This window comes from Pseudoalteromonas phenolica, assembly GCF_005876835.1.
Taxonomy (GTDB): Bacteria; Pseudomonadota; Gammaproteobacteria; order Enterobacterales; family Alteromonadaceae; genus Pseudoalteromonas; species Pseudoalteromonas phenolica_B.
This window is the reverse complement of the sequence record NZ_PPSW01000005.1, coordinates 57672-115342: the sequence shown is the minus strand read 5'-3', so window position 1 is coordinate 115342 and position 57671 is coordinate 57672. Positions and strand designations below refer to the sequence as shown.

Below are 57671 nucleotides of genomic sequence, written 5' to 3'. Positions count from 1 at the left end.
TCACAGTGTCAGTATTGTTCACACCTAGCTGGCGCATTTCAGCCTGAAACTGCTGAGCGCTACACATAGTACTTGAAAGCGCTGCATCTGGTGCACAAAGTGCCCCTTTGATATCAAATCGTTTAGCGCCAAAGATAATTGCTTGAGGGCAATACTCGCCCTTTTCACCGGCATTCACTATACCCGCATCAAAAACATGAACGTGTTCAATGTTTTCTTGTAACCATTCGCAGGACTTGATGTTTTTCACCCTTACACTCCCAAAGCACCTATCAATCAGGCTATACTAGACGGCAATTTTCACAAGTACAATAAAATCGCCATGGTTAACGCTATTAAAAAAGAAGCTATTTCAGGCCCTATTTTAGCCGTACTACCAAAATTTATTGGCGATGCAATAAATACCCTATCTGCTATCGAGCTACTCAGAAAACTCTACCCTGATAATGAAATTTACCTGCTAGCTAGGCCCTATATGGTTGAGTTGTTCGATCGCGATGAGTATTACAATATCAAAGTGATTGCCGATGAACGTTATGGTGAAGCCAAACTTTCGGTGTTTTCCCTAGCCAAACAGTTAAAACAACATCAGTTTTCAATGGCGGTGCTATTTAGGGGCTCTTTCTCTGAAGCGCTACTGGCTAGACTTGCAGGTATCAAAACCATCATTGGTTATGCACAAAATGGACGAAAACCACTTCTCAGCCATCCATTAAATTTGAATGTAAACCATCATTACTTACTCAGATATTGCCGTTTAATTAACGAAACACATGGTGACTGTTTTGAGCAGTTTAATATTCCCAAATTAACTTATCGAGAGATTGAAAGCACCACCGTTAATAACGACAAGCCAATTATTGGTTTGTATTTTGGTGGAAAAAACAAAGGTGCGCGCCACTACCCAGTAGAACAAGCAAAACAGGTAATTGCTTTACTTAATGAACAGTACTTATCTAACTTAATTCTAATTGGTGATAAATCAGAACAAATAGACAACCAAAAATTGTTTGACTACGCAAATAGTTTAAATATGACCTGCACAGATTTAACGGGGAAAACATCGTTGACGGAATTAGTCGATCATATTGCTTCGTTCGATCTCCTGATAAGCATCGATTCTGGCCCTATGCATATGGCAGCAGCAGTGCAAACGCCATGCGTTGCCATTGTGGGGCAAGGCACTAGCCCCTGGTCTTTAGTAGTACCTAAAACGCCTAATGTTATCGCGGCAACGGCTGAGCTCAGCCTAAAACTTAACGAAAACCTGCTCGTAACAGATATTTCAGCACAGCAAATTGTTGAAATTAGCTTGCCTTTAATTCAATCTAAAACACCTTACATAGATGAAGCCACATTGCTATTATCTAAACACAATAATAACTAAGAAAGTCAATTATGCAGCCTCCTATTTTTATCATCAACATGGCCAGTAGCATCGAAAGATGGCACACCACATCAACTCGATTGCAAGCTATCGGTCTTGAAGGCACACGTTTCGAAGCCACTGTTGGGAAAGCACTCTCAGAGCAAGAAGTCGCTTCTTGGTACAGCTCAGAGCTAAACTTAAAACGCCATCATCGCAATATGACACCGGGTGAAATTGGCTGCTACATTAGTCATATGCGTATTTGGGAAAAAATGCGTGATGAAAACATCCCTTTTTGCATCGTGCTAGAAGATGATATTAAAATTGAACCACACTTGGTTGAGGTCATGCAACAAATCGGTAAATTAATAGGATGGGATCTAGTTAAGTTGTCAGATAACTGCGAAAATTCATTTATTGATGAAGTAAAACTTAGCGATAAATATATCTTAGGTAACTACTTAAAAGTTCCGAACTGTTGTAATGGATATGCTCTTAGTCTAGATGGGGCCAAAAAGCTATTAAATAGAAAACCCTTCTTTAGGCCTGTCGATGTTGATATACAATTTCATAGTGAAGTTTCATTAAATATTACTGGGATTAAGCCCTACCCTATTGATGAAGATCTGTCTTTTATTAGTGACATTGCTAGTGTTAATAATGGTCGACATTCAAATAAAAGTACTTTTTGGCGAAACTTCCGCCATCGTAAAGACATGTATTTTCAGCGCAAGAAAATTTCAGCCGACCTGTCTAAAATCACCCAAAAATAAAAAACGAGCCCTCGGCTCGTTTTTTATTTTAATCATCACTCAACAAATTTAACCTGCCTGATGATAATCCCCAAGCCAGTTTAAAAACTCAGTAGAAGGAAGCGGCTTACTTAAATAATATCCTTGCGCATAATCACACTGCATTTGATCGAGTAGGTTTAGAGACGCTAAGTTTTCAACCCCCTCTGCAACCACAGAAAAGCCTAACTGATGACCAAGCGTGATTGTTGACTGTACGATGTGTTGATCTTGCTGTGACTCATCAAGTTTTAAAATAAATACTTTATCTAATTTTAACTCATCAATAGGTAGCATTTTAAGACGTCCGAGAGACGTTTGGCCAACCCCATAGTCGTCTAGAGAAATCATCACCCCGAGTGCTTTTAGGGCTTTAAGTGCAGCGATACCTTTCTCTTCATTTTCTATCATGTCACGCTCTGTGAGCTCAATCGTAATGAGTGCGGGAGGTACTTTAAATAACGCTAATTGAGACTCTAAATGTGGGAAAAAGTCATCATGGGCAATATCCTGTGCTGACACATTAATCGCCGCTTTCATGGTAATGCCTTGTTGCTGCCACTCAGCGACTTGTTTAACAACAGTAGACACAACCCATTGGGTTAATTCTACAATCAGACCAGATTGCTCAGCTAGGTCGATGAATAGTTCAGGAGAGACCCATTGCCCATCTGGTTTATGCCAACGGATCAGCGCTTCAACTTTATCAATTTGTTGTGTTTTTAAGTTTAACTTAGGTTGATAGGCCATAAACAATTGCCCATCATCATTCGTAAGTGCCTGCTTTAATTCATCAATCAATTTGAGTCGGGCCAGATGTTCTTCGTCTTCACCATCTTGATAATAATAAATCTCATGACCATCTTGCGCGGCAGTATCGACCGCAATCAAGGTTCTACGCACCAAGTCTTCTGGGTTATCAGCCTGCTCCGGATATATCACTACCCCCATGCTAAAACGCAATGAAATATCTAAATTGCGGATCATATAGCTTTTAACAAGTGCTTTATTGAGTTTAGCGACACAGGCTTCAACTGTACTACCTACTGTTGGCTCCATAACCACTAAAAACTCATCGCCACCAATCCGTGCATGTAAACCATTAGAATCTTTGGTGACTTCTTCAATACGCTTGGCAACTGCGCGAATACAATCATCACCGACTCGTGGACCAAGTTTGTCATTGATGTGACGTAGGCCTCGTATATCAATCGCAATCAAATACAAGGTAGGATCGCTTTTTAACTTTTTCGAAAGGCGCTCTAGGGCCGCAGAGCGATTATAAAAGCCCGTTAAATGGTCGTGCTGAGCTTGAAAGCGAATTTGCTTCTCACGAGCTTGAATGTCTTCACCCATTTCTTGAAAAGCATCTACTAGCTCACAGATCTCCTTACTTGGGCTGTGATCCGTTAAACCTGCACTGTAGTCTCCTTTAGAAAAACGCTTTGCCATTTCTGTCAAATGCTGAAGTGGGGTCGTCAAATTATTTGCTAAGAAGCCACTGGTTAAAAAACCAAGCACTATAGTACCGCACGACAATAAAATGATGCTTAATACTAACTGATCAAATTCATCATATTGCTCTGTTAGGTTTGCACTGAGAATAACGCTAATGGGATTGCTCGATAAAGCAGGCAAAGGCACTTCGGCACTTATAAAAACAGGGTAATCAGAAAGCCAGCGTGTTGTTGTCTGACCATGAATGAAGGCTAGAAGATCGCTTTGTTCATTTGGTAGCTCAATTGAACTGGCTTTTAGACCCGTAGCGTGAGAAATGAAGCTCATCTCAACACCCGTTAATTCTTTAAGCTCTGTTGCTATCTTCTCATCGACAGCAAAACCAACCACACTCAATGCAATGGTGCGTGGTGCTTTTACTGGCAAGATGATTGCTTGGTAAAGTTGATTATCAATCACTATAAAAGTCGACTCTTTACCATTACCTAGTAATTGTTTCATGAGTTGTTGGCTGTTTTTAGGTAATACCAAGCCCTCTTTGTTAGACGCAATGACATTGCCTTTTAGATCCATCAACAGCATGATATCGGCGTCTATTCGGTTACTATGATTAAACAACGCGCTTTGAATGGTTTCTTGATCTCGACTCGCCACAGCTTGCTTGAAGCCGAAGTCTGCAGTCAGTACCGTAGATGCGGTTACTAATAAGCGCTCTTTGGCTTTCAGGTATTGTTGATAAACATTTTGCGCAACTTTAATACCCTGTTGTACTTGTTTGTCATTATATTGATTGGTCGACCACCAAAAGCTCGCTAAGCTTGTGATTGCCGTAAGCAATACAAGCCCGACACACAGTAAAATAATACGTTGTTTTAAAGTGGTGCTCATGATGTTCCTTTTGCACGGTGCTTACTAAACATTAGCCACAACAATTTGCGCAGTGAAAATTAGAATTCAGAGTTGGTTATGAATATAGACCAATATTGCCTTAAATTCATTGACCGAGATCTTAGTAAAGATAAAGGGATAACCTTGTTAATTGCAAGGATTTTGAGAATAAAGCCTGATAATACAAGTTTTTAGTATTATCAGACTGAGGATTTTATAGCTTTAGGTCTTAGCCCCTGGGGGGCTTCAACTCACTTTTTAATCGATTAGGCCATATTCACTATCAAGGATAGCAATCACTTCTGCACGTGGATCAGCAGGAATTGTTAACTCTTTGCCCACAATCTTGCTCGCGATGCCTACATAAGTGTCTGATACTGACATCATCACATCGACTGGTAGCTTGTAATCTTGTGCCAACTGCTCACGTTCAGGCATTCTGTCTTTATTAAGCAATACATCGCTGTCTGGCACATTGTTGATCAGTAATTGGCGAAAACCTTCTTTCGAGTTTTCAATTACTTTGCCATCGCGGAATGCTGGGCCATCCCAAATACGAGATGAATCAGGCGTACCAACTTCATCAATGTAGATAAGCTGCTCAGTGCCATCAGTTTGCTCTACGTAACCAAACTCAAATTTGGTATCAACAAAGATCTGATCAAGCTCAGCAAGTTCTTTGCTGATCAATGCAAAACCTTCAGTTAAAAGCTTTTCGTACTGAGCCACATCAGCTTCTGATTTGAAGTTAAATGCCGCTAGGTTATCTGTGATGTTTTTACGCGTGATGTTTACATCATCCACTGGTGGTACTTCTGGTACATCAGTGATAATGCCTTTAGTAGACGGTGTAATAAGTACTTCGTCTAACTTCTGATTCGCTTCAAGCCCTTCTGGTAACTCAATACCACAGAAGTTGCGAACGCCTTTGCTGTAATCACGCCACATGCTGCCTGTAATGTACTGACGCGCAATCGCTTCAACACGTACCGTGCTTGCTTTACGTACAATCCACACATAAGGGTGTGGAATGTCTACAATGTGGTTGCCCGCAAGACCTGCTTGATCGAATAACTTAAACCAGTGTGATGCCACGCTGTTTAGTGCAATACCCTTACCTGGTACACCATTTAAGCCATTTTCGCCCTGCCAAATGCAGTCAAACGCAGAAATACGATCAGAAATTACCATGATCGCCAGCTCCGTACCTTTAGGTACATCGTAACCTTTTTCTTCGATTAAACGCGCACTGTCTTCGTCGGTTAACCAATAAACTGAACGAACTTTACCACTGTGAACGGCACCTTTTGTGCGGATCGGTAGATCATCATTCACTTCTAAAACTTTGTAGCTACTCATTATTACTCCAAGGCCGGATGCACCTTGCTAAGGGGTGCAAAAAATATGAGGGGGTTAGAAGTGCATATAATAATCGCAAGACCCTTAAATCACAAACTAAACCCGAACTCTTATGTTGCTAAATGTGGGGTTTATCGTTGAATTTTGGTAATTAAACCGAGCAGAGTTTAGCCGATGAGAAAACTGTTATACCATCACAGTGTTTTTAGTTTATTGAGCCCATTATGATTGAGATAAACAACCTCGTATTTAGCTGGCCTAAACACCCCGCCCCTACGCTAGATATTGCTGAGTTAACAGTTAGCCAAGGCGAACGAATATTTTTACACGGCCCAAGTGGTAGTGGTAAATCAACTCTGCTCGGGTTATTAGCGGGGATTAATGCCATTCAAGCGGGTGATATTAAAATTTTAGATACGCAGATGCGTCAACTTTCAGCCGCAAAACGAGATCAATTTAGAGCCGATCATATTGGGACTATTTTTCAAAATTTTAATTTGCTGCCATTTTTAGACCCCATTGAAAACGTCATGCTTGGCTGCCAATACTCTAAAATGCGAAAAAACAAACTCACCCAATCTTTACAGAAAAGCGCCATTGATTTGCTAGAAAATTTAGGGATAGACCACACTCTACAAGCTAAATCGGTCAGTGAATTAAGTATCGGTCAGCAACAGCGAGTAGCTGCCGCACGGGCATTCATTGGTCAGCCAGAGCTTATCATTGCCGATGAACCCACTTCAGCGCTTGATGCCGACAGCCGAGAAGCCTTTATTGAAACCTTGTTTAACCAAGCAGAAAAATACCAAGCCACCATTCTATTCGTCAGTCATGATCATAGCTTGGCGCAGCTATTCGATAGAAAAGTGAGTTTGAATGAGATTAACGGAGCGGCACAATGAATTTAGCATCTCTGGCTTTCAAAAGTAGTTGGAATCGTAAATCGAGCGTACTACTCACTCTATTCACCATCGCCATCAGTGTGATGCTGCTACTCTCGATTGAGCGAGTAAGACAAGAAGCAAAAAGCAGCTTCGCCAATACCATTTCTGGTACAGATTTAATTGTCGGAGCACGCACGGGCGACATACAGCTGTTGCTCTCAAGTGTATTTCGTATAGGTCATGCCAACAATGCTGTGAAGTGGCAAAGCTATGAATACATTAAACAGCAACGTGGTGTGGCATGGACTATTCCGTTAAGCCTTGGTGATAGCCACAAGGGACATGCGGTATTAGGCACAGATAGCAGCTACTTCACCCATTTCCGTTACGGGAAAAAGCAAATGCTGGCATTTGAACATGGTCGCGCATTTCATAATGGTCGCGAAGTGGTGCTCGGCAGCGATGTAGCGAAAAAGCTCAACTACCACCTCGGAGAACAAATCGTGATCTCCCATGGTATGGGTAACACCAGTTTTCACCATCATGATGATAATCCAATGACCATAGTCGGTATTTTAAAGCCGACCGGCACGCCCGTTGACCGAACTGTACATGTGCCACTTATCGCCATTGATGAAATGCATGGTTCAGCTCATAACGCTTCGCCACGCATGATTGGAAAGGCTATTAATAAACCATCAAACGAAGCAGTTCATTCTCATGATGAGCATAAACATCATGATCATGATCATCACTCACATGACGACCATAATCATGGCGAGCATAGTCATGGGGAACATCAGCATAAAACCCACCAGCCTGTTGAGAGTGAACCGGGCGATTTAATTGGTAAACCTAAACAGATCACTGCGTTTCTAATGGGTTTTGATTCACCTCTTTATACTTTACAAGTTCGTCGTAATATCAATCAATACCAAGGTGAGCCACTGCTAGCCATTATGCCCGGCGTCACCTTGCGTGAACTGTGGGGCATGTTAGATATTGTCGAAAAGATCTTACTGCTATTTTCAGTCGTGGTGGTGATCATCAGCTTGCTCGGCATGCTGACAACCTTACTCGCAACGCTCAATCAAAGACGTCGCGAGCTGGCCATTCTGCGCTCAGTTGGCGCTCGACCTTGGCATATTTTCAGTTTGCTAACCAGTGAAGCTGTGATCATCACACTACTCGGTTGCTTGCTCGGAACGGCATTATTCTTTGTGGCAATCTTGCTAGCGCAACCTGTGTTACAGGCACAGTTTGGTATTAGCTTGTCGCTTTCTATGCTCAGCAGCTATGAAGTTACGCTATTGGGCGGTATTATGCTGGCTGGCACTGTGATGGGGATCTTCCCTGCACTGCGCGCCTATTATTATTCACTCAGCGACGGCATGAGTATTAAAGTTTAAAAGGTTATCTTAAGTATGAAATTATTTTCACTCTGCTTTGCTTTGTGCTTTAGCGCACTGAGTTTTGCCCAAGCACCGAAAGAAATTTTTTGGGAAGACTTAATCCCACAAGGTCATGTGCAAATTAGCAATCAAGACGCAGCCAGTCACGATGGCGCAGACCAAAATTGGGTGCAACCAGATTTAGGCGCCCCGGTGGTAACAGCATTAGATGGTCAGTCAGTGAGTTTGCCGGGTTTTGTTGTGCCCCTTGAAGGTGACAGCGAAGTGATCACTGAGTTTCTATTAGTGCCATATTTTGGCGCGTGTATTCACGTGCCACCACCACCACCAAACCAGATCGTCCATGTAAAAATCAAAAACGGCGTGCCAATCGAAAGTTTATACGATGCAATCACAGTCACTGGGATTATCAAAGTCGAAACTTGGAGTGGCGAATTAGCGCAAACCGGTTACACCATGCAAGCAGTGGGTGTGGCTCCTTTTGAACTTTAATTTAAAACTAAACGAAAGCGCAGCTTTATGCTGCGTATTTTGTGACTCAGTAACCGGCTGCTCTTGTTTTTAAACCCATAAACCTCACTACCCTCTCTGCCTAAATAAAACCTTGATTGCAAATCAAGCCCCGGTTTTCTTCAAACTCATCTCATTTAATAACATTTTTACTCACAAGGTTTGGCCTGCATTCTCAGGTAGAAAAAATAGAGCTATTCGAGACTTCATGCCATTAAAAATGCTCATGCTCAATGTGGCTAGTTCATTGTGAGCACTTGCTAATTGTGCTAGTTTTAGTCAAACAAAGCTGGCTAATTAAGTAGCTTTATCTGAATAATAAAAATAACAACTAAGGTATAGTGATGTCTGCTAAAGGGTTCTCCTCTCAAAAACTCAACCTTACTTTGGCACTTTGTGCCATGTTTATTTCTGCTGCGTCTTTTTATGCAACCTATTTACAAGCCAAGTCTGCCGAGCAACAAGTGAAAGCAATGACTTTACCTTTATTACAATATGGCACTGGCAATTTTGAACTCGGGACTAATAAGCCTGTTATATCATTTAATTTAACGAATGGCGGTGTTGGGCCTGCCATAGTTAAAACTGTTATATATAAGTACAAAGAAAAGTCTACATTAAACTTTTTCGATTATTTAGAAGATTGTTGCTCAAATGAGTTAAAGGAATTTAATAGTAACTCATCTAAAGATTTAAATATTACGAAAGGTGGTTACATCACTTCGCCAACATATAATGTCGTTGTGCCCGCCCAAGAAAAGCTTGAGTTTTACAAACTCTACCGAGGTGAATTGAATGACTCTTTGTGGTCAAAGCTAAATACTGAAAGAAAGTATTTAACTGTACAGGTTTGCTACTGCTCTTTACTAGACGAATGTTATATAACTGAGAGAAAAGGAGTTGTTGAACCTGTGGAAGCATGCCCCGTAGCTGATTAATAGTTCATAACCTTCGCTTGCTGATTAGTGTTTTACGCCATAAATATACTGTAGGTTTAACCCATTAAGCTGTCACTAAACCTTCATTCCTGTCTGCGAAAGGATTTTGGCAATAACAAAGTATCAGCAAGCTGTTAATTTTTAAATCTGAATGATGCACTTATTATCGGAGTTCGAGTCTACTCCCCAATCACATTTTTACCCAAATAATACACTGCCGCTGGCTCTGAATAATTCGGCGCATGGTCGTAACTAAACACTGCGTAATATTTTGCGATATCTGGGTTACCAAAATTATCGAGCGTATATTCATCTGGCCCACCATATAACTTTACGCCATCAAACGGAGAACGCGGTGGGTGGAAGCAATTGCGCACCACAAAACAGCCGACAAAGTCATCGCTTTCTGGGTTTTGCCAAGTCAGTTTCACCACACCATTTTCAACTTGTGCTTGTAACTCAGTCGGCGCGGGTAAAGCTTGATTACGACGGTTTATGTAGCGAATATTTAGCTCTGCATTACTCCACTCAATTAACGCATTTTTAGCTTGTGATTCAGCGGTGGCACGGATCACAAAGTAGTATGGGGTTTGTGTTTGATGTAAACGCGCCAACTCTTTCAAGCTATAACTGTCGAACATAAAGTCATGGGCAGTGCGCTCTTTAAGCTGGGCGTTACTCACTTCATAGCCGATATATTCGATTTTCTGGCGCTGTTTAACGTGTTTAAAGTCAACGTCTTTTAACTCCACCAGCTCCACGGTAAAGCGTACGTCTTTGCTCGATGGCAGTGAGTTTTGGCTGTACAAGGTTAAGCAAGCTTGGGTGAACACGGTTTTTTCTGGCTCTAATTCGTGTTGATGCTCAAATGCCATTTGCCCATAGACGATTTCACCTTGGTCGTCGAAACCTGAGCACAAGCTATCCGCAATCACTTTTTCTTGATAAATAGTATTACAACTGTTTGGCGTCAGTTTTAAGCTTTGCTCAGGTAATTGATAGACCAACTCTAAGTTAGGGCGATAATGTAAGCCACTACCAAATGGTCCATAGCCAATATCGAATTGCATCACTTGCGAGTCATTGCCAAGTGGTAAACTGGTTGGGCCTTGCAAGCGTAAGATCAGTTTTTGATCGTCTAGCAGTTGCGAGATCAAATCTCGCTCAACACCATTAAACGACCACTTATGCCAGATCCCTTGGGTCATCTTGTCTGACTCTATGGTCTCGCCTAAAGTGTGTAATGCAGGCGCCTCGCAAATGGCATTATAGTCATAGATATTATCGATTTGTTTGGGATCGAGCACCGATACTGACCACTCACCGTATTTCTCTATTTTGACGTTCACCCGATTCATCGGATATAAGAAAAACTCCGCCCGATCGATATGCGAGCCTTCTGGAATATTCGCCAAATCAAATACCACGACACCCACGCTCGTACCGCGTTTTTTATCGACACCAATGAACATAGAGTTATAACCAAAACGTTCACGTGCTTTTTGCTGATAGTTAGCACTTAAATACCCAACTTGCTCTTTGGCTGGGAATAGCGTGCGACTGCATTGATGCTCTGCCAATAAAGTTTTTAGACGCAGTTCTGGGCTAAACGGCGATTTAATTTTAGTGACCTTATCGACAGCGCGAATGTTGTAAAAATAAAACTGTCCGCTTTCTAGTTGTGTATCGGTGAACGACAATGATTTGGTGATGGCCACTAGGTTGGCTTCGTTACAGGGGCTTTTATTATGTTCAGCACGGTACAATTCAAAATAAATATCCTCTCGCTGCTCATATTCCCACTCAAGCTCTACGCTATCGTGACCCACCTGTTTAATGGTGAAGTCTGGCACTCTTGCAGGCGCAAGGTTTGAGTAGTTAATGGCTTCACCCAATGCATAGGCAACCGCTGGAATATTCTCGGCCACACTCTGCGCCATATTCTTCATGTAATCAGGAATGTTGCGGGTACCTACCTCGACAACTGTGGCAATAATCCCTTTGCGATAATAATATTCGCGGCCACTGCCCTGGATCAGCTGTGCAGGTGGCTTGCCACGGTGAATACCATACTGGCGACCCGTGACCTTTTTAATCTCGTTATTCATGTTGGCACACAACACATTTAAATCTGTGCCTTCAATTTCAACTTCATGATTAAACTTATGGGCCGGAAAGAACACATTACCTTGAGAGTGATAGTCAAGGGCAATACAAATGTTACTACGCTTTTCCACGAAGTCACGAATAGCACAAGTTTCAGGCTCTGAAAACGCATGCGGACCACCATAAGTGTTCGACTGCGTATTGCTGTTACGCATGAATTTCGCGTCGAAGTTGCGGTTAAGATCCACCCCAAAAGTGCCATCACCATTATTGCGGCGGTTTTTACGCCAAAATGAAAAGTGATTACGCGAGTATTCAAAGCCGTCGGGGTTTAGGCAGGGCACCATGTACAGCGTGTTTCGTGTTAACGCTGTTTGTAACTTAGGGTTAAAGCGATAGTTGTCTATGACATACTGAATAAACTTGATCGCTAACTCGTTCCCTATCCATTCCCGTGCGTGAATGGTGCCCGTATACAATAACGCGGGTTTGTCATCCGCATAGGTGACATCTAATGACAATGTCACCAGCATAATGGGCCTGCCCTCCCAGGTTTCACCGATACTTTGCAGACGAATTAAATGCGGATGTTCACTCATCGCTTTTTGTAAAAAGTCGATGGTGTCTTGATACGACGCGTATTGTATTTTCATGCCTACTTCCCGTTATGCTTTTGTAAAGGCCTGCCAGTGATCGACGATTTTCTCTAGCTTTTTCGCTTTGAGGTTTTTTACAACACACAGCTGTTCAGGCTCAGTATTTAAAGCCTCAACCACGCCAGTTGCGCCAAATGTCTCTAAGATGTCATCAATCATTTTGTCACCCACGCCTTTCACTTCACCCAGCATGGCGCGAATTTGTGACTCATCAAATGCCACATTCGGTAAATCGGTTTCAGACATGACTTCATCACTGCCTGGTATCGGTTGCATGGCTGATGCTGGCAGCACTTTAGCAGGCAGTTTAAAGTTATCTTGTAGATTCCAGATCTCACTCGGCCACTCTTCACCCGCGCGGTAGTGGGTATCAAAGATTGGATATCTTTGCTCTGTCATATCGGTAAATAATTCGCCGCAGTCTTGGCTTGGGGTATATTTAGAGAAACCAATATGGCGCATGGTACGCAGAAAGCGTGCATCAATTTTGCCCAGCTCTTCCCAGTTATAAATAGGAATATTTGGTTTACGAAAACGCCCTTCGCCCAATAGCCACATCAAATACTGGCCAATCCAATCTCGAATATAAGGGAAGGCCGCAAACGCAGTCGCACACTCTAAAATGCGCAGCTTGCCATCTTTGCCTAAGGCGATATCACAAGCCCAATACTCTGCATTTGCCGCTTTTGAAGTCTTAGTCGCAAGATCAAGCACTGACTTTGGAATACCTTGGTAGTCCATGCTGCCGCCCTGGCTGGTGTTAGTCAGCCACTCCCCCTCAGGCGGACGACGCCAGAATGCACAAACTGGTTTGTGACCAACCAGCATAACGCGAATATCGGCTTCCATCGGCACAAAATCTTGTACGTACACTGGGTAATAACGCTTTTCACTCAGCAGGCTCTGCGCTTCTTCGTAGCTATCTACCTTATGGACAAAGTAACCACCATAATTCGATGGGCCGTAAGAGCGTTTAATTATTTTCGGATAAATCGCCGAGGCAAGATAAGACTGCGCTTTTTCTGGAATATAAAAAATTTCGGTATGCGGGATAGGTAAGTCGTATTTACGGCAAAAGTGCGTCACATTTTCTTTTGATTTATTGGAAAACTGACTATCTAGCGACGGTAAAAAACGTACTTCAGGAAGAGCACGGGCAATGTCGCGAAATGTCTCGTACGCTGTCGCTGGAATATTACCAATTAACACATCGATTTTTTTACGCTTCACTTCTGCAATAAAGCGGGCTTTGTCATTGCCCCAATGATAGGTCACTTGCTCAATTTTATCGGGCCAACCTTTAAAATTAGATTTATCAAAAAAGCGCAGAACATAGTCTAAATAAAGCAGACCGATTTTTGGCAGTGAGGTTTTCTTCGTCATGATTTAAGCCACCTTGGCAGATTGCAGTGAAAGTTTGCGTTGTACAGTTTTGTCTATCAGTTCGACCATGGCCGAGATTTTGCTGTGATTAAAATTAATCCCCAGCGCTTCTTGTTCAGGCGTGGCAAAGGCTGGAATGGTATTCACTTCAAGCACCACATATTCTTCTCGTTCACGGTCGTAAATAAGGTCAACTCCAGCTACCTCTAACCCGAGTGTTTTTGTGGCTTTAACTGCAATATCAACCACTTCATCACTTGGCTCGCGAACAAATACAGAGCCACCGCTGGTGATGTTGGTTTTCCAATCATCTTTTGGCGCCTTACGGCCATAACAGCCCACACATTTTCCATCGACAATATCAATGCGATAGTCGGTGTTGTCATAATTGATAAAACGCTCTACGTAGAAGTAACGTAAGTCGGTGCGGCTTAAAAATGGCATTAGCATGTCGAGCGCTTGCTCAGAGTCAATTTTTACTATGCCAACGCCACCCCAACCGTCGGTTGGTTTATAAACCAGCTTGCCGCCGAAGTCGCGGATCGCTGATTTTAAGCCGTCCATGTCGTTCTTGTGACATAAGCGGTAATCTGGTGTCACGATGCCTTGCGAGCTTAGTAAGTGAGAGGTGCGGAATTTGTCTTCAGCAATTGAGAAAGCATTGTAATTATTCAGCGTCGGAATGGTTTCACTCAATGTTTGATACAAATAAAGCTGATACTGGGTTTGCTGTCCGGCGTTGTAGCTTAAAAACGTATCTAACTTCTCCATCGCGATACCATTACACATAATTGAGCCGCCTTGCGCTCTGGCATCTCTTAAATTTAATCCTGTTGAGGTTTGAATGCCTCGCTCAGCCAAAGCGTGAACTAGTTTCTGTTCGATGGCTTTACCGCCACCATTTTCGTACATCCAAATGCCTACATGAGGTGCTGTCACACTATGTTCCTTGTCTTAAAAAACGGGTCTAATACAAACGAATTGTTTGCGCTGTTGGCGGCAATTTAAACGGATCAAGATGACACTTTTTTGACCAATTACAGCGAACAAAATTTGTTCATAAAACATTCACCTCCTTGAAACATAGTGTCGAGAAACTGGCGGCAAATTAATACAGGGAAATACGTGATGACACAGATAGATTTTGCAGAATTAGCAACCCTTATTCGTTGTAATTCTCACAGTAAAAACAAAGTAGGGATTGATGAACACGGCGAGCAAATGATAGTGCTGCTTGCGCCTTTGGGTTTTGCTATGACCCGTTACCAAAGAGACAATATTGGCGACCATTTACTTTTCCATACGCCTAAAAGAGCGGGTAAAAAGGTCTTATTACTCGGCCACCTAGATACCGTTTTTCCGCCCAATACCTTCACCGAGTTTAAGCAAGATGAAGACTGGGTGTATGGCCCTGGTGTGTGCGATATGAAAGGCGGTAACTTTGTTGCCTTAAATGCACTTCGTAATTTAAAAGCGGAATTTGCCCCACTCTACAACATCGATTTTTTATTGGTCAGTGATGAAGAAACTGGCAGCGATGATAGTAAATATTTAACTGCAAAACTCGCCAAAGACTATGACGCGTGTTTGGTATTTGAAGCGGCGGGTAAAGATCACGAAGTCGTCATTGGCAGAAAAGGCATTGCCACGTTCGATATTGAGATCATTGGCAAAGCCGCCCATGCTGGCAATCACTACGCCGACGGCATCGATGCAAACTATGCACTGGCAAATATGCTCACTGAGATGACAGCTCTGACCGATTTAAAAAAAGGCAGTACCGTGAATGTCGGTAAAATCTCAGGCGGTTTAAGCACCAATACCATTTCTCCTAAAGCAAGCATGATGGTCGAAGCCCGCTTTAAAACGCTTAAAGAGCAACAGCGATTACTCAAAGGCATAGAAAATATCTGTTTTGCCATGGAGATCACTGGCGTGCAAATTAACGTTAATGGCGGCTTGCAACGCGGCGTAATGAGCCCTGATGTACTGCAACAACAGCTTCTTGATGAGATTGCTATGATCTTAGATGAGCCGCTAAAAACCGAGCAACGCGGCGGTGTGTCAGATGCGAACGTAGTCAGCGCAGCAGGTGTACCAACGTTAGATGGATTTGGCCCTTATGGTGACGGCGACCACACCATTCATGAGCGCGCATTAAAAAGCAGCTTTGAGTTACGAATAAAACAAGTAACACAGATATTGTCGACGTGGTGTTATCAAGCTGAAACACAAGAATCGAAACAAAGTGCACTCGAAATTTAAAAATATTCATACTTCAGGCTATTCAAACCGCAGAATGGCCTTTAAAAGCCGGAAGTTGAACATTTTTCAAACAAACATCAAATTTAACTTTGTTTTGCAGTGAGTTTAAATTGTTTCATTTTAATTTGACTGTTTTTTATGCAATTTTTATTTTGCTTATTTACCGATAAGTACAACAAATATAAGGATCATAAAAATGAAACTAAATAAAATTAAGAAGCAACAACTTAAAAACTTAAGCCAGAGTAAGATAAATAACGAGCAAACGGCTGCTGTTGCAGGTGGTACTTACACCAACCCAGCACTTAGCTGTATCTCTTGCTTAACTGACTGCCCACTTTATAGATGTTCAGCATTTAGTAAGGCTGTTATGGCCTGCTAAGTTTTACTCAGTGCTTAACTGCCAATAGCTTATTGGCAGTTATTAAATTGTAGCTTTCAACCTCTAGTTCTGGCACTTAGGACAATACACGGTACTTCGCTGCCCCAAGCGAATTTCTTTCAGCACGGTTTTACAGGTCACGCACTCTTCACCTTTGCGTCCATAAACCAGTAATTGCTGGGCAAAATAACCCGGTTTACCGTCAGACTGCGCGAAGTCTTTCAGTGTGGTGCCACCTTGGGTGATTGCCGTAGCTAAAGTGTCTTTGATGATTGGCGTGAGTAATTTATAACGCTTTAACGATACTTTGCCCGCTTCGCGTTTTGGATGAATACCCGCTTTGAACAGTGATTCGTTGGCGTAAATATTACCAACGCCCACAACCACATGGTTATCCATAATAAATTGCTTTATAGGCACCTTCTTGTTACGAGAACAGTCAAACAAATGCTCGGCAGTGAATTCATCGGTGAGAGGCTCAGGTCCAAGCTTTGCGAACAACGCATGAGATTCATTCGGCGCTTGCCATAAACACGCACCAAAACGACGGGCATCGTTTAAGCGGAGCGCTTTGCCATTATCGAAGTGGATCTCAACATGATCGTGCTTTTTGAGCGCTTCACTGATTGGCACAATGCGCAAATGTCCCGACATACCCAAGTGTAAAATCACACTGCCAATATCCGTATCAAGCATTAAATATTTTGCTCGACGGCGCACACCATTAATAATCAACCCTTCGATGTCTTTCACGTCATCTGGCACAGGCCAGCGCAAGCTTGCATTGTGAACCAATACCTTGCTGACTGTTTGTTTTTCAATGTGTGGGCTAATGCCTAAACGGCTGACTTCGACTTCTGGTAATTCAGGCATGGAGTTCTCTAATGTTTATTTCTTTAAATATGTTGAGGTTACTGTACTGTTGCTTGCGCTAAGTTAAGCGGCTCAAACAGTTGATACGCCAACTCTGACTCTAAGATCAACCAAGATTGCTGTTGCTTATCAAAAATATAGTATTGCTCGGCGTCTTGATAGAGTTGAAAGCTCCAAGGTAACTCTTCGCCAGCTAACCAAAACTGCGCAACGCTAATGGCCTTGCTGCTCGGTAAAGAGATATCTGTCGGTTCTAACTCAATCTGTTGCCATGCATCGATCAATAAAGGCAGCTGATTTGGATTTGCTTGCCACGGCCCTTCACTGCGCCAAGCGGTGCCAATGCGCTCAATTTTGTAACCGGGAAAAGCCAATGTCAGTACAAATGTTTGCTCGGGTAAGAGTCGCTGTGGGCCAGACGCTTGATCATTGGGGTTAAGCTTGTGATGCAGGCCATTTAAAAAGAAGATCATGATCAGCATGGCGAATATCACCACGTTATTCCATGCTTTACGACTCAATCCCATGCGCTTGCCTCTGTGCTTTATTGCTTTTATTAAATAGTCGTTTTGCAGTGTATCGAAAAACATCTTCACTGTGGAGCATGCTTTTACTCTGTTTTGCTTCGGTTAGGCTTAGATTTAGGTCTAAAAATGCATCGACTTGCTATTAAACTGTCGTGATTGTTTGCTAGAATATCGCGCAAAATTTAAGGAGTTCCGTCCATGGCAATGTATGTAGTGGGTCATAAGATCCCTGATTCAGATTCTATTTGTGGTGCAATTGCACTTGCATATTTAAAAAATCAAATTGGTGAAGCAGCAATCGCAACACGTTTAGGCGATGTATCACCTGAAACACAGTTCATTCTAGACACGTTTGGTTTCGAAGCGCCTGAGCTTAAAATGAGCTATGCAGGTGAAGAAGTTTACATCGTAGACCACACTGAAAAAACACAAGCACCAGATGACATTGATGAAGCAACGGTTGTGGGTGTTGTTGACCACCACAAACTTGGCGACTTAACGACGTCTACACCGCTTGAGTGTTGGATCCGCCCTGTTGGTTGTTCAAACACCATCATCAAGATGATGTATGACTTCTACGGTGTAGAAATTCCAAAGAACATCGCGGGTCTTATGTTAGGTGCAATCCTATCTGACACTGTAATCTTCAAATCACCAACTTGTACGACTGCTGACATCAAGTGTGTTGAAGTACTGGCTGAAATCGCAGGTATCGAAGACTACAAAGCATTCGGCATGGAAATGTTTAAAGTTAAATCAGCGGTTGAAGGCACACCTGCTCGCGACTTAGTTATGCGTGACTTTAAAGACTTCAACATGAACGGTAACCTAGTAGGCATCGGTCAGTTAGAAGTTATCGACCTAGCTGTATTTGACGACATCAAAGCTGATCTTGAAGCGGATATTGCAAAGCTGAAAGAAGAAGGCGGCCGTCACTCTGTATTCTTACTACTTACAGACATCATGAAAGAAGGTTCACAAATGCTAATCGCGTCTGATGACGAAGGCATTGTTGAGCGTGCTTACGGTGTTGCGCCTGAGCAAAGCCGCGTATGGTTAGATGGTGTACTAAGCCGTAAGAAGCAAGTAGTACCACCACTACAAGACGCGTTTGCATAAGCAAACACTAGCAAGTTATGTAAATAGCTGATAAAACCGAAGCAATGTCTTCGGTTTTTTATTGCCCATAATCTATGACGCAGCACGCACCTAGCCAATTACTCATCGAACCCGGCGTATTAGCCATTTTTGGCGCAGTGCCAAAAACCGCAGCCCATCAGCACACGCTTATTCAGATCACATTACCTATGGATGACGCGGATATGTGCCTTACTCTGCCAAATCACGATGCAATACAGCTCAATGGTGCAAGCATCATTAACCAAGATGTTAGCCATCAGCTCACCATGCAAGCTGGTTGGGTGATCTTAATCGAGCCTAGCTGCAATGTTGGCAAACAGCTCACGGCAAAACTGGCTGATAAAGCCTTTATTGAAATCGAGATAAATAAACCCTTAAACAGTACTCTGACCCTTAGTGAGTTGCTCGGTTTGTGTGGTTTAACCCCAGCACTTCAAACCACGCTACCGCAAACCATACTTGATGCACGTATAGCTCGCTTACTCGATAAACTTAATCGCTGCATTGGTAAGGAGTGTGTAAAACCACAACAGTGGCGCGCAGCAGACATTGCGGTTGAGCTCAACTTATCAGAAAGTCGCTTTTTGCATTTATTTAAAGACACCATGCAGATCCCCTGGCGACCTTATTTATTATGGCGACGTTTGATCTGCGCAGTACAGACATTACAACAAGGAAGAACCGCTACTGAAGCGGCGTATATTGCAGGTTTCTCAGACAGCGCGCATTTGAGTCGCACTTTTAAAAAACAGTTTGGATTGAGCCTGAGGGAATATCAAAAGCGTTAAGAAAAACCCCTATAGAGTTTGCAAATATTGTTACAGACAATCAGCAAAACTACTGAGCCTCAGTCAAGGCCACTTGCTCCATTCGCCCCAGGTAAGCTTCAACGATTTTGGCGTAGCCTTTACCCTGTTTAAACTTCTTTAATTCAAAATTAAACCTATCTCTGAGCATTTTATCTTTAAAAGCGACACTGGCGGTGACAGGTGGGATTAAGTAATGATGCTTAAAGATATCTATGGCTCTTTGTTTGTCGTTCAAACGGTAGAAATAATAGAAAATATATTGGTCTAATACTGCAAAATCGTAACGGGATTTAGCCAGCATCTCGGGGATCACCGACATATCTGCCGACTCTTTATATCGCGCTTGCTTCGACATGGTTTTAAACTCATCGCCAAAATAGCCCGGCGCACCTTGAAAAGTAATCACAGCATACTTTGCAAGATCGCTGATAGAGTCGGGAGATAAATTACGCTCAGATAAAGAAAGCACCATAGGTTTATAGGTAACAATAGGGTCGCTGATATAAAAGTTATCGCTATCTTTTGCAAAGAATATCGGTGCCATTAGATCGTACTGCCCCGAGCGAACTAATTTTTCAGCACGGCCGAGCGCGACAAAATGCAAATTAACAGAATAGCCGAGCTGCCTGAGCACGGCTTTAGTCACATCTAAATCTATGCCGCTGTAGAGTTGATGATTTATGGTATGAGGCGGCCCTTCACTGGTGACTAGGTTTAGGCCATGGGTAATATCAGAAAAGCACAATGAAAATAAAAAAGCACAGTATTTTAGAAACGATCCTTTTGCTCTATTTCGTTTATGAGAATTACTATGCATCTTAATTCCATGCTCTGTAAGCCTGATTTACTCACCTATAAGTTTAGGAGTAATCTCGAGGAGGTAAAGTACTGTACTGACAAAAACGTCAAATTAGCCCACGCAACTCCTAGTAAGCTCGCTGGCCATCACGAATTAGAAAAGTAATTAATCATTACGCTCTAATATCTCTAGTATCGCTTTAACGACAGTATCAGGGTGCTCAAAAAACACTTGATGACTGGCATTTTCAAGTGCGTAGTATTGTCCTTGAGTTTTATTCGCAATATCTTTACTCCATTTCGTGCCCTCTTGTTGCCATTGAATTAAACTCGGTTTTTCTTCCTCGTTAGCTTGAGCAATATCTAAGCGCTCAAAGTCGCTGTCAATTACACTAATAGGCACATTAATATTGTGCTGTAATGGCTCTGCAATATTCAGATCATCATGATAGCTCATCATTTCTTTTATACGTGTTACTTGATTTTCGACTTGCAACCGCAGCTCAGTTACTTGGTCATAGTAGACCCAATCCATTTTCTCTTGATGGTTTGAAGGAATGAGCTTGACGATCTCTTCACGTTCAATGGCAATACGCTCTCGACTCTTTTCTGTCCAATTTCCGCCACGTACATGCTCAACATATTCGCTTTTATATTTTCGCAGGCCCGCAACCGCGCCACTTTGATATTGAGCAATCGAGTGAGGCAGTAAAATATCGGGATCAGCCCACACAATACCATTCACCTGAATTTCAGGGTTGGGATTATGTAAGTACATGAGAGTCGCTAAGTTACTGTTGGCGAAACTCAAGAATGTTACTTCTTTAGTGCCTAATAAACTTAGTAGTTCAGGTAGATCTGCTGCCAGTTGTTTGAATGAAGGTTCTTCTGCATCGGAGCTCCAAGCATTCCCCAGCCTATCTATTACATGCACTCTTGCATGCTCCGCAAGTAATGGTTGTACAAGTGAGGCCCAGGCGGAGTCGCTGTGAAAAAACTTGTTCGCGCCTGAGAGGATCACCACATCTCCCTTTTCAGTTTGTTTACCCATACTTCTAACGTGGTAGTTTTTAGTATTCACCGTATAAAGTGCTGAGTATTCAGGTAAAGCGTACGCGCTGCTTTGATTAAAAAAGTCTAATAGCTGGTTTGAGGTTGAGTAGTTTTCAAAAGACCAAGCATGACCTCCTCCATCAATGCTGACTAATTTGCTTAATAATTTAGTGTCGGTTGAAGAACGATATAATTTCTCAGTAACGCGCTCACTGGGCGCACTTTCAGACACTACGGCATCAGGTATGGTCTGGCTAGTAATCAACTCGACTGCTTTAGGCGCCGAAATAAGCCCAAAGTTATGATGAACCAAACCTTGATAAGGTAAGACTCTATCAGCGGTGCCTTGAACTAACATATAACTTGTTGGATCGGTAATACTGCATATACTCGATAACCTATCTGACATAGGCGATGCCACACTTGCGACAGCTTGAAACTTTTCACTGAACTTACATAGCATATTTTGACTGAACAGCCCTCCTTGAGAAAAGCCCACCGCATAGTTTTCGCCTTCCAACAAATTATATTCAGCATGCATTTTATCAATCAGCTGAACGATAAATTCGACATCTTTAGCGCCTAAACGATGTGCTATGTTGCACTCACACCCTTCATCCCACTCGACCTCCTTAGATTTAGGGTAAATCACAAGGTAATCATCGCTTAATAACTCAAATCTCGTCATGCGTTGCATGCGCTGTTCTGTTCCTCCTGAACCATGAAAAGCAAATAATAACTTGTATGCTTTTCCTTCTTTAAGTCCACCTTCAGGGAAGGCCAAGGTATAAAAATGACCTCCCAAACTTGAGTGTAAATCACTTGAGGTTTCCTCTGGTGTGTCATTCAGTTCAACCTGCTCTGTGGGGTGACTCTGGCTTCCACAAGCTTGTAAGAAACCAGACAATACAAGGGTTAATAATAACTTTTTCATTTGTCTCTCCTGTTTTGCCAAGAGACTAAATTTGCTGCTACATTATTGTCACAACCTTTAATCGAATTTATCGTTACCTTTTGCTTACCTAAAAAATAAGTATAAAAAACATTAGGCTAGGTATGAAATATCAAATCCACGACATTATTTTTGATACTCAAGAAAAAGCGCTTTTTCATAATGAAGGCAGCATTTTATTAGAAGCCAAGTCGTATCACCTATTATTAGCCTTTATTCAAAGTGGCGAACCAGTTCTATCGAGAGATAAATTAATTGAGTTATCATGGCCACAACAAGTCGTCTCTGACGGTGCGGTGAATAAAGCGATTTCTAAACTTAGAAGTCATCTAGAACAGCTATCACCAGATGTTGAATTTATTGTCACCAAGCCAAAGTTTGGGTATCAATTTTGCGCACCTGTAAAAATACTGTCTGGGCCTAATAACACATTGGGCTCAACAAAGATAAAGCCCTCTGTCAAACTTCAAAATAGATGGGTAACCATCGTCATTTGCACTTTTTTGCTTATATCGCTTTTTTTCTTATACATACATAACACTTTGCAGAACACAGAAGAAAAGAGCAAACAAACTGAGTTTAGCCAGTTTAGATTTACCGCGCTCGATGGTGTAGAAACCAAGCTCAGCAGTGCAAAAGACGGGCAAGTGTTATTCATTAATACTGATGTAAATGGTCAAGCATCTCTTTACTTGAAGGTAAATAAAAACATCCCTAAAGTATTGCCCATAAACCTGACTGACGTTCGAGATATTCGACTTGCTCCAAATGGGAAAGTCATCGGACTGGTTTCTCAAAATAGAGAAAGCTGCTTAATAGAACAGGTATCACTCGCTTCTTTTGATAAAAAGACGTTGCTAGATTGTAGTCAGTTTTCAGATGTCAAAATTGCATGGCACTACGATATGAAAAGGCTCTTTATTCAAGCAAGAAAAAGTAACGCTACGCCCTATAAAATATATCAATTTAAGATAGCAACTCAGGTACTAGAGCAAATATCCTTGCCACAAAAACACGCCGCTTTAAATGGCGACTTTCGATTGGCCGCTCACCCTACTCAACCTCGTTTAGCATTTGCTCGATATCTTGAGTCTGATCGCAGTGAAATTCATGTGCTAAATACCCATACATTGGAAAAGCTGGCAACTTATTCTGTACCGTATGTGGTTGGCGCTTTAGCATGGGACGCAGAAAATGATGTGCTGTTTTTTACTGCAGAAAAAACCTTACTACAAGTTGATACTCAAAGCGGTTCTGAACACATCATCAAACAGCTGAGCTATCCGGTTGAGTCAATTACCAGTACCTTCTCTCCTAATGGTAAGGTATTACTCGCGACTCAATATCACCCTAGCAGTAGTATAAAAAGATATGACCTCAACACACAAAAAACTCAAACCATGCTTAACAATGCCGCGCTCAACCGTCTACCAAGGCAAACTGATAATCAGTCACTGTTGTTTCTCTCAGATATGATGGGCACGCATGATTTATGGCAACTTAAAGGCGAAGCATTACACAAAATCTCACTGCCATTTGAGTTTGGCTTTAGACGCTTTCAAGCTGATAACCAAGAAGAGCATGTACTTTTTGAAAAACAGGGCGCTTTATATGAGCTTAAATTACTCACCAATGAAGTGAATAAACTCATAACTGCTGAGCACAAAGCGTATGTTGCAAACTATAGCCAAGACGATAAAAACATCATCTATAGCAGTCAAAAAAGCGGTCAATGGCAATTATGGCTGTTTAACAAAACGACTTTAATACACTCTCAATTAACACAGTATGGTGGCTATAGTGGGTATCAATATCAAGGCGGGCTGATTTACTCAAAAAGGAACCAAGCTGGACTGTGGCGTTTTTTTGAGGGTAAAGAGACTTTACTTATCAAAGATTTTAGCAATATAAACTGGCTCAACTTTCAACTAATAGAAGACAAGGTTTACTTTTATCGAAAGGATTCAGGAATTTGGCGTTATAACTTAACAACCAAAGAAGCTAAAAAAGTCATGGAGAGTAATCAACACTTCATCAACCAGTTCCATGTTAACTCAGCACAAAATGCAATTTTGTTTGCTGAGCTCAAACCTATTCAAGGTGATGTGCAAGGTTTTGTGATCAACTAGTATCTATATGCTCTAGTTGATCACAATGAATTACATTTATAGATCCCAAAGTAACATTAAACCAACGCTGCTATTGGTTGTTTCGCCTTCTGGAAATTCGACAGCAAAAGTAGACTCTCTATCCACTAAAGTCCCCGTCCACTCAACAGGGCCTTCTTGGCCTCTATCTAACATTGAGTAGCGCGCATAAGCACCTAAATGAATACCTTCGGTAACTTTAAAAGAGACATTCGCTTCTAGGTTGTAGCGTAAGGTGTCTGTCGCGAAGTCTAATCCATCAAATTGCGTGTTATAAGTTTCAGACCAAATGGTATGACCTACCGTCGCCTTAAAACCATAACGCATACTTTCTGACAGCTTGCCACTTTCGTAGGCTATACCTGCATCAAGATAAATCTCGTTCGACTTTTCTTCTTGCATGCCGCCTTTGATCACCGAGCCATCTTGTAAATTTAAATTAATGCCTGTTCTTTTATAAGTAATAAGTGACAGCGCTGTACCACCGATAACTCTAAAGTTTTCAGTCAATTTATAGTGCAACGCAAGGTGAGTGCTGGCGTGAATGTATTCAAATTGATTGCGTTGATAAACCCCAAATGTTTCATGGGTCCATTCTTCATTGTCAGAATTCGGTGAGAAAGTCGCGAGCGCATCTACAGAGAATGCAAAGGTTTCATTAATGTCGTACAAACCACCGCTGTTGAGCATCAGGTTGCTCACACTCGCATCAGATTTAACTGGCACAAGTGTGGCCGTTTCTTTATAACTGATAGATTCATTACCCACGGTCAGGTAACTATAAGAAATACCTTCACTTTGGGCATATATATTGAAGGAACTTAATAACGAGAGTGCGGCTAACCCATATCGAAGCTTCATTGTTGCGTCCTTAATTTGCAAACACAAAGAATTGTGAATTCAATCTAAAAGGTTAGCAGTTATTTATATTTCGACGAGAAAATAGCTAAATTTCTTGATTTTAACAACGTGTACACTCTGGATCTTTAAATAGCCCAAATGACTTCTGCTCTAGGGTTAAACCATCCACTTGCTTAAACACACTGCCACTATGATGACCTAAAATCATGTTTACGGTATAAAGCGCCTGCATTGAGCCAATAACGCCGAGCAACGGGCTGATTACTCCAAAGTTATCGCAGTTTTGCGCTACTTGCCCGCCCTCTTCTGGGAATAAGCAGGCATAGCAAGGGCTTTCACTTCTAAAATCAAATACCATCACCTGACCTTGGGTTGCGATGGCTGCACCTGAAATCAGTACTTTTTGCTTCGCAAGGCTGTATTCATTCAGTAGATAACGGGTTTTAAAGTTATCACTACAGTCGAGGATAAAGTCGGCATCAGCCAATAACACATCTAAATTTTCTGCGCTTAAACGTGCGTGCACAGGATACAGTGAAATTTGATTATTTAGACTGGCCAGTACCTTGCCCGCAGCTTTGGTTTTGCTTTGACCAAGGTGATTTACCTTATAGATGATCTGACGTTGAAGGTTAGACAACTCAACTTCGTCATCATCAATGAATGTCAGTTGCCCTATGCCTGAGGCCGCCAAATACAGTAAAGCCGGACTGCCTAAACCACCACAGCCGACCACGGCAACTTTGGCACTTTTCAGCTTATTTTGCCCAGCTTCACCAACTTCTTTGAGTAACAAGTGGCGGCTGTAACGCAGCCGCTCTTTGTCATCCAATGCCATTAAGCTTCACCTCGTCCTTTGCGAATTGCAGCTTTGAGCTCAAGAACCGCATTTTGGTGGTCATCAGCTAAAGTGATAGCACGCACAACCGCGACACTGCCCACACCAGTACTGGCAACCTGCTCAGTACGCGCAATATCAATACCGCCTATGGCCACAGTTGGGTAATGTGCTTTCATTAACGGCACAAAATGCTTGAGCTTTTCAAGGCCCTGAATTTGCCCTGTCATATCTTTGGTTGTGGTTGGGTAAATCGCTCCAAAGGCTAAGTAACTTGGGCGGTAGTTGTGCGCTCGCACCATTTCATAAAAGCCGTGTGTCGATACGCCTAAACGTAAACCTGCATTTTGAATTGCCGATAGGTTTGCCTCACTTAAGTCTTCTTGACCAAGATGCACACCATACGCGCCATGCTCGATGGCTAGCTGCCAGTAATCATTAATAAATACTCGGCCTTGATATTTCTCACCCAGCATGATGGCAGTTTTGATCTCTGCTTCTAGATTCGGATCATTTGGATCTTTAATGCGCAGTTGAACGGTCGGTACGCCTGCGGCTAAACATTTTTCAATCCAATCAGCAGTATCAACAACCGCATAAAGCTCCAGCTCACCGTTAGTGTCGGCAAAACCTGCGGCAAAATTAAAATCATCCGGTGCGGCCAGTTCTAGTTCATCGGCTAACCAACTGCCCGGCTCTATCACTTGCGGGAAATGCGTTAAGTCTTCTGGGAAGCCTGTATGAGCCACAGGACCAATGCCTTCGCCATAACGCTCGGCAGCTGCTAAACCTTGGTTGATATACGCTTTACCTAAAATAAATGCATCTTTTAACGGGTAACCTTTGGCAAGACAAGCCGCGATACATGACGATAAGCTGCAGCCTGTGCCATGGGTATGCGGAGTGACTACCGCTTCGTTTCCTAGCCAGTATTCTTCTTGGCTGTCACTGCGACAATAATCTATACAGTAGCCTTTCGGGTAATCCCAGTGACCGCCTTTGATCACCGCAGAACCAGCACCAAAAGCCTGTAGCTTTTCGGCGGCTTCAATCACTGAGCTTGGGCCAATAAGGTAAATACCAGTGAGTAATTGTGTCTCGTGTGTATTTGGCGTGATCACATCCACCAGCGGGAAGAGGTACTTTTTCAGTGCGTCAACTGTGTCTTCTTCAGTTAAAGTGTCACCACTGGTTGCAATGGCAACTGGGTCATACACGACCACTGGCGGCACCGCCCACGTTTTTTTGTAATGGGCAATGTGCTCGGCGATTAACTCTACTTGCGCGATATTGGCAAGCAAGCCTATCTTAATCACTTTTGCAGGCATATCTTGCGTCAGTGCATTGAGCTGAGACTCAATCACGGCATTACTAACAGGGTTTATGGCGTCAACCCCAAGGCTGTTTTGTGCGGTAAGTGCCGTGATCACCGTACAGCCGTGTACACCAAAACTGTGCATGGCCTTTAGGTCGGCTTGAATACCAGCGCCACCACCACTGTCTGAGCCTGCAATACTCCAAACAACTTCTGACATCTCAGACTCCTAAATTCTTTATCTATTTCTATTTTTTAATCTTGGTGCCAAAACGGCATCCCCATGGTCGGCGTAGAAGGTGCCGCCACCTCTTTTTCAGGCATGGCTTTGGCTTCATAACTAAAACGCCCTGCTTCTACTGCCGATTTAAACGCTTTGGCCATAGTCACCGGACAACCAGCACCAGCAATGGCCGAGTTTAATAGTACCGCATCATAACCTAGCTCAAGCGCTTGGCAAGCATGCGACGGTAAGCCTAAGCCTGCGTCCACAATGAGAGTATGCTCTGGCAGGCGCTCACGAATGGTTTTTAAATTATAAGGATTAATTAACCCTTTGCCTGTGCCAATTGGTGCGCCCCAAGGCATCAATACCTCACACCCCAAATCGGCCAGTCGCTGACAGATCACTAAGTCATCGGTACAATAAGGCAGTACTTTAAAGCCATCTTTAATCAAAATGTCAGTCGCTTCTAGTAAAGCCACGGGATCAGGCTGCAAATTATACTCATCGCCAATCAACTCTAATTTGATCCAATCAGTATCGAAGACTTCACGGCACATTTGCGCCAAGGTCACCACTTCTTTCACACTGTGACACCCAGCTGTGTTAGGCAATACGCGCAGCCCTGTGTCTTTGATTAATTGCCAAAAATCTTGCCCAGCTTCAACTGAATTTTGACGTCGCAACGACACAGTCACAATTTGCGACTGCGATGCCATCAGCGATTGCTGCATAATTTGCGGAGACGGATAAAGCGCTGAGCCTATCAATAAACGGCTATCAAAGGTTTCGCCATAAATGGTAAGTGGTTTATGCATTTTATCCCCCTTGAATAGGCGACAATAACTCGATTTGATCGCCCTCTTTTAATTCAGCCACAGCACATTGGCTGCGCGGCACAAATTGCCCATTCACAGCCACTGCAAATGGTGGTACTGCGCCTTGCGATTCAATAAATGCTTGTAAATTAGTATCGGTTAACGCGACTTGTTGACCATTGAATACTACGTTTAAAGTAACGTTCAAAGTAACCCCTTGCTCAGTGCTTGCTGCACCACAAAAGGTGCAAGTAAATAACCATGGCGATATAAGCCATTAATTTGGATGAGGTTGTCTTTCACCTCAATGTTTGGACGATTATCAACAAATGCAGGTCTTAGCCCAGAGTTAATCGACATTACTCGGCCCTCACTAAAGCCGCTGTGTACCGTGTAGGCAGCTGACAACAACTCAAGAGTAGAGCGCACCGTGATCGGGCCATTATCTTGCGACTCAATTTCAGTCGCACCAATTACAAACTCATGATTTGGTTTCGGCGCGATGTAAATTGGGTAGCGAGGATGCATTAAACGCACAGGACGAGTTAACGTCACTTCTGGGGCATACACGCGCGCTACTTCACCTCGTACACCGCGAAGACCCGACACTTCATCTTTGGCACCTAAGCCGCGACAGTCGATGATCCAATCGAATGCTTCACCATTCACTTGCCCTTGCTCGCAATGCACTGACTGACCGAAATGAAAATCAACATCTTGCTGTTGTAAGGTCTCAAAACTGGCGCGGTAAAAAGCCAAATTGTCGAGCTGACCTTCACAAGGTAAAAACACGCCTTGATGAAAGCGCCCAGCAAGTTCTGGCTCTAACTGAGAAATATCTCGGCTATCGGCTATGTGTGCTTGGTGTCCAGCGAGTGGTTTTAAGCGCTGAGAAAAACTTTGTAAGTCGCCTTTGTCTTGCTGGTGTGCAACAACGAGAGTGCCTGCTTGTTGAAAAAATACTGGGGAAGAAAGTTTTGCCAAAAGCTCGGGCCAAAGCGCCATGGCTTTTAAGCCATCTTCGGCTAAATCTGCTTCACAAATAACCGACTCAGCCAACGGCGCTAACATGGCTGCCGCTAACACACCGGCGCTGTTATTTGCTTGTGCGTCGTCTTTCTCAAAGATACTCAGTTGGTAGCGCTCCATCAGCATCAATGCTGCAACACGCCCCAACAAACCAAACCCTAAAATCGCAACTTTTGGTTTACTCATTTCTGCCCCTAAAAACCCGAAGGTTAAGACCTAAGACGTAAATCATCTCAGGTCTAAAAAACAATGCCATGCACTAAGCATGGCATAATCGTCTAGCGTGACTAGATTGCTTTGTGATATAGCTCAGAGCCTGTTTGTTTAAACTCTTCAGACTTGGCTTTCATTTCAGCTTCAACATCGATCATCTTGATCTTAATTGCGTTGTTATCTGAAATATCAACACCTTGTGCTTCTAGGTCTTTCGCGTAGTCACGTACTTCTTGAGTGATCTTCATTGAGCAGAACTTAGGACCACACATAGAGCAGAAGTGCGCCACTTTACCTGACTCTTGCGGTAGTGTTTCGTCGTGATATTCAAGTGCACGTTGAGGATCTAGACCAAGGTTAAACTGATCGTGCCAACGGAACTCAAAACGCGCTTTCGATAAGGCGTTATCACGAATTTGTGCACCTGGGTGGCCTTTCGCTAAATCTGCCGCGTGTGCCGCAATCTTATATGTGATTAAGCCTTCTTTTACGTCTTCTTTATTTGGTAGACCTAAGTGCTCTTTCGGCGTGACGTAACATAACATTGCACAGCCATACCAACCAATTTGAGCGGCACCGATACCCGATGTAAAGTGGTCATAACCTGGTGCGATGTCGGTTGTTAGTGGACCAAGCGTATAGAATGGCGCTTCATGGCACGCTTCTAACTGCTCTTCCATGTTTTCTTTGATCATGTGCATTGGTACGTGACCTGGGCCTTCGATGAATACCTGAACGTCATGCTTCCAAGCAATCTGTGTTAATTCACCTAGTGTACGTAGCTCTGAAAACTGTGCTTCATCGTTCGCATCTGCAATTGAACCCGGACGTAAACCATCACCTAATGAGAAACACACATCGTATTGTTTTAAAATTTCACAAATTTCTTCGAAGTGCGTATATAAGAAGTTTTCTTTGTGGTGTGCCAAACACCATTTCGCCATGATTGAACCACCACGCGATACAATACCGGTCACGCGTTTTGCCGTCATTGGTACGTAGCGAAGTAATACACCAGCGTGAATAGTAAAGTAATCCACACCCTGCTCTGCTTGTTCAATCAGCGTATCGCGGAAGATTTCCCATGTTAGGTCTTCAGCAACGCCATTTACTTTCTCAAGTGCTTGGTAAATTGGTACGGTACCGATTGGCACTGGTGAGTTACGTACAACCCATTCACGCGTCTCGTGGATATAACGGCCTGTAGACAAGTCCATGACCGTATCTGCACCCCAACGTGTTGACCATACTAGCTTCTCAACTTCTTCTTCGATTGAAGAGGTAACAGATGAGTTACCAATGTTGGCGTTCACTTTTACTAAGAAGTTACGACCCACAATCATTGGCTCTGACTCAGGGTGGTTGATGTTGTTTGGAATGATAGCTCTACCACGTGCCACTTCTGAACGAACAAATTCTGGCGTGATGAAATCAGGAATTTCAGCACCAAACGATTCGCCTTTGTGTTGTTGCGCTAATAATTCTTCACGAATTTTTTCACGACCCATGTTTTCACGAATAGCCACGAACTCCATTTCTGGGGTGATAATGCCCTGACGCGCATAGTGCATTTGCGTCACGTTTTTACCTTTTTTAGCACGGCGGATCTTTGGTAAGTGCTCAAAACGAATGTGGTCAAGACCTTCATCAGCCATGCGCTGTTGAGAGAACTGTGAGGTTACTGACTCAAGCTCTTCTGTGTCGTCACGCTCTAAGATCCACTGCTCACGGTACTTAGGTAAGCCCTTACGTACATTTAGTTCGAAACCAGATTCAGTGTACGGGCCAGACGTATCGTACACACGTACTGGATCATTTTTTTCAAAGATAGGGTTCTCTTCTGTACCACCAATAAAGCTATCGCTTAAAGTGATCTCACGCATACCAACACGTACGCCTGGGTGCTCACCTTCTACATACACTTTTTGTGAGTTCGGAAACGGTTGGCCAGTAAGGTTATAAATATATTCTGATGCCGCGGCACGGGTTTCGCGACGGCTTGGCTTGCTACTATTGTTTGACATGACTTGCCTCATGGTTAGTTAAGGTGTCTTGTCAGATCTCCAGATGGAGAGAGATGGGGATTAGCCCAATTGGTCCGAGCTAAATGCATGCACGACGCATATTAGCTTTTTGCAGCCAGCAAAGATATTTGCTTGCAAGGCAGCTTGTTCCCTACGCAGGTTTTAACCTGATCAGGTTCACGGATCCCGCAAATAATGCGATCTCAGCCCGAAGGCACTCCGACAAGTAACGAATTGAGTGCAGTCTACTTCATAAACAATGGCTTATTCAAGACCATCTAAACGTTTAAAGGTCAGGATTGGCTTACCATTTAGTAATAGGGTCTTATCTGACACCGTAAAAGGCACACCGATTTCTAACATATTCAGTAGCATACGCTCTTGTTTATCGAGCTCATCGGAGCAGAGCATTTTTGTCATGCCGATTTGCTCAACATATAGCTGATTGTCTTCAATACGGGTTTTACCAAAGAAGCGGTTGCATCCTGTGTGGCCCATGATCTGGTTGTCTTCAACGAGCTGTAGGCGCATTTCACTACTGCGCTTCTCAACCTCATCAATCTGACTTAACTGCCAATGTCCTTGCGGTAGCGTCTTTTCTGAGAAAGGGTTTAGACTATTTGGGTCGTCCCACACCATAGTACAACCAGATAAAACAGCAGAGCCTGCTAAGCCCAAAACAATGGCTAAAGTAGATAACTTATTTTTCATATTAGGCTTCCTATATTTAGGGCTATGGTTTTTATGTAAATAACTGCTCAAGTTGCTCAGGCACAAACGGGCGACCTTTTGCATTCACCGATGTACCTGTCACAACAGCATCCAGCATCAATTTATTGTCTGCTGCGCGGATCACCTTTTGATTAAAGGCGAATTTCAAACGGCTTAAACGCTCTACTGCAACTTCTACGTAAAACGCATCGCCCGGCTTTAATGAGTCTTTGTAGTTCATTTCTGAGCGGATCACCACTAAATTGACCTTATCACGTGCAAGTTGCGCAAAATCGATATTTTTAGCAGCCAAAAACTCATGGCGTGCATGCTCTAGATAATTGAAATAAACACTGTTGTTGACGATGCCTTGCAAGTCGCACTCGTAGTCGCGCACTTTAAACTCAACTCTGAAACTCATTTAATCCTCATTAACTCGGTGATGTTGGCCGCAGTTATAACACAATTAAACATAGTTTCACTTCTCTGTATGGTCTGATTTGTTAGAATAGCCAGCGCGTGCCGAACTTAACTACTGATTTTGAATTGAACAAAACTGACATTCATAACGTATGCACGCCTCACTATCAAAACGGAATAGCCTGAAAATGAAAGCAAAAATCTCTCTGTTATGTGCAGCCATGCTGCCTTTATTTGCCACCAATGCGGTTGCTGAGCAAAGCAACCTCGAAGTGATTGAAGTCACGGGTGACTTTAAAAAAGAAAGCATTCAAACCTTAAGCGCCAGCGCCAGTGTGTTAGGTGAACTGGAAATTACACAGCGTGGTGCAAGCTACCTAGATGAGATTTTAAATTCAGCGGCTAACGTCAACTTCACAGCGGGCGCATCGCGCGGCCGTTATGTGCAGATCCGTGGCGTTGGCCTTCGTTCGCAATTCCAAGACCCAATCCAGCCTAGTGTGGGCTTACTCATCGATGATATTAACTACTCAGGCCTGGGTGGCAGTGCCTTGTTATTCGATGTTGAGCAAGTTGCGGTTTATCGCGGCCCGCAAGGTACACGTTATGGTGCTGATGCCATGGCAGGTATGATTGACATGCAAACCACTGCACCTAGCCAAGATAAGGCATTGAAGGTGAAGTTAGGTGTCGGCAACTATAATAGTTATGAAGCAGGTATTGCTGCAGGCACAGGTTTAACCGACAACTCAGCTATCAGAGTGAGCGCGTTCCAACGTAAGTCAGATGGTTATACTGATAACTTATATCTGGACCGCCCAACCCAAGAGCAAGATGAGCAAGCTTTACGATTAAAGCTTAACAATGAGTGGAACAATAACTTTAATACTTCACTTGCTGTACATCACATCAATATCGAAAACGGTTATGACGCATTCACACTTGATAATAGCCGCAACAGTGTTGCTGATGAGCCTGGTCAGGATAACTTAGAAAGCGATGCTTTCTCTTTAACTGCAAATTACACCGGTTTTGAAACGGTCAATATCACAACAACGGTAACTGGACTTCAAGCAGACTCACTGTATAGCTATGATGAAGACTGGGTATGTAAAAATGCCAACCAAGCAAGCTTGTGTGCGGCCGGTCTGCACCCTTGGGGTTACAGTTCTACAGATAGCTATGCACGCGACACTGAAAAAGGTACCTTCGACCTGCAGATTAGTTCTAAACAGGATGACTGGGTTGTTGGTCTTTATTCTGAGCGTCGCGATGTAGACCTTACTCGTGCTTATACTTGGCAATCACAAGATTTTCATTCAAGTTTCGATATTCGTAATACTGCGCTTTATGGTCAAAAAATCACAGCAATCGCAAAAGATGTAGAGCTGATCACTGGACTACGTGCAGAAAACTACGAAGCTGACTACAAAGACAACAATGGCTTTTCTGAAACAACCGATAAAACCATGCTAGGTGGCAAGGTTGCGCTCGAGTATCAAGTGGTGCCCCGCACTATGATTTATACAAGCCTATCTCGTGGCTACAAAATCGGTGGCGTAAATGGCGAAGCGCTTGCAAAGGCAAAAGATGATGGCTTAAACATTCAGCCAGAAAACTATACCTTCGATCCTGAATATTTATGGAATGCCGAATTTGGTGTGAAAGGCCAATCTGAAGATAAGAGCCATACTTTGCGTGTCACTGCTTTCTACATGAAACGTGATGATATGCAATTAAAGCAATGGCAAGTTCAAGATCAACAATTCGCTGGATATTTAGATAATGCTAGCTCAGGCAAGAACTATGGTTTTGAAGTAGAAGGTACAAAACAATATTCAGAACGCCTTGCTCTTAACTATAGCTTTGGCTACTTACGCTCAAAAATTAAAGGCTTCACAACTTCTGATGGCATCAATCAGCACGGCAGAGATCAAGCACAAGCACCTAAATATCAATATGCGTTCAGCTTTAACTATGCGCTAACAGATAACTTTGAGGCGCAACTTGGATTCGAGGGCAAAGATAGTTATTACTTCTCAGACAGCCATAACGACCAAGCACCTAACCAAAATCTAATTAATGCAAGTGTAAGCTACCACAGTGAAAACTGGTCACTGACGGCTTGGGGTAGAAACCTAGCTGATAGAGATGTGCCTGTTCGCGGCTTTGAGTTCGGTAATAACCCACTTAAAGAATATGCCACTGAAAATTACTACCAGTATGGCGAGCCTCGCCTTGTCGGTTTGACGTTTAAATATGAGTTATAAAACTTAGACATAAAAAAGCGCGCATTTAAAAATGCGCGCTTTTCTTTTTCTAATAGGTTAACCTAATTCAGGTAGGTTGCGACCATAGAATACTTCTTGGATCTCACGCTCTACTTTCGCGCGGATTTCTTTTTCTTCTTCTGCACTTAAATCATCGGTACTTAAGCCGAATAGATAAGTATTTAGATCTGTCTCTTTTAACATCATCTTAGTGTGGAATAAGTTTTCTTGGAAAACATTCACATCCACCATGTGATACGCTTCTTTGGTATCTTCTGTCATGTAATTCTGGATTGAGTGAATTGCATGATCAATGTAGTGTTTTACCCCTGTGATATCACGAGTAAAGCCACGTACACGGTAATCGATTGTCACCACATCCGACTCTAAAGAGTGGATTAAGAAGTTCAACGCTTTGAGCGGAGAGATCACACCACAGGTTGATACTTCGATGTCTGCACGGAATGTGCAAATACCATCGTTAGGGTGCGCTTCAGGATAAGTGTGAACACAGATGTGACTCTTATCTAAATGTGCAACCACTGACTCAGGAAGTGGTCCAGGTGTTTCGTTACTATCAAATGTCTGCTGCTCTACAGGCTCTTCAGACACCAAGATAGTTACACTTGCACCTTGCGGATCATAGTCTTGGCGAGCAATGTTCAGCACATTTGCACCAATGATATCTACTACTTCTTTTAGAATATCCGTTAGGCGATCAGCGCTATATTGCTCATCAATGTATTCTAAATATTCTTTACGCTGTTGCTCCGTTTTAGCGTAACAAATGTCATAGATACTAAAGCTTAAACTTTTTGTTAAGTTATTAAAGCCATGGAGCTTAATTTTATCAAAGGGCTTGTTCACTTTACTCAACCTTTAAACACAAAATCTGCACTGCAGAACTCAAAGAGGGCGGATTTTATACGAAAAATCCGCACTGAAAAAGCGTTATTTTGCAACGCTTTCAACAACCTCATGACTGTGAGTAATTTCTACTGTTTTATCAAGCATTAAGGCCACAGAACAGTACTTCTCAGCAGACAGTTGAACGGCGCGTGCAAGGTGCTTTTCAGAGACATCTTTACCAGTAACTACAAAGTGTAGATTCATTTTTGTAAATACTCTAGGCGCACTTTCAGCACGTTCAGCGGTTAGCTTAACTTCAACATTCTCAACCTGTTGTTTTGCTTTTTTTAGAATGCTCACCACATCCACCGATGAACAGCAACCCGTAGACATTAAGACCATTTCCATTGGGCTTGGTGCAGCACCATCAGCACCTGTATCAAATACCACATTATGGCCAGACTGTGAGCGGCCAATAAAAGTATCGCCATCAACCCACTTAATATTCGCTTCCATTTTTTACCTCTATAAATACAAACACCGCCTTAAAACGGCGGTGTTATAAAATGCTATAAACTGTTTAAGACTGCAATTATTTTAGATCGCGGCGTCGAATAGATTTTTAACCAAACCTGCAAACTCTTCAATAAACTCTCGTTGCTCTTTGGTCACTCGTTGCTCTGTCACGCTAGACAGCACTTCTTGCAAGTCATAGACGATACCATCTACCTCACGGACAATTAAGCTGCGTTGCTCAGTTGATAACTCTGTGTTTTGCTCACAGATTTTAATTACATACTCAGCGATGACATCTTCAATTAACTCCATCACCCTTGGTGCACCTGGTTCAATCTCACCAGGCTTTTCAAACAAGGTTAAATTGTGGGTTAAGTACATTACTAACTCATCATAGCCCTGTTTATCTAATACCATAGTTTGTCCACCTGAAACTCTCAAAGCATCTCCTATTGATTTAAGCAGAAACTCACATGCATTGCTACTTTTACAGCTAACGGATGAAAAAAAAGCAGCCTAAGCTGCTTTTTTTAATACTTTTATTCTACCTAAATAGATAGAGACTGTGAATTAGTCGATTGATAAACCTGGGCTTAATGCACCTGGCAATGTCACCTTTTCTAACTCAACAGACGCGACAGGGTAAGCACAGTAATCTGCTGCATAATATGCACTTGCTCTGTGGTTACCTGATGCGCCAATACCACCGAATGGTGCTGCACTTGATGCACCTGTGATAGGACGGTTAAAGTTTACAATACCTGCACGAATACGACGTAAGAAGTGGTCGTAATCTTCAGCATTGTCACTTAATAGACCAGCAGAAAGACCAAAGCTTGTATCGTTTGCTTTTTCGATTGCTGCATCAAAGTCTGTGTAACGGAATACTTTTAATAATGGACCGAAGTGCTCATCATCTGGGAAGTCAGTGACATTTGAACACTCAAGGATACCTGGTGTTACAAAGCCTGTGCCTTCTTTATGTGTCAGTTCGATGATAGCCTCAGCGCCTAAGTCAATCAGTTGCTGCTGTGCTGCAACCATACCTGCCGCCGCTTGATTTGAGATCATAGAACCCATGAATGGCTGTTCTTCATCATCAAAGTTACCCACTTTGATTGCTTTTGTTGCACGTACTAGGTGCTCAAGGATCGCATCACCCTGCTCGCCTGCAGGTAAGAATAACTTACGGGCACACGTACAACGTTGACCGCTTGAGATAAATGCAGATTGAATAATGTCGTGAACAACCGCTTTCGTATCAGACGCATCTTTAACGATTAATGGGTTATTACCACCCATTTCTAGCGCAAGAATTTTACCTGGCTGACCAGCAAACTGCTCATGAAGGATATGACCTGTACGAGAAGAACCTGTGAAGAATAAGCCATCGATACCACGGTGAGAAGCAAGTGCTTTACCTGTTTCTACTTCACCTTGTACTAGGTTGATAACGCCTGCTGGAAGGCCTGCTTTTTCCCAAAGCTTGAGTGTAAGCTCAGCAACATAAGGTGTTAGTTCTGATGGCTTAAAGATAACTGTGTTACCCGCTAAAAGTGCAGGCACAATGTGGCCGTTTGGTAAGTGACCTGGGAAGTTATAAGGGCCAAATACTGCTACAACACCGTGCGCTTTGTGGCGAATAACCGCGCGACCAACTGGCATTGCATTTTCAACCACACCTGTACGCTCATGGTATGCTTTTTCTGAAATGGCAATTTTACCAACCATGGCACCCGCTTCAGTACGCGTTTCCCATAGTGGCTTACCAGTTTCTTTCGCAATCGCAATTGCCAGCTCTTCACTGTTTTCTTTTAACTGCTCAGCAAAACGTTTAACAACCTCTAAACGCGATTCAAATGCCATGTCGCTCCAGCTATAAAAAGCTTCACGTGCTGACTTAACTGCAGTATCAACTTGCTCAGCCGTTGCTGAGTTTGCTTGCCAAATAACTTCGTTGTTTGCTGGGTTCAGTGATGAGAATGCCTCACCTTGACCTGCAAACCATTCACCATTAATAAATTGTGCGGCATGTGTTGTCATAATAAATCTCTATTTTTATATAGTTGCGATGCTGACTTTGTCACCATCCACTAAATTCAATGCGTTTGCCAACTCTGCTGAGATAACGACGGTATCAGTATTGTCATCGATCTGCAGCTCAGCAACGGTGGCTCGATACCCTTGCAGTTTATCATTAGCAATCATCACAGGGGAACCGCCCGGGTTATCACCAACTGACACTGTTCTAAAGCTTGATGAACGTACCGTACGAATGTTATCTACTTTTGCTTCAACCGTCGGGCCTGCGTCGAAAATATCAACATAGCCGTTAAAAGTGAAACCTTCACTCTTAAGTAGCTCAATCGCTGGACGCGTATTATCGTGCACTTTACCAATCACTTCTTGCGCTTCTTCACTCAACAGATTCACATAAATTGGGTATTTTGGCATAAGCTCAGCAATGAACACTTTCTGACCGATACCTGTTAGGTAATCTGCCGTTGGGAAATCCATTGAGAAGAAGTGTTCTTCAAGCCATTGCCAGAATGGGCTTTGACCATTTTCATCTGATACACCACGCATTTCAGCGATAACCGTATCTGCAAAGCGCTGCTGATGTTGTTTAATAAACATAAAACGCGACTTTGATAGCAACTTGCCATTAAAACCTCTGCGATGCCCTTCTTTCAAGAACAAGGTACATAACTCAGTGGCCCCCGTGTAGTCGTTACACAGAGTCAGAATATCAACCGCTTTATAAACATTTAAGGTGCGTGATGAATGGATCACCTTACTAAGGTGGTAATGATAAAACGCATCATCTAAACCAACTGCTGCTTCAATCGCGCTGGTACCCACTACTTCGCCAGTTTCAGTGTCTTCTAAAACGAACAAATAGCCTTCATCAAAAGGGACATCCGTTTCTTTCTTGAAAGACGCTTCAGAGCGTTCGATTTTGCTTTGTAATAGCGCTTCATTATTTGGTAATGAAGTAAAGCCATGACCTGATTCATGGGCAATTTTTAAAAGCGCTGGATAGTCGCTTTGCTGGATTGGGCGAAGGATCATCATGAGTCCGCTTACTCCTAAAAAGTTAACTTGACGGTAGACAAGGCCAAGCAAGCTTGGCCACTCAAGGAATTAAGCGTTTGCAGCTACAACTGCAGCAACTGCTTTTTCGAAACGAGCCATACCTTCACGGATATCCGCTTCAGGAATAACCAGTGAAGGCGTGAAACGAACAACGTCTGCACCAGCTACAAGTGACATCACACCTTCTTTTACGCCTGCTACTAAAAACTCTTTCGCGCGGCCTTTGTATGTTTCGTTTACAACACCACCTAATAATAGACCTTTACCACGAATTTCGCTGAATACGTTGTACTTGTCATTAATCGCAGTAAGCAGTTCACGGAATAGTGCTTCTTTCTCTTTAACACCGTTTAAAACAGCTTCATCATTTACTGTATCGAACGCCGCTTCTGCAACAGCACAAGCTAGCGGGTTACCACCGTAAGTTGAACCGTGTGTACCAATTTTTAAGTGCTTCGCGATTTCAGTCGTTGTGATCATCGCACCAATTGGGAAACCACCGCCTAGCGCTTTCGCAGTTGTTAAAATGTCAGGAATAACATCTAAACCTTGGTAAGCGTATAGATCACCAGTACGACCAACACCTGTTTGTACTTCATCAAAAATAAGCAACGCATTGTGCTTAGTACATAACTCGCGAACACCTTTAACAAAGTCAGCTTCTGGAGATACGATACCGCCTTCACCTTGCAGTGGCTCCATCATCACAGCACATGTGTTGTCAGAGATTAGCGCTTCAAATGCCGCTAGGTCGTTATAGTCACAGTGAACAACATCACCTGGCTTAGGACCGAAACCATCAGAATACGCAGCTTGGCCGCCCACAGTTACAGTGAAGAAAGTACGGCCGTGAAAGCCTTTGTTGAACGAAATGATTTGTGATTTGTCAGCGCCGAACTTATCAAGTGCAAAACGACGTGCCAGTTTAAGTGCTGCTTCGTTCGCTTCTGCACCTGAATTTGCAAAGTAAACTTTTTCTGCAAATGTTGCGTCTGTTAATTTTTTCGCTAAACGCAATGCAGGCTCGTTTGTCATTACATTTGATAGGTGCCAGATTTTTTCACCTTGCTCTTTCAGCGCATTAACTAATGCTGGGTGACAGTGACCTAAACAGTTAACAGCGATACCACCTGCAAAGTCGATAAACTCGCGGCCTTCTTGATCCCAAACGCGAGAACCTTCGCCCCGAACTGGAATAACTGCTGAAGGTGCATAATTAGGTACCATTACCTGATCGAATAATTCACGATTAATAGTCATTTTCTATCCCCATAAAGTTGAGTTAGGTGCGCTAAAACTAGTATTGAGTGTAGCTAGTTCGTGGCTAAAAATAGCCGTATGGCACAAATTTCATTCACCCATTATTTCAGAAAAAAACCTTAAAGTCTCATTTAAAACTTTCATAGAGCCCTTGATATTCAAGGGTTTGGGATAGTTTTTCATAGTGAGTGAATAACTATTTAGGTGCACTCGATAGATTTGACTGTTAAGAAAAGGAAAAGCCACTAATCGAGTTAATTAGTGGCTTGAATGAATAGTCGCAAAAAAAATCTTAAATTTTACAAAATTGTTAGCTGTAAACTATTAAAGTTACATTTTGCTAGCGTAGTGAGTTCCTCTTTTGATAACCCCAGGTGAGCAAACCAATGAGCTGCTTCATCCTTTTCGATAAACTGATTGTCTTTGAGGATCATATACAGACTGTAGCCATGTGCCTTTCGCAGTACCTGACTAAGTGGTAAATAATCGGCTGACTGACTATGCGACTGAGGTAAATAATTAGCAGCGAACTCTTCCATCGGCGCCATAAATGGCAAATATCTAAACGCCATTTTTTCTATCAATTTAGCCGAGAGATTTGCTGAGTGATTGAGCAAAAGCCCCCTTAAAAAGAGTGGGTCCGGTGATAGCTCTAAAAGGGCAGAATGAAGGTCTTTATGGTTTTTATCGCGAGCGATGCGCACCTTTTCCTGCCAGACCTTTTCGAAAGTTCTAAGATACAAGCGCGTTAAAGCGACTTTACCTACATCTAATAACATACCTAGCGTAAAAGCATGTTGCTCTTTGACACCGTTCAATTCAGCTAAATGCTTTGCTGCAATTCCCGTTGTCATACTATGATCACGAAGTTTGCGCTTTAATAAAGGAAATGGCGATGTATCGTGAGGCATCCAGTGACGCATTGCAAAAGTAGGGATGACCATTTGTAGATTTTCAAGCCCAAGATAACGAAGTGCAAGTGCTGGTGTGTCAACTTTGACTGTGACACCTTTTGAGCTTTGCTTACGATATTGCGGTAAATTAACTAAGGAAACCAGGTCTCTGCCTAACCAAGTTAATTCATTAACTAATGGCTCAAGACGCCCAACCGACGCTGACTTAACGCCCAATATATCTAAAATGGTAGGCACCGCATCCTGGATGCCAACAATCTCATGATAAATATTATCGATATCATCTATTTGCTTTTGAATTGATGACTCAATAATTTGGTGCAGATGATTACTGGCTTTCGCAATATACTTATGGTGACTGGTACTGCTCTCTTTACGTTTTGCAGCGGCAGCAATCTCAACCTCAAGCATAGTACGTTGTGGTATTTTCTCACCATAATTTAGATCTAGGGTGTGAATATACCCTAACTGTTGCTGCGCAAAGTTATGACTAATAAACAGATCATGCGCACGTTCATTTAGTGCGATTGAAGTCCTGAGTTGCCGAGATAAGTCAGTCATTGAACGTTCTAATGTTCCTATTTTAGCGTTTCTTTTACTTAGAAAAGCGGCGAATAAAATTATTTAATAAAGCTAACCCTTGTTCTGTGAGTATCGCTTCAGGATGAAATTGCACACCTTCTAAAGCCATTTCAGTATGGCATAAGCCCATAATTTCATCCACTTGTTGCATGCCATTCTCTGTCCATGCTGTAATCTCAAGGTCTTCAGGCAGACGCTCTTTGGCAACAATCAAAGAATGATAGCGACATACGGTGAGTGGATCTGGTAAACCTTGAAACACGCCTTTATTTATATGGCGAATTTGCGACGTTTTCCCATGCATCACTTCTCTGGCTCTTATCACTTGTGCGCCCAGAGCTTGTGCAATCGTCTGGTGACCAAGGCAAATCCCCAGTATTGGAAATTGCCCTTTTAATTGCTCAACAACAGACAAAGAAATGCCCGCCTCATTGGGACTACAAGGTCCAGGAGAGATCACAATATGCTCAGGGTTAAGCGCTCGTATATCAGCAATACTCAACTCATCGTTTCGTTTTACTACAACGTCTTGATCTAAGCGTTGGAAATACTGCACTAGGTTATAGGTAAACGAGTCGTAATTATCGATCATTAATAACATAGAAATTTCCATAAAAAAGCCAGGCGATAAAGCCTGGCCTAAATTATAAAACCAAATTATGGACGAGGTATGAAACCTACCGCATCGTAAACCGCTTTTAGCGTTTTCTCAGCGCGAGCACCTGCTTTTTCAGCACCATTACGCATGATGTTATCTAAAAGCGTTTGATCTTCACGAATTTCTTTGAAACGCGCTTGAATTGGTTCGATCATATTCACCACTGCCTCAGCGGTATCTTTCTTCAAATGACCATACATTTTGTCAGCATATTCTGGTACTAAATCTTCTACTGAGCGTTTAGTCGCCACTGACAATAAAGTAAGAAGGTTTGATACACCCGGCTTTTCATCGCGGTCGAAGTAAATACGTGCTTGCTCATCTGAATCAGTGACGGCTTTTTTCAGCTTTTTCTCGATTTTCTTTGGCTCGTCTAACAGCATGATGTACGCATTTGGGTTTTCATCCGACTTAGACATTTTCTTCAGTGGATCTTGCAAGCTCATCACGCGCGCGCCAAGTTCAGGGATATAAGGTTCTGGTACTTTAAAAACATCGCCATATAAGTTATTAAAGCGTGTTGCGATATCACGAGTTAACTCAAGGTGCTGCTTTTGATCTTCACCGACTGGTACTTGGTCAGCTTGATATAATAAGATATCTGCAGCTTGTAACACTGGGTATGAGAATAGACCTACATTCACATTATTTGAATGCTTTGAAGACTTATCTTTAAACTGCGTCATGCGATTTAGTTCGCCCATTTGCGCGTAACAGTTAAGTACCCATGACAACTGTGCATGTTCAGGCACTTGAGACTGAACAAATAATGCTGATTTCTCAGGGTCAATACCACAAGCAGCGTACAATGCAACGCCATCTAACACGCGCTCGCGTAGCATTTTAGGATCTTGGCGAACTGTGATCGCGTGTAAATCAACTAGCATAAAGAAACAATCATGATCTTGTTGTAACTTAAGCCACTGGTTTATGGCGCCTACATAATTGCCTATCGTCATACCACCGGTTGGCTGAATGCCACTTAACACTACTGGTTTAGTCATGTTGTTCCTTTATTAAATTTACTGATTTATTGCTGATTAATGATTGGGATTATATCTAAGAACCCGTCGCATAGGTACTCAGGTTCAAGCTCTTTTAAGTCGAATCCTTGATTGTAACCATAAGTAAGCGCGAGTACATCAATTTCTGCGCTTTTAGCCGCGATAACATCGCTTTTTGAGTCTCCAATCATGATGGCCTTTTCTGGCGAAATGTTAAGTGCTTCACAGGCTTTCAAAAGTGGCGAAGGTGACGGTTTTTTCTCACCATCATCGCCACATACTAATACTTTAAAATGTGAGGTTAGGTTTAACTTTTCTAAAAGTTGCTCGGTAAAAACACGATCTTTATTAGTCACAATGGCTTTTGGTAAATGCGCTGTTGCCGCTAAGCCTGTTTCAACATGTTGATAAAGCGCAACATAGTCACCCGCAAGTTGCTGGTAATGATTTTTGAATCTCGCGACCGCATCGACGACTAGCTGTGGAGGTAACTCAGGATTGACTGCCATGTCACCACTCAATGCTCGCTTCACGAGCATTTCAATACCATTACCAACCCAAGTCGTTACTTGCGCATAGCTCACTACCGGAAACGCTACTTCTGTCAAAGTCAGATTCAGCGCCATGTACATATCTTGGGCGCTGTCGACTAAGGTGCCGTCTAAATCAAATAGCACACCTTGGTATTTCATCGTGAAACCTTCACTAGTTCTTCACGCATTTGCGTAATCACCTGCGCATAATCAGGTTGATTAAAAATAGCCGAGCCAGCTACGAACATATCTGCACCTGCTTCGGCAATTTCTGCAATGTTCTCGACCTTCACACCGCCGTCGATTTCTAAACGGATATCTCGACCAGATGCATCAATTCGCTCACGGACTTGCTTTAATTTATCTAAGGTTTGAGGAATAAAGCTTTGTCCACCAAAACCTGGGTTAACCGACATCAATAAAATGACATCCAATTTATCCATCACATAATCTAAATAATGTAATGGTGTTGCAGGGTTAAATACTAAACCTGCCTGACAGCCATGCTCTTTGATCAATGAAATGGTTCTATCAATGTGCTCGCTGGCTTCTGGATGAAAAGTGATGATACTCGCGCCCGCTTTTGCAAACTCTGGAATTAGCGTATCAACCGGCTTTACCATTAAGTGCACATCAATTGGCGCCTCAATACCATAATCACGTAATGCCTTACACACCATTGGGCCAAACGTTAGGTTAGGCACATAGTGATTGTCCATAACATCAAAGTGCACGACATCGGCACCTGATTGAATAACACGCTCTACATCTTCACCAAGCCTTGCGAAGTCTGCAGATAAAATTGAAGGGGCAATAAGATATTGAGGTTGTTTTTGCACGGTAAACTCTCTTTAAATGATACAACGGTTGTCCGGGCTACTTTACCGCATTTCATGCTCTGTACCCAAGTTTTATTCTCCTTGTTTCTGCATCGAAAATAGACTAAAAACTCCAATCACATTACTTCCCTTTATGGCGATTAACGCACAAATTTTTACGTTATCTATGTTTGTTTTCTGAACAGTAGCGGTGTATTATATTCAGATAACTGTTGGGTGGAGTTACACATGTTTAGTCGGCTTAAAACACGGATGCTTGCGGTGACAGCTGTTGTTACATTATCAGCAGGAGTTTACTCTGTTGATTACAGCGAAGAAGTTGTCAGTAGCACATGTTCATGCAGTACAAATACAGTTCAAGTTAATAGCAAATTGCTTGAACAATGCAAACTTGAAGCACATACAAGCTGGTACGCTTGGTTAACAGGCGAGAGTAGCAGTGCGCAGTTTCATTATTTAGATTTACTTGAGTTACTTTTAGGGTCTGATGAAACAGAAAGTAACACTGAAAGTTTCACTTCACATTTTTAATTAATATGCAGCTGCTGAACATAATCCAAAGTGTTTTAGCAGCTATGTTTGGTGTGCAAAGCCAAAACAAGCGTCATCAAGACTTTTCAAACAAGCATCTCTTTATCTCATTCACACTGATTTCTATTGTATTTGTATTTCTTTTGGTGCTTTTACTTGTTTGGCTGGTAGGTATTATCACCAACTAAATATTTAATATTTTTTTTATAGATGAGCGGAGGTGATTTTCTCAGAGTGGGAATTTCAATTCAGCCGATAGCCCGAGTCCTTGAAAGTAATTTCGCATGGTTGAACGTTGTTCTAAGTTTTACGCTTTATATAACGCCATGACTTCTTCTATCTTGCTGCGCACACTACCTTTACAGCTTATATTGCGTTGAACTTGTAAGGTACTTATTTTATCAGCACTTCGGTAAAGCTGTTTTGTAAAATCAACATAATGGTTTGAAATAAGTGTAGATACCCCTCGCTGTTTAGCTGCAATGGCACAGTCAACTAAACGAGTTTGATCTTCATCCGTAAATTTATTGCCCGCATAAGCCGTAAAGCTTGAAGTACGATTTATCGGAGAATATGGCGGATCACAATAGACAACGTCATGTTGACCTGCTTTGCTAAAGGCATGTTCAAAATCATTACAGACAAATGTCGCGCGCTTGGCCACATTGGCAAATTGCAGCAGCTCTTCTCGCGGGTAATATGGGTGTTTGTAACGACCAAATGGTACATTAAAGCCACCTTTTTGATTGTAGCGGCATAAGCCGTTGTAACCATGGCGATTAAGATAAATGAACAATAATGAACGCTTGTATGGATCTAAGGTATCGTTAAACTCTTCTCGCAGCTGATAATAACGGGCTTCTTCGTTATGATCACCAATGAACAAATACTCTGCTTCACGAATAAATTCTTTTGGTGAGTCTTTAAGAATATTAAATAGGTTAATTAGATCTTTATTTACATCAAGTAAATAATATTCTTCAAAATCAATATTTAAAAATACAGAGCCACCACCGACAAAAGGTTCAATTAAACGCTGTTTACCCTTTAAAGGTAAATTCGCTTTAATTTCTTCTATTATCCGCTTTTTTCCGCCCGCCCACTTCAATGGAGAACGACGATTAATGACAGATGAGCCGTTTGCCACTTTAGACCCTTACATTCTTTTTATTCTTTGCATACACAGCGCCACTAGTAAAAAACGACAGCTTAAAACATTCACAGCGATGCAACACTGTAAATAAAGTAACGTCATATTTAACCACAGATAGCGACATAAAAACCATTTTTGTTGTGATGCATTTAAAGTTGGGCGATTCTACACTAATTCACGCTAATTACCGAGCAACAAGCTGAATTTCCTGCTTGATACGCTCGAATTTTTTAAAAAAAGGCTGCCCTGCCAGTATATTTTCAGGCAACTGCTGACGCGCATTTCTTGCTTCATCAATATTTGCAAACGGCGCTTGAATAACAACCCACCAAGGCGTACTGTTTCTCACCGTTTGATAGACATACACGTCTTTTAACTCATTTGTTAAAACAAAGCTATTTGCTATCGCTTTGTCTTTCACTGCAAGTAACTGAATAGCCCATACGCTGTCATTTTGCGTCAATAACCACTCTGTTGGTAATAAATCTAATTCGCGATTTTTTGTTTCCAACGATTCTTTTACAGGCTCTGATTTAAGAGTCAACTTTGTCGATTCAGAGGCGGCTACACCTTGTTCAACGTCATTACTTGTTGAAGTTACAGTCTCAGCAACCGTGTCAGCTTCTCTACTTTTAACTAACTGTGAGTTATTTTGTGACCTAACAACTTCTGCATCTTCACTTGGCCTTGGAGTTTCAAGCGCAGTTAAAACGGCAGAAACGGTATCTGAGGTTGAATCTTTAGATGCTTCTACTAAAGTTTCTTTCGGCACTTCATCCAAAGCTTCGTTAGTTTGTATCGAAGGCTGAACTGCTATAGTGTCTTGCTGCTGCAATGCCTTATCAGTTTGAGTTTCGGTACTATCTAGATTTAACACCTGCTCTGCAGATAGCACAGTTGCGAGAGGCTCAGCATCATCCACTTGGTCACTAAAATAGAACTGAATTTGCTTTTGATACATAAATGCGACAAGCAACAAAGCCAAGAGCACTGTCAAAGCAATTAAATGCCAACGATAGCGCTTTTTAGGTAGCTGTGTTCTCAACTGGCTCTGTTGCGATGCCTGCCAATTCAGCAGTAACGCGGGGTTGCCATGTGACTCTTGCAAGAACGCCTGAAAAATAGGATCTTCTTCCATTGGTAAATCTTTGAAGAACATCGCCATCAGTTGTTTAGACTCAGACAGTGACAAACGTTCTAAGTGAATATCAAGTGCACTTGGCAACATTCTAGGCGCTTGTGCTGTTACCAAAATAAACAGCTCAACAGGGCTTTTTGCTGACAATATTCTCAGTTGTTCAATGATTTCATCTGATAGATGCCTTACACCATCTAATACCCAAAAGCAGGGGCCACAAGGTTGTGTTTGATAAAGTTGAAAAAAGTTGTCTGAAAGCGTTTGTGTTTGATCGACCAACGGCGCTCTAAAGCTATTTTGTAGCAACTGAGTCATCAACTCAGCGTCTTTCATCTGTGCCGTTACTTGAATATAGGCTTTATTAAATTCAGGATACTTTTCAGTGATTAAGGTCTCTGCTAAATAGCTTTTTCCTAACCCTGAAGGACCAACCAAAGCAATGAGATTCTGCCCATATTCGAATTGCATCGCAATTCTATCAACCAAGGCTGCTCGACTCGGCAATATTTGCGATTGCATTAGCGCCCTATCAGCTGACTCACGGCTTCATCAGACACATCATCAACGAGTGCACATTGCCCTAGTCGTGTAGGGACAATGAATCTGATCTTGCCTTGTTGGTTCTTTTTATCTTTTCGCATATGACCAATAAACTGCTCACTGTTCATGGTCTCTGGGGCACTGACTGGTAGGTTATAACTTGCAATCAGCGCTTCAACTCGAGCAACTTCAGAGTCAGTAACAGAACCTCGCATGTTCGCAAGCTTCATTGCTAACATCATACCCGCAGCTACCGCTTCACCATGTAACCAGTTACCATAGCCCATTTGTGCTTCAATGGCATGGCCAAATGTGTGACCCAAATTAAGAAGTGCCCTCAAACCTGCTTCTTTCTCGTCTTGAGAAACAATTTCAGCTTTGATTTCACAGCAACGGTAAATAACTTTTTGTAACACATCGTTTTGTAGATTGCTGAGGGCTTCATGTTGCTCTTCTAAAAAGCTCAGAAGTGCTAGGTCGTAAATTAAACCGTATTTGATAACTTCAGCCATGCCTGCAGCAAACTCCCTACTTGGTAGGGTTTGCAAGCTGTTGATGTCGATAAAAACAGCTTTAGGCTGATAAAAAGCCCCGATCATGTTTTTACCTAGCGGGTGGTTCACAGCTGTTTTACCGCCTACAGAGGAATCAACTTGTGATAGCAAAGTCGTTGGAATTTGAATAAATGGCACGCCGCGTTGATAGCACGCCGCCACAAAGCCTGTTAAGTCCCCAATTACCCCACCGCCAAGCGCGATTAAACAGGTATCTCGACCACAATTATGTTCAAGTAAAAATGCTGAAACTTTTTCAAACCACTCAAGGGTTTTAAATTGCTCACCATCAGGGAGAATAAAATGCAGAGGCTCTAACTCTTTGAGTTGAGTTAACAGTGGGTCTAAGTACAGAGGGGCAACCGTTTCGTTGCTGATGATCACTGGGCGACATTTACCTATATGTGATAACAATCGCCCACTGTCGGTAAGAAGGTTTTCACCAATATAAATGGGGTAGCTGCGCTCGTTTAAATCTACATTAAGTTCAAGCATCGGCTACTCCTTTTATAATTTAGAAATCTAACTTCTCAATAATTTGATTTGCTACTACTTTTGCGCTCTGCTCATCAGTGCGAACAACAAAATCAGCAACTTCTTGGTATAAAGGCTCACGCTCTTCAGCTAAGCGCTCTAGTACATCACGCGGTGCTTCTTCAGTTTGTAGAAGTGGACGACGCTTATCTCTTTGAGTGCGAGCAACTTGTTTTTCAATTGGTGTTTCTAGGTAAACAACAATGCCACGCGCTGACAGTTTGTTACGAACTTCTTTGCTCATAACTGAACCACCGCCAGTAGCTAATACAATACCTTGCATCTCAGTTAGGTCAGAAATTACGCCTTCTTCACGACGACGGAAACCTTCTTCACCTTCAAGATCAAACACCCACGCAATGTCTGCGCCAGTACGACGTTCGATTTCTTGATCTGAGTCGAAGAATTCAAGGTGTAATTGGTCTGCCAAATGACGACCAATTGTGCTTTTACCAGCCCCCATTGGGCCTACTAGAAATATATTACGTTTCTCAGCCATATCTATTTAGTACTAACGAACTCTAAAATTTGAAAATAAACCCCGCCTCACGACCTGGCCCCAAAAATTAAGGAGGGGATTATCTCAGTAATTCGTGCGCAATTTCAAGTCAAATCATTTAATTTACCGTAAACCACGCAGAATATAATCATTAATGCGCTGTTACTGGCCGTCTAACATGATTTTCGGGGTCACGAATATCAGCAACTCTCTTTTTTCATTAATGTGACGCGTGTTCCTAAATAAAGCACCTAGGTAAGGTACATCACCTAAAAGCGGCACTTTAGTCACAGCACTGGTGATTTCTTGCTGATAGATACCACCCAGTACGATGGTTTGACCATTTTCGACCAATACCTGTGTTTCTATTTGCTGGGTATTGATAGCAACAGCAGGCCCGGTCGGCGTTTGTACATTATCACCACGCGTATCTTGTGTGATAACTAGGTCCAAGATAATTTTGTTGTCAGGTGTGATCTGTGGCGTGACTTCCATGCTTAACACCGCCTTTTTGAACGTAACAGAGGTCGCACCGCTCGCGCCAGCCGATTCAACATAAGGGATTTCTGTACCTTGCTCAATACGTGCTTTTTTCTGGTTAGCAGTCGTAATGCTTGGTGTAGCAATAATTTCGCCTTTGTTTTCTTGCTCTAACGCCGAGAGCTCTAAGTCAATTAGCGTACCATCCGCTAATTTAGCAAGATGAACACCTATGCTGCCAGCTGGGTTAGTGACCGGTAAATTGACATTTAAACGGTCTGTAAAGGCAGGAATAACACCACCTGATAATTGATCAGCACTCGACAATTTACCAGAGATTGCATCTGATCCTTGCTGATCACTAAAGCCCCAACGAATACCTAGGTCATCTGAAACGTTATCGCTTACTGTTACCATACGAGATTCAATGCGAACTTGCTTAACCGGTACATCCAGTGTTTCGACCATACGACGTACATTTTCAATACTTTTCGCAGTATCTTTGATAATCAAAGTATTGGTTCTAACATCCACTGATACATTACCGCGATTACTGATAATGCTGTTAACTTCTGTTTTTAGTAAGTCTGCAAACTCTTCCGCTTTAGCATAGTTTAATTGCATATACTCGCTATATAGCGGCTCTAGCTCTTCTACCTGACGCATTGCTTGCAATTCTTTCGCTTCCCTTGCAGCTATCTCTTCTGCAGGTGCAACCATTAAAATTGAGCCTTCGGTGCGCTTATCTAAACCTTTAACTCGCAGTACAACATCTAGCGCTTGATCCCATGGGGTGCCTTCTAAACGCAAAGTGATGTTGCCTGATACGGAGTCGCTGGTGACCAAATTAAAATTGTTGGTATCTGCAATGATCTGTAATACCGATCGAATTGGAATATCTTGGAAGTTTAAGGTAATTGGCTCACCTTGATATACTTTTTCTTCACCAAACTTTTTAGTCTTATTATCTTTTTCTATGGTCAGTGTGAAGATATTGTCTAGCTGCTCATACTTAAACGCAAACGCGCTGTTTGGCTCAATCACCAAGCGGCTTTTATTACCTTCTGAAAAGGTCTCGATTTTGCTGACCACAGTACCAAAATCAACCACATCTAATTCGTAAAGTAACTCGTCTAAAATATCTATATGATGGAAATCCGCAATGATTTTTCCACCACGCTCCTGCACATCTATTGCAGCTTGTGAGGTTTCTAGAAACACTAATACTTTAGCTTCGCCTTTTTCACCACGGCGGAAGTCAATTGATTGAATACGATTTATGTGGTGAGTGAGCTGACCTGCACCTTGCTCTGAAGACTCTGAAACGTCATAGATTGGATTTTCAGAAATTTGCAGGTATACCAAATTGTTTTTAACTTCCGTTTTATAAAGCTTTAGTTGATCCATTTCGATAGAAACAATAAAGCCATCTTTGACCATGGTACTTCGGATCTGCTTAATTCCCGCTTTATTCACTTTCAGTTGCTGCAAGCTCTCTTCAAACTCGGCGCCCGAGAAGAACAATTCTAAACGTGCAGGAGCATTCAGCACTGAGACTTTGGGCTCCAAATTTAATTGCTCATCAAACACCAACTGCAATTCTGTCTCTGAATTAGAAATCGGGTTATAGCGCACATCATATAACATGGGTAAGGCATTAACTGAGCCAGATAACACAAGTAAAAGGCTTGAGAAAATGGTAGTTTTAAGCAAATTCGCAACCATGCGAGTCATAGTAGTGTACCTTTATTGTTATTCGCTTGCTGAAAGTTGAGTAGATTCAATAATCTCAACTTTAGTTAATCGTTCTTTCCAACAACCTGTTCCATCGGGGATCAGCTCTAATAATTCTACATGGTCATCATAAATACCAACTACTTCACCATGATACAGGCCCATATATTCCCCCTGCTTCACTCGGAAAAGGCCCTGATCAGCAGCTCGTATCAACGCCCAAGTAATGCCAGATAAGGCTATTGTGCCTTTCATCACAAGATTATCAATAGGATACTTTTCTAGAGGATCTCGAGCACGATTTTGATCTGGCTGTAAACAGTTTTTGACCTGAACTAACCTGCTTTCAATCACTTCAGGTTGAGGCGCATCAAATGGACTACGCAGTGAACCGGCGCTATATGGAAAGTATTCAAATTCTTTCATATTAGGGATCGGCTCAACTTTCGGTGTTGCACTGGCTTGCACTTGATCAATAAACTCTTTCTGCTGCGCCGTATCATCATTGCAAGCAGCCAAAAAAAATAGGCTTAAACTGATAGCTATACTTTTAAGGTGCATTTATTTAGCTCCTTGTTCATAGCGATACGTTCTTGCAACAACACTAAATACTAAGTCACGGTCATTCGCTCGTTCTATTCTAAAATCATGCAAACTGACAATTCGTGGTAATTGTGCAACCTTGCCAACAAACTCACCAAACTCATGGTAAGTGCCGACCACCTCAAGATTAATCGGTAATTCTGTATAAAACTCTTTCTTTATCTCTGGCATCCAACCAATCTTTAAAAATGTTAGACCACTTGAAGTGCCCACATAGGTCAAGTCATCTAATAATCCAGGTGTTTCGTTAGAGGTAGGGAGTCGTTGTAAGAGTTGAGAAAATTGCGCTTCCATATCTTGCATTTGCTGCTTGTATAAATCTAAATTGTTCGCCCTTGCATACTTGAAGCGATACGAATTTCTCAGCTCTTGCTCTTTATTTACTGCAAAGTCATACTCATCAATTGCTGAAGATACTAAGATTGAATAGCCAATAAACAACATGATCACAGTAACCAGAACGACGCACATGGCTTTGACAGGCTTTGGCCATTCACCAATATTATCTAGCTCAATCTCATTCCAATCGATATCTTGTAACGCTTTAAGATCAAAGTTCATCTAACCATTCCCTCACTTTTTCTCTTTGGCATCTTCAAGTTCTTGATAGGACTTAACGTAAAAGTGCATGGTGAAATCGCTCAACAAGCGATTAGTTTGTTCACCTGCAATAATCCCCTGAATCGTAGGCTTTTCTAATAGATAAGAAGACTCAACCTGCCTTAGCATTTGCGACAAACGATTATTTGATTCACTACGACCTACCACTTTTATCATGTTGCCATCACGCTGGAGACTGGTGAGGTAAACACCCGATGGAACAACACGCGCCACTTCATCTATAATTTGTGTGCCAAGATTACGATTACCTTGTAACTCTTCAATTAAGCGAATACGACGTTGTAAATTACCCTTTTGCTTATTTAAGTCGTTGATTTCTCGGATCCGTGTATCTAATTTTCGGATCTCAGACTGTAGGTAGTTATTTTTTATTTCTTGCCCTGTGCGAAGGCTATCGTAAAAGCTACCGATCAAATACATCACAAATAAAGAAACCCCCACAATACTGCCAATCAGAATTAGGAACTTTTGTTGTGAAGCTTGTCTTTGTTGCTCGCGCCAAGGTAGGAGGTTTATATGTGGCATGTGGTGAAACTCCTAAGCGCTAGACCTGTGGCAAGGGTAAACTGAGGTTTGTGCCTTAACAGTACGTTTCGGTCTACTTTAGGTGCAATTTCCATATCTGAAAACGGATCGGCAATAATCGTGTGGATCCCCAATTCATCGACCAATAGTCTATCGAGACCTTCAACCAAAGCTGTTCCACCTGATAGCACTAGATAATCGACATGGTCTTTACCACTGGTGGTCATAAACATTTGTACTGCTCGGCGGATCTGTTGCAATAAAGCAGTTTGGAATGGCGCTAGTACTTCAAAAGTATAATTTGGCGGTAAGTCCCCGGTTGTTTTTGCCAACTCGGCTTCATCGAACGTTTTGTTGTAGTAAGCAACAATGCTATTGGTATATTGCTCACCACCAAAGACCTGATCTCGGGTATAAATAGTCTTACCTGATTGAACCACGCTCATCAATGAAATCACCGCACCGATATCAACAATCGCAACGATTTTATCAAATGCATCGGAAGGAAGCTGACCATATAAAGTATCAAGTGAACGACTCAAGGCATAACTCTCAACGTCAACCACTTTAGCTTTGTAGCCTGCCTCTTCTAATGCACTCACTCTTGCTAGTACACTCTCTGTTCTAGCTGCAGAAAGCAGCACATTCACTTTCGACGGATCGGCTTCATTGACCGATATTTTCTCAAAATCTAGACTAACTTCGTCTAATGGGTATGGAATTAAGCTGTCGGCTTCAATGGCGATTTGCGACTCTAGTTCAGCATCAGTTAATGAAACATCCATAAAGATCACTTTGGTGATAACCGTTTGACCTGATACAGCAACTGCTGCGAAAGGGGCATGTTTTGGAAAGCGTTTTTTTAGTTTACTGATTGCACGACCGACCGCCTCAATATCTTGTACGGCTCGTTCAGTAATTGCACCTTTAGGGATGGGTTCAATAGCAACAGCTTCAACGCGATAACCGCTGTGAGTTTGCGAAAGCAAAACAGCTTTAACACAGTGAGAGCCTATATCTATGCCAACCATGAGTGGGGCTTGTGCTTTGAACAATTTACTTAACATACCCTGTGTTTTTATCCTTTATTTTAATTTAAACAGGTTATTATTTATGAACAAAAAATACTAATCGAATTTTGTTCAAGCTATACTAGCAGCCTCTACCCACAATTGGGAGTCTAACTAGGGAATATTACGTGACTTTATTAAAAAGATTTTTACAGTTTATTATCGTCTGCGGGTTTTTAGGCGTACTCACGTTACTAGCACTATATTACTACGTAAAATCAGATATCCCTAGTGTTGAGGTACTTAAAGAAGTTCAACTTCAAACACCTATGCAAGTTTTTACCAAAGATGGAAAATTAATCAACCAATTTGGTGAAAAGCGCCGTATTCCCGTTAAGATTGACGACGTTCCTAAACCTTTACTCAATGCATTTTTAGCAACAGAAGATAATCGTTTTTATGAGCATTTTGGTATAGATCCTATCGGGATCGTACGTTCGGCTATTGTATTGATCAGTACAGGCCAAAAAAAACAAGGTGCCAGTACTATCACCATGCAGTTGGCAAGAAATTTCTTTTTAACCCGCGAAAAAGCTTACATTCGTAAGGTAAAAGAAATTTTCATTGCGCTACATATAGAACAATTATTGTCAAAAGATGAAATTTTAGAACTGTATTTAAATAAGATTGAATTAGGCCACCGTTCGTTTGGCATTGGTGCCGCAGCACAGGTTTATTATGGTAAAGAGTTACACGAGCTCACATTAGCGCAGATGGCCATGATCGCAGGCTTACCAAAGGCACCTTCAGCGCTAAACCCTATCAGTAACCCGACTCGCGCCAAATCTCGCAGGAATGTGGTTTTAGGTCGAATGCTGACAGAAAAGTACATCACTCGCAGTGAATATAATGAGGCAACACAAGCCCCTATTACTGCAAAGCGACACGGTGCAGAAATAGAGCTTTATGCACCTTATATTTCTGAAATGGTCCGTGCATATATGGTAGAGCGCTATGGTGCTGACAAAGCCTATAACACTGGCTTTAGAGTTTATACGAGTGTTGAATCTGAAATTCAGCTTGCCGCACAACAAGCACTCATTAACAATCTGCATGATTATGACATGCGTCACGGCTATCGAGGGCCTGAATCTGTGCTATGGCAACACGAAATAGACCCTATTCCTGCCCGTGCAGAACTACTTAAAACACTCAATGACGTTAATGAAATTGACCCACTCGTTGCCGGTATTGTCACGCATGTTTACGAACAAAGCGCTGAGGTGCTATTAAAATCAGGTCAATCTGTAGTCATTGAGTGGGATGGTCTGAAATGGGCACGCGCATACATTAACGAAAAACGACAAGGTAATGCCCCTAAAGCAGCGGCCGATGTACTTTCGCCAGGAATGCAGATTTGGTTACGAGAAAATAATGGCTGGCAATTAGGTCAGTATCCACAACCATCAAGTGCCATTGTATCTTTAGATCCAAAAGATGGCCGCATCAAAGCCTTAGTAGGTGGTTATAGTTTCGCACAAAGCCAATATAACCGTGCTGTACAAGCGAAACGTCAGGTTGGTTCAAACATTAAACCTTTTATTTATTCAGCAGCATTAGAAGACGGTTACACGCTTGCTTCAATTATTAATGATGCACCTATCAACCACTGGGATAAAAGCTTAGGGGTTGCATGGCGGCCTAAGAATAGTCCTGAAGTTTATAGTGGCCCAATTCGAATTCGTCGCGCATTGGCGCAATCAAAAAACGTCGTTTCAGTTAGATTACTCAGAGGTGTCGGCTTGCAGCGCTCTGCCGATCATTTGCTTAAATTTGGTTTTGCTGATGAAGACATTAACCGCAGCGAATCTTTAGCATTAGGTAGCGCTGCAATCACACCATTAGAAATGGCACGCGGTATGAGTACCTTTGCTAATGGCGGTCATCTAATCGAACCTTATTTTATCAGCGAAATAACAGACGCATACGGTAACTCGCTGGGTAAAGCTCAGCCATTAATCGCATGTAATGAAGAGCTACGTCTCGAAAATACCATGCAATGTGCACCACAAATTA

Annotated in this window: 54 protein-coding genes and 1 riboswitch (2 of these 55 cut by a window edge); of the genes, 15 read left to right on the top strand and 39 right to left on the bottom strand. The window is 42.3% G+C overall.

Going from position 1 to position 57671, the window contains the following annotated elements; all coding sequences use genetic code 11:
* A protein-coding gene (locus C1E24_RS02295) for a sulfurtransferase (protein WP_138478371.1) crosses the window boundary here: on the bottom strand, positions 1–250 show its 5' portion. Its footprint begins 584 nt before the window's first position; only the first 250 of its 834 coding nucleotides appear in the window; the start codon lies at positions 248–250; its stop codon lies beyond the left edge, outside the window.
* A gap of 72 nt (positions 251–322) precedes the next feature.
* Between C1E24_RS02295 and C1E24_RS02290 the strand changes: the two genes are divergently transcribed.
* Both C1E24_RS02290 and C1E24_RS02285 read left to right on the top strand, forming a co-directional pair.
* Entirely contained in the window at positions 323–1387 is a 1065-nt protein-coding gene (locus tag C1E24_RS02290) for a glycosyltransferase family 9 protein (RefSeq protein ID WP_138478369.1), read from the top strand.
* A gap of 11 nt (positions 1388–1398) precedes the next feature.
* Positions 1399–2142 (top strand): glycosyltransferase family 25 protein, encoded by a 744-nt coding sequence (locus C1E24_RS02285; RefSeq protein ID WP_138478367.1) that lies wholly within the window; start codon positions 1399–1401, stop codon positions 2140–2142.
* 48 nt (positions 2143–2190) lie between these two features.
* Here the strand turns inward: C1E24_RS02285 and C1E24_RS02280 are convergent, their stop codons facing one another.
* Complete coding sequence (locus C1E24_RS02280; RefSeq protein WP_138478365.1) at positions 2191–4506, bottom strand: bifunctional diguanylate cyclase/phosphodiesterase; 2316 nt, start codon at positions 4504–4506, stop codon at positions 2191–2193.
* A gap of 258 nt (positions 4507–4764) precedes the next feature.
* Positions 4765–5865: a phosphoribosylaminoimidazolesuccinocarboxamide synthase gene (locus C1E24_RS02275; protein ID WP_138478363.1), complete on the bottom strand. Its 1101-nt coding sequence runs from the start codon at positions 5863–5865 to the stop codon at positions 4765–4767.
* A 224-nt stretch (positions 5866–6089) separates the two neighbouring features.
* Between C1E24_RS02275 and C1E24_RS02270 the strand changes: the two genes are divergently transcribed.
* The 4 genes from C1E24_RS02270 to C1E24_RS02255 all read left to right on the top strand — a co-directional run bounded on the left by C1E24_RS02270 (position 6090) and on the right by C1E24_RS02255 (position 9609).
* Positions 6090–6767: an ABC transporter ATP-binding protein gene (locus tag C1E24_RS02270; RefSeq protein ID WP_138478361.1), complete on the top strand. Its 678-nt coding sequence runs from the start codon at positions 6090–6092 to the stop codon at positions 6765–6767.
* Positions 6764–8158, top strand: a complete 1395-nt coding sequence (locus tag C1E24_RS02265; RefSeq protein ID WP_138478359.1) for an ABC transporter permease — start codon at positions 6764–6766, stop codon at positions 8156–8158. Before C1E24_RS02270 ends, C1E24_RS02265 begins: the two co-directional genes overlap by 4 nt.
* Before the next feature lie 15 nt (positions 8159–8173).
* A complete protein-coding gene (locus C1E24_RS02260; protein ID WP_138478357.1) occupies positions 8174–8653 on the top strand; it encodes a DUF3299 domain-containing protein in 480 nt (159 codons plus the stop codon).
* A gap of 359 nt (positions 8654–9012) precedes the next feature.
* On the top strand, positions 9013–9609 hold the full coding sequence (locus tag C1E24_RS02255) for a hypothetical protein (RefSeq protein ID WP_138478355.1): 597 nt from the start codon (positions 9013–9015) through the stop codon (positions 9607–9609).
* Positions 9610–9788: 179 nt separating this feature from the next.
* Here C1E24_RS02255 and C1E24_RS02250 read toward each other — a convergent pair whose 3' ends face one another.
* From C1E24_RS02250 to C1E24_RS02240, 3 genes are read right to left on the bottom strand one after another with little or no spacing between them, the layout of a single operon-like run.
* Positions 9789–12368, bottom strand: a complete 2580-nt coding sequence (locus tag C1E24_RS02250; protein WP_138478353.1) for a M14 family zinc carboxypeptidase — start codon at positions 12366–12368, stop codon at positions 9789–9791.
* 12 nt (positions 12369–12380) lie between these two features.
* Positions 12381–13754 carry an ATP-grasp domain-containing protein gene (locus C1E24_RS02245; RefSeq protein WP_138478351.1) on the bottom strand — a complete coding sequence of 458 codons (1374 nt, stop codon included), beginning with the start codon at positions 13752–13754 and terminating at the stop codon, positions 12381–12383.
* Between the two features lie 3 nt (positions 13755–13757).
* Positions 13758–14693: an ATP-grasp domain-containing protein gene (locus C1E24_RS02240; protein WP_138478349.1), complete on the bottom strand. Its 936-nt coding sequence runs from the start codon at positions 14691–14693 to the stop codon at positions 13758–13760.
* Between the two features lie 189 nt (positions 14694–14882).
* On the opposite strand from C1E24_RS02240, the gene C1E24_RS02235 reads away from it, so the two are divergent.
* Both C1E24_RS02235 and C1E24_RS02230 read left to right on the top strand, forming a co-directional pair.
* Complete coding sequence (locus C1E24_RS02235; protein ID WP_138478347.1) at positions 14883–16019, top strand: M20 family metallopeptidase; 1137 nt, start codon at positions 14883–14885, stop codon at positions 16017–16019.
* A 196-nt stretch (positions 16020–16215) separates the two neighbouring features.
* Entirely contained in the window at positions 16216–16401 is a 186-nt protein-coding gene (locus C1E24_RS02230; RefSeq protein WP_138478345.1) for a hypothetical protein, read from the top strand.
* Between the two features lie 63 nt (positions 16402–16464).
* Here C1E24_RS02230 and mutM read toward each other — a convergent pair whose 3' ends face one another.
* Positions 16465–17274 (bottom strand): bifunctional DNA-formamidopyrimidine glycosylase/DNA-(apurinic or apyrimidinic site) lyase, encoded by an 810-nt coding sequence (mutM, locus tag C1E24_RS02225; protein ID WP_138478343.1) that lies wholly within the window; start codon positions 17272–17274, stop codon positions 16465–16467.
* 38 nt (positions 17275–17312) lie between these two features.
* Complete coding sequence (locus C1E24_RS02220; RefSeq protein ID WP_240721921.1) at positions 17313–17864, bottom strand: hypothetical protein; 552 nt, start codon at positions 17862–17864, stop codon at positions 17313–17315.
* 135 nt (positions 17865–17999) lie between these two features.
* Between C1E24_RS02220 and C1E24_RS02215 the strand changes: the two genes are divergently transcribed.
* Positions 18000–18920, top strand: a complete 921-nt coding sequence (locus C1E24_RS02215) for a manganese-dependent inorganic pyrophosphatase (protein WP_010562021.1) — start codon at positions 18000–18002, stop codon at positions 18918–18920.
* Positions 18921–18994: 74 nt separating this feature from the next.
* Positions 18995–19729: a helix-turn-helix domain-containing protein gene (locus tag C1E24_RS02210; RefSeq protein WP_138478341.1), complete on the top strand. Its 735-nt coding sequence runs from the start codon at positions 18995–18997 to the stop codon at positions 19727–19729.
* A 49-nt stretch (positions 19730–19778) separates the two neighbouring features.
* Here the strand turns inward: C1E24_RS02210 and C1E24_RS02205 are convergent, their stop codons facing one another.
* A complete protein-coding gene (locus C1E24_RS02205) occupies positions 19779–20567 on the bottom strand; it encodes a substrate-binding periplasmic protein (protein WP_138478339.1) in 789 nt (262 codons plus the stop codon).
* A 147-nt stretch (positions 20568–20714) separates the two neighbouring features.
* Positions 20715–22535, bottom strand: coding sequence for an alpha/beta hydrolase (locus C1E24_RS02200; RefSeq protein WP_138478337.1), 1821 nt, complete (start codon positions 22533–22535; stop codon positions 20715–20717).
* A gap of 122 nt (positions 22536–22657) precedes the next feature.
* Here C1E24_RS02200 and C1E24_RS02195 point away from each other — a divergent pair, with 122 nt between their 5' ends.
* Positions 22658–24682, top strand: coding sequence for a winged helix-turn-helix domain-containing protein (locus C1E24_RS02195; protein ID WP_138478335.1), 2025 nt, complete (start codon positions 22658–22660; stop codon positions 24680–24682).
* A 36-nt stretch (positions 24683–24718) separates the two neighbouring features.
* On the opposite strand, the gene C1E24_RS02190 is transcribed toward C1E24_RS02195, so the two are convergent.
* The 9 genes from C1E24_RS02190 to C1E24_RS02150 all read right to left on the bottom strand — a co-directional run bounded on the left by C1E24_RS02190 (position 24719) and on the right by C1E24_RS02150 (position 33153).
* Entirely contained in the window at positions 24719–25561 is an 843-nt protein-coding gene (locus C1E24_RS02190; protein WP_138478333.1) for a hypothetical protein, read from the bottom strand.
* A 100-nt stretch (positions 25562–25661) separates the two neighbouring features.
* Positions 25662–26399, bottom strand: coding sequence for a HesA/MoeB/ThiF family protein (locus C1E24_RS02185; protein WP_138478331.1), 738 nt, complete (start codon positions 26397–26399; stop codon positions 25662–25664).
* Positions 26399–27934, bottom strand: a complete 1536-nt coding sequence (gene thiE / locus C1E24_RS02180; RefSeq protein ID WP_138478329.1) for a thiamine phosphate synthase — start codon at positions 27932–27934, stop codon at positions 26399–26401. The genes C1E24_RS02185 and thiE overlap by 1 nt, the downstream gene beginning before the upstream one ends.
* A 35-nt stretch (positions 27935–27969) precedes the next feature.
* A complete protein-coding gene (locus C1E24_RS02175; RefSeq protein ID WP_138478327.1) occupies positions 27970–28755 on the bottom strand; it encodes a thiazole synthase in 786 nt (261 codons plus the stop codon).
* Between the two features lies 1 nt (position 28756).
* Positions 28757–28963 (bottom strand): sulfur carrier protein ThiS, encoded by a 207-nt coding sequence (gene thiS / locus C1E24_RS02170; RefSeq protein ID WP_138478325.1) that lies wholly within the window; start codon positions 28961–28963, stop codon positions 28757–28759.
* Positions 28960–29970, bottom strand: a complete 1011-nt coding sequence (locus tag C1E24_RS02165) for an FAD-dependent oxidoreductase (RefSeq protein ID WP_138478323.1) — start codon at positions 29968–29970, stop codon at positions 28960–28962. The genes thiS and C1E24_RS02165 overlap by 4 nt, the downstream gene beginning before the upstream one ends.
* 101 nt (positions 29971–30071) lie before the next feature.
* Positions 30072–32021, bottom strand: a complete 1950-nt coding sequence (gene thiC, locus C1E24_RS02160; RefSeq protein WP_138478321.1) for a phosphomethylpyrimidine synthase ThiC — start codon at positions 32019–32021, stop codon at positions 30072–30074.
* A gap of 131 nt (positions 32022–32152) precedes the next feature.
* A riboswitch (TPP riboswitch) is annotated at positions 32153–32253 on the bottom strand.
* 32 nt (positions 32254–32285) lie between these two features.
* Positions 32286–32732 (bottom strand): META domain-containing protein, encoded by a 447-nt coding sequence (locus C1E24_RS02155; protein WP_171040726.1) that lies wholly within the window; start codon positions 32730–32732, stop codon positions 32286–32288.
* A gap of 31 nt (positions 32733–32763) precedes the next feature.
* Entirely contained in the window at positions 32764–33153 is a 390-nt protein-coding gene (locus C1E24_RS02150) for an acyl-CoA thioesterase (RefSeq protein ID WP_138478317.1), read from the bottom strand.
* Positions 33154–33340: 187 nt separating this feature from the next.
* Between C1E24_RS02150 and C1E24_RS02145 the strand changes: the two genes are divergently transcribed.
* Positions 33341–35422 (top strand): TonB-dependent receptor, encoded by a 2082-nt coding sequence (locus C1E24_RS02145; RefSeq protein WP_138478315.1) that lies wholly within the window; start codon positions 33341–33343, stop codon positions 35420–35422.
* Between the two features lie 57 nt (positions 35423–35479).
* Here the strand turns inward: C1E24_RS02145 and speD are convergent, their stop codons facing one another.
* From speD to rpe, 11 genes are all read right to left on the bottom strand, one after another.
* Positions 35480–36289 (bottom strand): adenosylmethionine decarboxylase, encoded by an 810-nt coding sequence (gene speD / locus C1E24_RS02140; RefSeq protein WP_058031119.1) that lies wholly within the window; start codon positions 36287–36289, stop codon positions 35480–35482.
* A gap of 84 nt (positions 36290–36373) precedes the next feature.
* A complete protein-coding gene (locus tag C1E24_RS02135) occupies positions 36374–36787 on the bottom strand; it encodes an OsmC family protein (RefSeq protein WP_138478313.1) in 414 nt (137 codons plus the stop codon).
* A gap of 81 nt (positions 36788–36868) precedes the next feature.
* Entirely contained in the window at positions 36869–37204 is a 336-nt protein-coding gene (locus tag C1E24_RS02130) for a DUF3802 family protein (RefSeq protein WP_058031121.1), read from the bottom strand.
* A 153-nt stretch (positions 37205–37357) separates the two neighbouring features.
* Positions 37358–38830, bottom strand: a complete 1473-nt coding sequence (gene astD / locus C1E24_RS02125) for a succinylglutamate-semialdehyde dehydrogenase (RefSeq protein WP_138478311.1) — start codon at positions 38828–38830, stop codon at positions 37358–37360.
* A 15-nt stretch (positions 38831–38845) separates the two neighbouring features.
* On the bottom strand, positions 38846–39862 hold the full coding sequence (astA, locus tag C1E24_RS02120) for an arginine N-succinyltransferase (RefSeq protein ID WP_138478309.1): 1017 nt from the start codon (positions 39860–39862) through the stop codon (positions 38846–38848).
* 69 nt (positions 39863–39931) lie between these two features.
* A complete protein-coding gene (locus C1E24_RS02115; protein WP_138478307.1) occupies positions 39932–41143 on the bottom strand; it encodes an aspartate aminotransferase family protein in 1212 nt (403 codons plus the stop codon).
* A 299-nt stretch (positions 41144–41442) separates the two neighbouring features.
* On the bottom strand, positions 41443–42618 hold the full coding sequence (locus tag C1E24_RS02110) for an HDOD domain-containing protein (protein ID WP_138478305.1): 1176 nt from the start codon (positions 42616–42618) through the stop codon (positions 41443–41445).
* 34 nt (positions 42619–42652) lie between these two features.
* Positions 42653–43240: an anthranilate synthase component II gene (locus C1E24_RS02105; RefSeq protein WP_138478303.1), complete on the bottom strand. Its 588-nt coding sequence runs from the start codon at positions 43238–43240 to the stop codon at positions 42653–42655.
* A 56-nt stretch (positions 43241–43296) separates the two neighbouring features.
* Positions 43297–44301, bottom strand: coding sequence for a tryptophan--tRNA ligase (gene trpS, locus C1E24_RS02100; RefSeq protein ID WP_138478301.1), 1005 nt, complete (start codon positions 44299–44301; stop codon positions 43297–43299).
* Between the two features lie 26 nt (positions 44302–44327).
* Positions 44328–44993 carry an HAD family hydrolase gene (locus C1E24_RS02095; protein ID WP_138478299.1) on the bottom strand — a complete coding sequence of 222 codons (666 nt, stop codon included), beginning with the start codon at positions 44991–44993 and terminating at the stop codon, positions 44328–44330.
* Positions 44990–45673 (bottom strand): ribulose-phosphate 3-epimerase, encoded by a 684-nt coding sequence (gene rpe, locus C1E24_RS02090; protein ID WP_138478297.1) that lies wholly within the window; start codon positions 45671–45673, stop codon positions 44990–44992. Before rpe ends, C1E24_RS02095 begins: the two co-directional genes overlap by 4 nt.
* Before the next feature lie 228 nt (positions 45674–45901).
* On the opposite strand from rpe, the gene C1E24_RS02085 reads away from it, so the two are divergent.
* Positions 45902–46204, top strand: a complete 303-nt coding sequence (locus tag C1E24_RS02085) for a hypothetical protein (RefSeq protein WP_138478295.1) — start codon at positions 45902–45904, stop codon at positions 46202–46204.
* A 5-nt stretch (positions 46205–46209) separates the two neighbouring features.
* Complete coding sequence (locus C1E24_RS02080) at positions 46210–46392, top strand: DUF2970 domain-containing protein (protein ID WP_138478293.1); 183 nt, start codon at positions 46210–46212, stop codon at positions 46390–46392.
* Positions 46393–46511: 119 nt separating this feature from the next.
* Here C1E24_RS02080 and C1E24_RS02075 read toward each other — a convergent pair whose 3' ends face one another.
* The 9 genes from C1E24_RS02075 to C1E24_RS02035 form a co-directional block, all read right to left on the bottom strand.
* Positions 46512–47351 (bottom strand): Dam family site-specific DNA-(adenine-N6)-methyltransferase, encoded by an 840-nt coding sequence (locus tag C1E24_RS02075; protein ID WP_138478291.1) that lies wholly within the window; start codon positions 47349–47351, stop codon positions 46512–46514.
* A 190-nt stretch (positions 47352–47541) separates the two neighbouring features.
* Positions 47542–49014 (bottom strand): AAA family ATPase, encoded by a 1473-nt coding sequence (locus C1E24_RS02070; RefSeq protein WP_138478289.1) that lies wholly within the window; start codon positions 49012–49014, stop codon positions 47542–47544.
* On the bottom strand, positions 49014–50084 hold the full coding sequence (gene aroB, locus C1E24_RS02065; protein ID WP_138478287.1) for a 3-dehydroquinate synthase: 1071 nt from the start codon (positions 50082–50084) through the stop codon (positions 49014–49016). Before aroB ends, C1E24_RS02070 begins: the two co-directional genes overlap by 1 nt.
* A gap of 19 nt (positions 50085–50103) precedes the next feature.
* Complete coding sequence (gene aroK / locus C1E24_RS02060) at positions 50104–50622, bottom strand: shikimate kinase AroK (RefSeq protein WP_138478285.1); 519 nt, start codon at positions 50620–50622, stop codon at positions 50104–50106.
* Between the two features lie 162 nt (positions 50623–50784).
* Positions 50785–52836, bottom strand: a complete 2052-nt coding sequence (pilQ, locus tag C1E24_RS02055) for a type IV pilus secretin PilQ (protein WP_138478283.1) — start codon at positions 52834–52836, stop codon at positions 50785–50787.
* An 18-nt stretch (positions 52837–52854) separates the two neighbouring features.
* The gene (locus tag C1E24_RS02050; protein ID WP_138478281.1) at positions 52855–53397 is read right to left on the bottom strand and encodes a pilus assembly protein PilP; all 543 of its coding nucleotides are present in this window, start codon (positions 53395–53397) and stop codon (positions 52855–52857) included.
* A complete protein-coding gene (locus C1E24_RS02045) occupies positions 53398–54000 on the bottom strand; it encodes a type 4a pilus biogenesis protein PilO (protein WP_138478279.1) in 603 nt (200 codons plus the stop codon).
* Between the two features lie 12 nt (positions 54001–54012).
* A complete protein-coding gene (locus C1E24_RS02040) occupies positions 54013–54585 on the bottom strand; it encodes a PilN domain-containing protein (RefSeq protein WP_138478277.1) in 573 nt (190 codons plus the stop codon).
* On the bottom strand, positions 54573–55652 hold the full coding sequence (locus C1E24_RS02035) for a pilus assembly protein PilM (RefSeq protein ID WP_138478276.1): 1080 nt from the start codon (positions 55650–55652) through the stop codon (positions 54573–54575). Before C1E24_RS02035 ends, C1E24_RS02040 begins: the two co-directional genes overlap by 13 nt.
* Before the next feature lie 131 nt (positions 55653–55783).
* On the opposite strand from C1E24_RS02035, the gene C1E24_RS02030 reads away from it, so the two are divergent.
* Positions 55784–57671: the 5' portion of a penicillin-binding protein 1A gene (locus C1E24_RS02030; protein ID WP_138478275.1), read on the top strand. Its footprint extends 563 nt past the window's final position; 1888 of the gene's 2451 nt are visible here — the first part of the coding sequence; the start codon lies at positions 55784–55786; its stop codon lies beyond the right edge, outside the window.

Coding starts and splice junctions, on each gene's coding strand:
- C1E24_RS02115 (WP_138478307.1), bottom strand. CDS start 41,143: ATGACTATTAATCGTGAATTATTCGATCAGGTAATGGTACCTAATTAT.
- C1E24_RS02275 (WP_138478363.1), bottom strand. CDS start 5,865: ATGAGTAGCTACAAAGTTTTAGAAGTGAATGATGATCTACCGATCCGC.
- C1E24_RS02080 (WP_138478293.1), top strand. CDS start 46,210: ATGCAGCTGCTGAACATAATCCAAAGTGTTTTAGCAGCTATGTTTGGT.
- C1E24_RS02195 (WP_138478335.1), top strand. CDS start 22,658: ATGAAATATCAAATCCACGACATTATTTTTGATACTCAAGAAAAAGCG.
- C1E24_RS02215 (WP_010562021.1), top strand. CDS start 18,000: ATGGCAATGTATGTAGTGGGTCATAAGATCCCTGATTCAGATTCTATT.
- C1E24_RS02250 (WP_138478353.1), bottom strand. CDS start 12,368: ATGAAAATACAATACGCGTCGTATCAAGACACCATCGACTTTTTACAA.
- mutM (WP_138478343.1), bottom strand. CDS start 17,274: ATGCCTGAATTACCAGAAGTCGAAGTCAGCCGTTTAGGCATTAGCCCA.
- C1E24_RS02285 (WP_138478367.1), top strand. CDS start 1,399: ATGCAGCCTCCTATTTTTATCATCAACATGGCCAGTAGCATCGAAAGA.
- C1E24_RS02165 (WP_138478323.1), bottom strand. CDS start 29,970: ATGAGTAAACCAAAAGTTGCGATTTTAGGGTTTGGTTTGTTGGGGCGT.
- C1E24_RS02235 (WP_138478347.1), top strand. CDS start 14,883: ATGACACAGATAGATTTTGCAGAATTAGCAACCCTTATTCGTTGTAAT.
- C1E24_RS02045 (WP_138478279.1), bottom strand. CDS start 54,000: ATGAACTTTGATCTTAAAGCGTTACAAGATATCGATTGGAATGAGATT.
- C1E24_RS02190 (WP_138478333.1), bottom strand. CDS start 25,561: ATGAAGCTTCGATATGGGTTAGCCGCACTCTCGTTATTAAGTTCCTTC.
- C1E24_RS02145 (WP_138478315.1), top strand. CDS start 33,341: ATGAAAGCAAAAATCTCTCTGTTATGTGCAGCCATGCTGCCTTTATTT.
- aroB (WP_138478287.1), bottom strand. CDS start 50,084: ATGCTTGAACTTAATGTAGATTTAAACGAGCGCAGCTACCCCATTTAT.
- C1E24_RS02135 (WP_138478313.1), bottom strand. CDS start 36,787: ATGGAAGCGAATATTAAGTGGGTTGATGGCGATACTTTTATTGGCCGC.
- C1E24_RS02175 (WP_138478327.1), bottom strand. CDS start 28,755: ATGCATAAACCACTTACCATTTATGGCGAAACCTTTGATAGCCGTTTA.
- C1E24_RS02105 (WP_138478303.1), bottom strand. CDS start 43,240: ATGTTATTAATGATCGATAATTACGACTCGTTTACCTATAACCTAGTG.
- astD (WP_138478311.1), bottom strand. CDS start 38,830: ATGACAACACATGCCGCACAATTTATTAATGGTGAATGGTTTGCAGGT.
- C1E24_RS02280 (WP_138478365.1), bottom strand. CDS start 4,506: ATGAGCACCACTTTAAAACAACGTATTATTTTACTGTGTGTCGGGCTT.
- C1E24_RS02035 (WP_138478276.1), bottom strand. CDS start 55,652: ATGTTAAGTAAATTGTTCAAAGCACAAGCCCCACTCATGGTTGGCATA.
- aroK (WP_138478285.1), bottom strand. CDS start 50,622: ATGGCTGAGAAACGTAATATATTTCTAGTAGGCCCAATGGGGGCTGGT.
- C1E24_RS02220 (WP_240721921.1), bottom strand. CDS start 17,864: ATGTTTTTCGATACACTGCAAAACGACTATTTAATAAAAGCAATAAAG.
- C1E24_RS02085 (WP_138478295.1), top strand. CDS start 45,902: ATGTTTAGTCGGCTTAAAACACGGATGCTTGCGGTGACAGCTGTTGTT.
- astA (WP_138478309.1), bottom strand. CDS start 39,862: ATGATGATCCTTCGCCCAATCCAGCAAAGCGACTATCCAGCGCTTTTA.
- C1E24_RS02200 (WP_138478337.1), bottom strand. CDS start 22,535: ATGAAAAAGTTATTATTAACCCTTGTATTGTCTGGTTTCTTACAAGCT.
- thiC (WP_138478321.1), bottom strand. CDS start 32,021: ATGTCAAACAATAGTAGCAAGCCAAGCCGTCGCGAAACCCGTGCCGCG.
- thiE (WP_138478329.1), bottom strand. CDS start 27,934: ATGTCAGAAGTTGTTTGGAGTATTGCAGGCTCAGACAGTGGTGGTGGC.
- C1E24_RS02210 (WP_138478341.1), top strand. CDS start 18,995: ATGACGCAGCACGCACCTAGCCAATTACTCATCGAACCCGGCGTATTA.
- C1E24_RS02260 (WP_138478357.1), top strand. CDS start 8,174: ATGAAATTATTTTCACTCTGCTTTGCTTTGTGCTTTAGCGCACTGAGT.
- C1E24_RS02040 (WP_138478277.1), bottom strand. CDS start 54,585: ATGCCACATATAAACCTCCTACCTTGGCGCGAGCAACAAAGACAAGCT.
- C1E24_RS02290 (WP_138478369.1), top strand. CDS start 323: ATGGTTAACGCTATTAAAAAAGAAGCTATTTCAGGCCCTATTTTAGCC.
- pilQ (WP_138478283.1), bottom strand. CDS start 52,836: ATGACTCGCATGGTTGCGAATTTGCTTAAAACTACCATTTTCTCAAGC.
- C1E24_RS02270 (WP_138478361.1), top strand. CDS start 6,090: ATGATTGAGATAAACAACCTCGTATTTAGCTGGCCTAAACACCCCGCC.
- C1E24_RS02070 (WP_138478289.1), bottom strand. CDS start 49,014: ATGCAATCGCAAATATTGCCGAGTCGAGCAGCCTTGGTTGATAGAATT.
- C1E24_RS02265 (WP_138478359.1), top strand. CDS start 6,764: ATGAATTTAGCATCTCTGGCTTTCAAAAGTAGTTGGAATCGTAAATCG.
- C1E24_RS02050 (WP_138478281.1), bottom strand. CDS start 53,397: ATGCACCTTAAAAGTATAGCTATCAGTTTAAGCCTATTTTTTTTGGCT.
- C1E24_RS02150 (WP_138478317.1), bottom strand. CDS start 33,153: ATGAGTTTCAGAGTTGAGTTTAAAGTGCGCGACTACGAGTGCGACTTG.
- C1E24_RS02245 (WP_138478351.1), bottom strand. CDS start 13,754: ATGACGAAGAAAACCTCACTGCCAAAAATCGGTCTGCTTTATTTAGAC.
- C1E24_RS02110 (WP_138478305.1), bottom strand. CDS start 42,618: ATGACTGACTTATCTCGGCAACTCAGGACTTCAATCGCACTAAATGAA.
- C1E24_RS02185 (WP_138478331.1), bottom strand. CDS start 26,399: ATGGCATTGGATGACAAAGAGCGGCTGCGTTACAGCCGCCACTTGTTA.
- C1E24_RS02230 (WP_138478345.1), top strand. CDS start 16,216: ATGAAACTAAATAAAATTAAGAAGCAACAACTTAAAAACTTAAGCCAG.
- C1E24_RS02155 (WP_171040726.1), bottom strand. CDS start 32,732: ATGAAAAATAAGTTATCTACTTTAGCCATTGTTTTGGGCTTAGCAGGC.
- C1E24_RS02205 (WP_138478339.1), bottom strand. CDS start 20,567: ATGCATAGTAATTCTCATAAACGAAATAGAGCAAAAGGATCGTTTCTA.
- C1E24_RS02130 (WP_058031121.1), bottom strand. CDS start 37,204: ATGGTATTAGATAAACAGGGCTATGATGAGTTAGTAATGTACTTAACC.
- C1E24_RS02095 (WP_138478299.1), bottom strand. CDS start 44,993: ATGAAATACCAAGGTGTGCTATTTGATTTAGACGGCACCTTAGTCGAC.
- trpS (WP_138478301.1), bottom strand. CDS start 44,301: ATGACTAAACCAGTAGTGTTAAGTGGCATTCAGCCAACCGGTGGTATG.